General features: G+C 61.5%; 51 protein-coding genes and 1 pseudogene (2 of these 52 running past the window's edge). 36 read left to right on the plus strand and 16 right to left on the minus strand.

Annotated elements, in window-relative coordinates; translation table 11 throughout:
* On the minus strand, positions 1-790 hold the 5' portion of the coding sequence (locus tag BLS41_RS21345) for a GlxA family transcriptional regulator (protein WP_074768412.1). Its footprint begins 206 nt before the window's first position; the window shows 790 of its 996 coding nt (coding positions 1-790); it begins with the start codon at positions 788-790; the stop codon falls past the left edge of the window.
* A 191-nt stretch (positions 791-981) separates the two neighbouring features.
* Between BLS41_RS21345 and BLS41_RS39105 the strand changes: the two genes are divergently transcribed.
* The 11 genes from BLS41_RS39105 (at position 982) to BLS41_RS21395 (ending at position 13,853) form a co-directional block, all read left to right on the plus strand.
* Positions 982-1,122: a hypothetical protein gene (locus BLS41_RS39105; RefSeq protein WP_171910285.1), complete on the plus strand. Its 141-nt coding sequence runs from the start codon at positions 982-984 to the stop codon at positions 1,120-1,122.
* A 135-nt stretch (positions 1,123-1,257) separates the two neighbouring features.
* The gene (locus tag BLS41_RS21350; RefSeq protein ID WP_074768414.1) at positions 1,258-2,532 is read left to right on the plus strand and encodes a serine hydroxymethyltransferase; all 1,275 of its coding nucleotides are present in this window, start codon (positions 1,258-1,260) and stop codon (positions 2,530-2,532) included.
* 41 nt (positions 2,533-2,573) lie between these two features.
* Positions 2,574-3,545, plus strand: coding sequence for a dipeptidase (locus BLS41_RS21355; RefSeq protein ID WP_074768416.1), 972 nt, complete (start codon positions 2,574-2,576; stop codon positions 3,543-3,545).
* Between the two features lie 44 nt (positions 3,546-3,589).
* Positions 3,590-4,126, plus strand: coding sequence for a DUF5943 domain-containing protein (locus tag BLS41_RS21360; protein WP_074768418.1), 537 nt, complete (start codon positions 3,590-3,592; stop codon positions 4,124-4,126).
* Positions 4,127-4,202: 76 nt separating this feature from the next.
* Positions 4,203-6,266: an NADH:flavin oxidoreductase gene (locus tag BLS41_RS21365; protein ID WP_074768420.1), complete on the plus strand. Its 2,064-nt coding sequence runs from the start codon at positions 4,203-4,205 to the stop codon at positions 6,264-6,266.
* Positions 6,267-6,268: 2 nt separating this feature from the next.
* Entirely contained in the window at positions 6,269-8,182 is a 1,914-nt protein-coding gene (locus BLS41_RS21370; RefSeq protein ID WP_074768422.1) for a (Fe-S)-binding protein, read from the plus strand.
* Between the two features lie 4 nt (positions 8,183-8,186).
* Complete coding sequence (locus BLS41_RS21375) at positions 8,187-9,362, plus strand: electron transfer flavoprotein subunit alpha/FixB family protein (RefSeq protein WP_074768424.1); 1,176 nt, start codon at positions 8,187-8,189, stop codon at positions 9,360-9,362.
* Entirely contained in the window at positions 9,359-10,138 is a 780-nt protein-coding gene (locus BLS41_RS21380) for a drug:proton antiporter (protein ID WP_074768426.1), read from the plus strand. Before BLS41_RS21375 ends, BLS41_RS21380 begins: the two co-directional genes overlap by 4 nt.
* A 73-nt stretch (positions 10,139-10,211) precedes the next feature.
* Entirely contained in the window at positions 10,212-11,525 is a 1,314-nt protein-coding gene (locus BLS41_RS21385) for an aromatic ring-hydroxylating oxygenase subunit alpha (RefSeq protein WP_074768428.1), read from the plus strand.
* 33 nt (positions 11,526-11,558) lie between these two features.
* Positions 11,559-12,848 (plus strand): FAD-binding oxidoreductase, encoded by a 1,290-nt coding sequence (locus tag BLS41_RS21390; protein ID WP_074768430.1) that lies wholly within the window; start codon positions 11,559-11,561, stop codon positions 12,846-12,848.
* A 147-nt stretch (positions 12,849-12,995) separates the two neighbouring features.
* On the plus strand, positions 12,996-13,853 hold the full coding sequence (locus BLS41_RS21395; RefSeq protein ID WP_074768432.1) for a glycine betaine ABC transporter substrate-binding protein: 858 nt from the start codon (positions 12,996-12,998) through the stop codon (positions 13,851-13,853).
* 82 nt (positions 13,854-13,935) lie between these two features.
* Here BLS41_RS21395 and purU read toward each other — a convergent pair whose 3' ends face one another.
* Together purU and BLS41_RS21405 are read right to left on the minus strand one after the other, a co-directional pair.
* Complete coding sequence (gene purU / locus BLS41_RS21400) at positions 13,936-14,811, minus strand: formyltetrahydrofolate deformylase (RefSeq protein WP_074768434.1); 876 nt, start codon at positions 14,809-14,811, stop codon at positions 13,936-13,938.
* 170 nt (positions 14,812-14,981) lie between these two features.
* On the minus strand, positions 14,982-15,914 hold the full coding sequence (locus BLS41_RS21405; RefSeq protein WP_074768436.1) for a LysR family transcriptional regulator: 933 nt from the start codon (positions 15,912-15,914) through the stop codon (positions 14,982-14,984).
* A 109-nt stretch (positions 15,915-16,023) separates the two neighbouring features.
* On the opposite strand from BLS41_RS21405, the gene BLS41_RS21410 reads away from it, so the two are divergent.
* Entirely contained in the window at positions 16,024-16,665 is a 642-nt protein-coding gene (locus BLS41_RS21410; RefSeq protein WP_074768438.1) for a glutathione S-transferase family protein, read from the plus strand.
* 32 nt (positions 16,666-16,697) lie between these two features.
* Positions 16,698-18,758, plus strand: a complete 2,061-nt coding sequence (locus BLS41_RS21415; RefSeq protein WP_074768440.1) for a pyridoxamine 5'-phosphate oxidase family protein — start codon at positions 16,698-16,700, stop codon at positions 18,756-18,758.
* A gap of 62 nt (positions 18,759-18,820) precedes the next feature.
* On the opposite strand, the gene BLS41_RS21420 is transcribed toward BLS41_RS21415, so the two are convergent.
* From BLS41_RS21420 to BLS41_RS21445, 6 genes are all read right to left on the minus strand, one after another.
* Positions 18,821-19,537: an O-methyltransferase gene (locus BLS41_RS21420; RefSeq protein ID WP_074768443.1), complete on the minus strand. Its 717-nt coding sequence runs from the start codon at positions 19,535-19,537 to the stop codon at positions 18,821-18,823.
* A gap of 93 nt (positions 19,538-19,630) precedes the next feature.
* On the minus strand, positions 19,631-19,945 hold the full coding sequence (locus tag BLS41_RS21425) for a hypothetical protein (RefSeq protein WP_074768446.1): 315 nt from the start codon (positions 19,943-19,945) through the stop codon (positions 19,631-19,633).
* A 12-nt stretch (positions 19,946-19,957) separates the two neighbouring features.
* Positions 19,958-20,545, minus strand: coding sequence for an RNA polymerase sigma factor (locus BLS41_RS21430; RefSeq protein WP_074768448.1), 588 nt, complete (start codon positions 20,543-20,545; stop codon positions 19,958-19,960).
* A gap of 170 nt (positions 20,546-20,715) precedes the next feature.
* On the minus strand, positions 20,716-22,977 hold the full coding sequence (locus BLS41_RS21435) for a TonB-dependent siderophore receptor (protein WP_171910286.1): 2,262 nt from the start codon (positions 22,975-22,977) through the stop codon (positions 20,716-20,718).
* A 334-nt stretch (positions 22,978-23,311) separates the two neighbouring features.
* Complete coding sequence (locus tag BLS41_RS38530; RefSeq protein ID WP_143026335.1) at positions 23,312-23,638, minus strand: hypothetical protein; 327 nt, start codon at positions 23,636-23,638, stop codon at positions 23,312-23,314.
* On the minus strand, positions 23,635-23,859 hold the full coding sequence (locus BLS41_RS21445; protein WP_143026336.1) for a hypothetical protein: 225 nt from the start codon (positions 23,857-23,859) through the stop codon (positions 23,635-23,637). The genes BLS41_RS38530 and BLS41_RS21445 overlap by 4 nt, the downstream gene beginning before the upstream one ends.
* On the opposite strand from BLS41_RS21445, the gene BLS41_RS21450 reads away from it, so the two are divergent.
* The 13 genes from BLS41_RS21450 (at position 23,840) to BLS41_RS21510 (ending at position 39,269) form a co-directional block, all read left to right on the plus strand.
* Positions 23,840-24,502: a MarC family protein gene (locus BLS41_RS21450; protein WP_083380117.1), complete on the plus strand. Its 663-nt coding sequence runs from the start codon at positions 23,840-23,842 to the stop codon at positions 24,500-24,502. The two genes, BLS41_RS21445 and BLS41_RS21450, sit on opposite strands and share 20 nt — an antisense overlap.
* A gap of 173 nt (positions 24,503-24,675) precedes the next feature.
* Complete coding sequence (locus tag BLS41_RS21455; RefSeq protein ID WP_074768456.1) at positions 24,676-25,494, plus strand: ABC transporter substrate-binding protein; 819 nt, start codon at positions 24,676-24,678, stop codon at positions 25,492-25,494.
* 106 nt (positions 25,495-25,600) lie between these two features.
* Positions 25,601-26,350 (plus strand): amino acid ABC transporter permease, encoded by a 750-nt coding sequence (locus tag BLS41_RS21460; protein WP_074771095.1) that lies wholly within the window; start codon positions 25,601-25,603, stop codon positions 26,348-26,350.
* Complete coding sequence (locus BLS41_RS21465) at positions 26,347-27,042, plus strand: amino acid ABC transporter permease (protein ID WP_074768458.1); 696 nt, start codon at positions 26,347-26,349, stop codon at positions 27,040-27,042. Before BLS41_RS21460 ends, BLS41_RS21465 begins: the two co-directional genes overlap by 4 nt.
* A 113-nt stretch (positions 27,043-27,155) precedes the next feature.
* The gene (locus tag BLS41_RS21470; protein WP_074768460.1) at positions 27,156-28,385 is read left to right on the plus strand and encodes an SfnB family sulfur acquisition oxidoreductase; all 1,230 of its coding nucleotides are present in this window, start codon (positions 27,156-27,158) and stop codon (positions 28,383-28,385) included.
* Between the two features lie 19 nt (positions 28,386-28,404).
* Positions 28,405-29,616, plus strand: coding sequence for an SfnB family sulfur acquisition oxidoreductase (locus BLS41_RS21475; RefSeq protein WP_074771096.1), 1,212 nt, complete (start codon positions 28,405-28,407; stop codon positions 29,614-29,616).
* Positions 29,617-29,646: 30 nt separating this feature from the next.
* The gene (locus BLS41_RS21480) at positions 29,647-31,020 is read left to right on the plus strand and encodes an LLM class flavin-dependent oxidoreductase (protein ID WP_074768462.1); all 1,374 of its coding nucleotides are present in this window, start codon (positions 29,647-29,649) and stop codon (positions 31,018-31,020) included.
* Between the two features lie 156 nt (positions 31,021-31,176).
* Complete coding sequence (locus BLS41_RS21485; RefSeq protein WP_074768464.1) at positions 31,177-32,658, plus strand: MFS transporter; 1,482 nt, start codon at positions 31,177-31,179, stop codon at positions 32,656-32,658.
* A 23-nt stretch (positions 32,659-32,681) separates the two neighbouring features.
* Entirely contained in the window at positions 32,682-34,229 is a 1,548-nt protein-coding gene (locus tag BLS41_RS21490) for a sugar ABC transporter ATP-binding protein (protein ID WP_083380041.1), read from the plus strand.
* A complete protein-coding gene (locus BLS41_RS21495; RefSeq protein ID WP_074768466.1) occupies positions 34,226-35,281 on the plus strand; it encodes an ABC transporter permease in 1,056 nt (351 codons plus the stop codon). Before BLS41_RS21490 ends, BLS41_RS21495 begins: the two co-directional genes overlap by 4 nt.
* A gap of 160 nt (positions 35,282-35,441) precedes the next feature.
* The gene (locus tag BLS41_RS21500) at positions 35,442-36,680 is read left to right on the plus strand and encodes an SfnB family sulfur acquisition oxidoreductase (protein WP_074768468.1); all 1,239 of its coding nucleotides are present in this window, start codon (positions 35,442-35,444) and stop codon (positions 36,678-36,680) included.
* Between the two features lie 77 nt (positions 36,681-36,757).
* Complete coding sequence (locus tag BLS41_RS21505) at positions 36,758-38,140, plus strand: LLM class flavin-dependent oxidoreductase (RefSeq protein WP_074768470.1); 1,383 nt, start codon at positions 36,758-36,760, stop codon at positions 38,138-38,140.
* Between the two features lie 46 nt (positions 38,141-38,186).
* Positions 38,187-39,269 (plus strand): substrate-binding domain-containing protein, encoded by a 1,083-nt coding sequence (locus tag BLS41_RS21510; RefSeq protein WP_074768472.1) that lies wholly within the window; start codon positions 38,187-38,189, stop codon positions 39,267-39,269.
* Between the two features lie 92 nt (positions 39,270-39,361).
* Here BLS41_RS21510 and BLS41_RS21515 read toward each other — a convergent pair whose 3' ends face one another.
* The 3 genes from BLS41_RS21515 to BLS41_RS21525 form a co-directional block, all read right to left on the minus strand.
* Entirely contained in the window at positions 39,362-40,540 is a 1,179-nt protein-coding gene (locus BLS41_RS21515; protein WP_074768474.1) for a tyrosine-type recombinase/integrase, read from the minus strand.
* A 1,167-nt stretch (positions 40,541-41,707) separates the two neighbouring features.
* Positions 41,708-42,361 (minus strand): ureidoglycolate lyase, encoded by a 654-nt coding sequence (locus tag BLS41_RS21520; RefSeq protein ID WP_074768476.1) that lies wholly within the window; start codon positions 42,359-42,361, stop codon positions 41,708-41,710.
* 43 nt (positions 42,362-42,404) lie between these two features.
* Positions 42,405-43,133, minus strand: a complete 729-nt coding sequence (locus tag BLS41_RS21525; RefSeq protein ID WP_074768478.1) for an alpha/beta fold hydrolase — start codon at positions 43,131-43,133, stop codon at positions 42,405-42,407.
* A 156-nt stretch (positions 43,134-43,289) separates the two neighbouring features.
* Here BLS41_RS21525 and BLS41_RS39980 point away from each other — a divergent pair.
* The 9 genes and pseudogenes from BLS41_RS39980 to BLS41_RS21570 all read left to right on the plus strand — a co-directional run.
* Positions 43,290-43,487, plus strand: a pseudogene (locus BLS41_RS39980) (hypothetical protein); the annotation flags it as partial.
* A 204-nt stretch (positions 43,488-43,691) separates the two neighbouring features.
* Positions 43,692-44,648, plus strand: a complete 957-nt coding sequence (locus BLS41_RS21535; protein WP_074768482.1) for a LysR substrate-binding domain-containing protein — start codon at positions 43,692-43,694, stop codon at positions 44,646-44,648.
* 316 nt (positions 44,649-44,964) lie between these two features.
* Positions 44,965-45,939, plus strand: a complete 975-nt coding sequence (locus tag BLS41_RS21540; RefSeq protein WP_074768484.1) for an ABC transporter substrate-binding protein — start codon at positions 44,965-44,967, stop codon at positions 45,937-45,939.
* Between the two features lie 86 nt (positions 45,940-46,025).
* Complete coding sequence (locus BLS41_RS21545; protein WP_074768486.1) at positions 46,026-47,051, plus strand: amidohydrolase family protein; 1,026 nt, start codon at positions 46,026-46,028, stop codon at positions 47,049-47,051.
* Between the two features lie 44 nt (positions 47,052-47,095).
* Positions 47,096-47,983 carry an amidohydrolase family protein gene (locus tag BLS41_RS21550; RefSeq protein WP_074768488.1) on the plus strand — a complete coding sequence of 296 codons (888 nt, stop codon included), beginning with the start codon at positions 47,096-47,098 and terminating at the stop codon, positions 47,981-47,983.
* Positions 47,980-48,837, plus strand: a complete 858-nt coding sequence (locus tag BLS41_RS21555) for an HpcH/HpaI aldolase family protein (protein WP_074768490.1) — start codon at positions 47,980-47,982, stop codon at positions 48,835-48,837. Before BLS41_RS21550 ends, BLS41_RS21555 begins: the two co-directional genes overlap by 4 nt.
* On the plus strand, positions 48,838-50,388 hold the full coding sequence (locus tag BLS41_RS21560) for an acetolactate synthase large subunit (protein WP_074768492.1): 1,551 nt from the start codon (positions 48,838-48,840) through the stop codon (positions 50,386-50,388).
* 28 nt (positions 50,389-50,416) lie between these two features.
* Positions 50,417-51,310 carry a substrate-binding domain-containing protein gene (locus tag BLS41_RS21565; protein ID WP_074768494.1) on the plus strand — a complete coding sequence of 298 codons (894 nt, stop codon included), beginning with the start codon at positions 50,417-50,419 and terminating at the stop codon, positions 51,308-51,310.
* Positions 51,311-51,460: 150 nt separating this feature from the next.
* Positions 51,461-52,753 (plus strand): MFS transporter, encoded by a 1,293-nt coding sequence (locus BLS41_RS21570; RefSeq protein ID WP_074768496.1) that lies wholly within the window; start codon positions 51,461-51,463, stop codon positions 52,751-52,753.
* On the opposite strand, the gene BLS41_RS38545 is transcribed toward BLS41_RS21570, so the two are convergent.
* The 3 genes from BLS41_RS38545 to BLS41_RS21580 all read right to left on the minus strand — a co-directional run bounded on the left by BLS41_RS38545 (position 52,707) and on the right by BLS41_RS21580 (position 55,799).
* Positions 52,707-53,033: a hypothetical protein gene (locus BLS41_RS38545; protein WP_143026337.1), complete on the minus strand. Its 327-nt coding sequence runs from the start codon at positions 53,031-53,033 to the stop codon at positions 52,707-52,709. The genes BLS41_RS21570 and BLS41_RS38545 overlap by 47 nt on opposite strands.
* Positions 53,034-53,232: 199 nt before the next feature.
* Positions 53,233-54,465 (minus strand): ABC transporter substrate-binding protein, encoded by a 1,233-nt coding sequence (locus tag BLS41_RS21575; RefSeq protein WP_253189805.1) that lies wholly within the window; start codon positions 54,463-54,465, stop codon positions 53,233-53,235.
* 89 nt (positions 54,466-54,554) lie between these two features.
* Positions 54,555-55,799, minus strand: coding sequence for a DUF1479 domain-containing protein (locus tag BLS41_RS21580; protein WP_074768500.1), 1,245 nt, complete (start codon positions 55,797-55,799; stop codon positions 54,555-54,557).
* Between the two features lie 97 nt (positions 55,800-55,896).
* On the opposite strand from BLS41_RS21580, the gene BLS41_RS21585 reads away from it, so the two are divergent.
* Entirely contained in the window at positions 55,897-56,853 is a 957-nt protein-coding gene (locus BLS41_RS21585) for a helix-turn-helix domain-containing protein (protein WP_074768502.1), read from the plus strand.
* A gap of 37 nt (positions 56,854-56,890) precedes the next feature.
* Here BLS41_RS21585 and BLS41_RS21590 read toward each other — a convergent pair whose 3' ends face one another.
* Positions 56,891-57,671: the 3' portion of a methyl-accepting chemotaxis protein gene (locus tag BLS41_RS21590; protein ID WP_074768504.1), read on the minus strand. It continues 764 nt past the right edge of the window; 781 of the gene's 1,545 nt are visible here — the last part of the coding sequence; its start codon lies beyond the right edge, outside the window — the gene reads right to left on this strand; its stop codon occupies positions 56,891-56,893.

Consider the following 57,671-nt stretch of genomic DNA (forward strand, 5'->3'; position numbering starts at 1 on the left):
GCGTGGGCGTCATCCCCAGATGTTCGCGGAACAGCCGCTGCAATTGTCGTTGCGACATACCGGCAAGGCGCGCGAGTTCTTCGCGTGACAGCGGCTCTTCGATGTTGTTCTCCATCAGCGAGATCACTTCGAATAGCGACTTGTTGGCCGAACCGAGCCGCGCGACCAGTGGCATTTTCTGTTGCGCGCTGGTGTCGCGCACATGTTCGACGATGAACTGCTCGGCGATTTGCGTAACGCGTGCGGTGCCGACGCGCGGCGCGATCAGGTTCAGCATCATGTCGAGCGGCGCGACGCCGCCGGTGCAGGTGACGCGATCGCGGTCAATGACGAATAGCTCTTTCAGGAAGCGCGTTTCTGGAAATTCTTCCTTCAGCGCCGACATGTTTTCCCAATGAATCGCGCACGCATAACCGGCCAGCAGACCCGCGCGAGCCAGTGCGTAAGTGCCCGTGCACAGACTGCCGAGCACGCTGCCAAGGCGCGCGAAGCGGCGCAACGCGCTGAGGTGAGCGGGGCTGGTGGCACGCTGCACGTCGATCCCGCCGACGACGAAAACAATGTCCGGTTGGCCGACGCATTCCACCGGCCCGGTATCGACCGCGAGGCCATTGCTCGCGGTAACGGGTCCGCCCTCGGGACTCACGATCGACCAGCGATACAGCGTTTGTCCACTCAGATAGTTCGCCATGCGCAGAACTTCGATGGCATTCGTGAACGCGATCATCGTGAAGTTCGGGAGCGGCATGAACGCGAAGTGCGACAACGACGCCGTGCGATCGGTGGACATGGGGGAATTGATTCCTTCGAATCTGTTTATGTAGGTCGCCGTGGGGAGCAGCGACTCATTCAATTCTGAGGACTAGCGCAACTACCGTGCCATCAGGCTAAACCCTCGGTTGTTATAGAAAAGTGTTGGATAGCTAAACAACTGGCACCAGAACGGAGCCGGAGACGCGCAGCAGCGCACCCGAACAGCGCATGGCGATCGGCCGCAGTGCAGCAAACGCACCCTGGTTTCAGGCACTCGTGGCGTCTTCGCAGGACGGCCACGCACACGCCGCCCACGCCGACTTGTCGAAAAAGGTCGCCTATGGCGGAAAAGGCAAAGAACGCGTCTGAATTCGTAAATTGGCGCGCAAGGCGAACGTCAAGAATAGACGCAATGCAGACCGGTCGCAGCAGCGAGCAAGCAGCGTGAAAGCGCCGCGCAGGCAGTGTCTTCCGGCTCTCCGTCAACGACTCCACGGAACCTCCATGTCGAACCCGAATCCTTTTTTCGAAGAATCGCTGGCCACGCGCGACACCGCGGTGCGCGGCGCAATTCTGAAAGAACTCGAGCGCCAGCAGTCGCAGGTCGAACTGATCGCGTCGGAAAACATCGTGTCGCGCGCGGTGCTCGAAGCGCAGGGTTCGGTGCTGACCAACAAGTATGCGGAGGGTTATCCGGGCAAGCGCTACTACGGCGGTTGCGAATTCGCGGACGTGGTTGAAACGCTGGCCATCGATCGTATCAAGCAGCTGTTTAACGCGAAATTCGCCAACGTGCAGCCGCATTCCGGCGCGCAGGCGAACGGCGCGGTGATGCTGGCGCTGGTCAAACCCGGCGACACCGTGCTCGGCATGTCGCTCGATGCGGGCGGCCACCTCACTCACGGCGCGAAGCCCGCGATGTCGGGCAAGTGGTTCAACGCAGTGCAATACGGCGTAAATCGCGACACGATGCTGATCGATTACGCGCAGATCGAAGAGCTTGCGCAACAGCACAAACCCGCGCTGCTGATTGCAGGTTTCTCGGCGTATCCGCGAGAACTGGATTTTGCCAGGCTGCGCGCGATTGCCGACGGCGTCGGCGCGAAGCTGATGGTGGACATGGCGCACATCGCCGGGATTATTGCGGCCGGTCGTCATACGAATCCGGTCGACCATGCGGATGTGGTCACGTCGACCACGCACAAAACCTTGCGCGGTCCGCGTGGCGGCTTTGTCCTGACGAATGACGAGGACATCGCGAAGAAAATCAACTCGGCGGTGTTTCCCGGCTTGCAGGGCGGTCCGTTGATGCATGTGATAGCGGGCAAGGCGGTCGCGTTCGGCGAGGCACTGCAACCGGGTTTTAAAACCTATATCGACAACGTGCTCGCCAACGCACAGGAACTCGGCGAAGTCCTGAAAGAAGGCGGCGTCGATCTCGTGACCGGCGGCACCGACAACCACCTGTTGCTGGTCGATCTGCGCCCCAAGGGGCTCAAGGGTAATCAGGTCGAGCAGGCGCTGGAACGTGCGGGCATCACCTGCAACAAGAACGGCATTCCCTTCGATACAGAAAAGCCCACGGTCACTTCCGGTATTCGTCTCGGCACGCCGGCTGGCACCACGCGCGGTTTCGGCGTGAGCGAATTTCGTGAGATCGGGCGGCTGATCGTCGAAGTATTCGATTCGCTGCGCGACCATCCGGAAGGACATGCCGCCACAGAACAACGCGTGCGCCGCGAGATTTTCGCGCTGTGCGAACGCTTTCCCATTTACTGATCACGCGACTATTCACTTACCCCGCACGCCTGGAGCAAACGATGAGTACTTTGCACGACAACAGCATCATCATCGACGGTCTGAACATTTCGAAGTTCGAGCGCTCGGTATTCGAAGATATGCGCAAGGGCGGCGTGACCGCAGTGAATTGCACGGTGTCGGTTTGGGAGAGCTTTCAGAAGACCGTCGATAACATTGCGGAGATGAAGCAGCAGATCCGCGAATACGGTGAAATTCTCACGCTAGTGCGGACCACCGACGACATTCTTCGCGCGAAGAAAGAGAACAAGACTGGCATTATTTTCGGCTTCCAGAATGCGCATGCGTTCGAGGACAACCTCGGTTATATCGAGGCGTTCAAGGACCTCGGCGTGAACGTCGTGCAGCTTTGCTACAACACGCAGAACCTGGTGGGCACCGGTTGTTACGAGCGTGACGGCGGCCTGTCCGGTTACGGCCGCGAAGTGATTCAGGAGATGAACCGCGTCGGCATCATGGTCGATCTGTCGCACGTCGGCGGCAAGACTTCTTCTGAAGCGATTGCCGCTTCCAATAAGCCCGTGTGCTATTCGCATTGCTGCCCGTCAGGTTTGAAAGAGCATCCGCGCAATAAGAGCGACGAGCAATTGAAAGAGATTGCCGATGCAGGCGGCTTTGTCGGCGTGACGATGTTCGCGCCGTTCCTGAAGCGCGGCCCGGACGCGACCGTCGACGACTACATCGAAGCAATCGACTATGTGGTGAACCTGATCGGCGAAGACCAGGTGGGTATCGGTACCGATTTCACGCAAGGCTACAGCACCGAATTCTTCGACTGGATTACGCACGACAAGGGCCGTTATCGTCAATTGACGAACTTCGGCAAGGTCGTGAATCCGGAAGGCATCCGCACGATCGGCGAGTTTCCGAATTTGACTGCTGCGATGGAGCGCGCCGGATGGAGCGAGTCGCGCATCAAAAAGATCATGGGCGAGAACTGGGTGCGAGTGTTCGGTGAAGTCTGGAAGGTCTGATCTTTCCTCTATCAAATCCGTTAAATAAAAAAGCGAGCTCCCACATGCAACCTCAATTGCCTATCGACGTCGATCCGGACACGGGCGTCTGGACCACCGACGCACTGCCGATGCTGTACGTGCCGCGTCACTTTTTCACCAACAACCATACCGCTGTCGAAGAGGCGCTCGGGCTCGATGCCTACGCTGAGATTCTTTACAAAGCGGGGTACAAGTCCGCGTATTTCTGGTGCGACAAGGAAGCCAAACAGCACGGCATTTCCGGCATGGCGGTATTCGAGCATTACCTGAACCGTCTGTCGCAACGCGGCTGGGGCATCTTCAGGATCGTCGAGTCCGATCCGTCGACCTCGCATGCGCGGATCGAATTGCACAACTCGTCATTCGTGCTGGCTCAGCCGGGCAAAGAGGGCAAGCTTTGCTACATGTTCGCTGGATGGTTCGCCGGGGCAATGGACTGGGTCAACGACACCGCGCCCGATGGCACACGCAAAGGTCCGCCGTCGCATTCGAAAGAAGCGCAATGCGCGGGCGAATGCCATCACCACTGCGTGTTCGAAGTATCGCCGCTCGCTTCATAACGGTGTCTCGTAGACCGCACGCAAACAGGCAAGCACGGCAGGCGCAATAAGCCTATTCATTCCGAGGTCGATCGCAATGCGTTACCCGAACCTTTTCAAGCCCCTCACGCTGAACAAGCTGACTTTGCGCAACCGCATTGTCAGCACCGCGCACGCGGAAGTCTATGCGGAACCCGGCGGCCTGCCCGGCGACCGTTATATCCGTTACTACGAAGAGAAGGCGAAGGGTGGCGTCGGACTTGCGGTATGCGGCGGGTCGAGTCCGGTATCGATCGACAGTCCGCAAGGGTGGTGGAAATCGGTGAATCTGTCGACCGACAAAATCATCGATCCACTTGCGCGGCTTGCCGAAGCAATGCATGCGCACGGCGCGAAAATCATGATTCAGGCGACGCATATGGGACGCCGTTCGGCGTTTCATGGCGAGCATTGGCCGCATCTGATGTCGCCTTCAGGCGTGCGCGAACCGGTGCATCGCGGCAACGCGAAGATTATCGAAGTCGAGGAGATTCACCGCATCATCGGCGATTTCGCTGCGGCGGCGAAACGGGTGAAAGATGCTGGCATGGATGGTGTCGAAATCTCGGCGGCGCATCAGCACCTGATCGATCAGTTCTGGAGCCCGCGCACGAATTTCCGTACCGACGAATGGGGTGGTTCGCTCGAAAACCGCCTGCGTTTCGGCACTGAAGTGCTGAAGGCGGTACGTGAAGCGGTCGGTGCGGATTTCTGCATCGGCTTGCGGATGTGCGGCGACGAGTTTCACGAAGACGGGCTCGATCACGAACAGTTGAAGGAAATCGCGCAGGCCATGAGCGAGACCGGTCTGATCGATTACCTCGGCGTGATCGGCTCCGGTGCGGACACGCACAACACACTCGCCAACTGCATGCCGCCGATGGCGTTGCCGCCCGAGCCGTTCGTGCATCTCGCGGCCGGTATCAAGTCAGTCGTGAAGCTGCCGGTGATGCACGCGCAGAGTATTCGCGACGCAGGGCAGGCCGAGCGTCTGCTCGCCAGCGGCATGGTCGACCTGGTCGGCATGACGCGCGCGCAGATTGCCGATCCGCATATGGTGATCAAGATTCGCGACGGCCGCGAGGACGAAATCAAACAATGCGTCGGCGCAAACTATTGCATCGACCGTCAGTACAACGGACACGACGTGCTGTGTGTGCAGAACGCGGCGACATCGCGTGAAGCCACGATGCCGCACGTGATCGCGAAAACGCGCGGGCCGAAGCGAAAAGTCGTCGTGGTCGGCGCGGGGCCGGCCGGACTCGAAGCGGCGCGAGTGGCGAAGTCGCGCGGCCATGACGTGGTGCTGTTCGAGAAGAACGACTACGTGGGCGGCCAGATCATGCTTGCCGCCAAAGCGCCGCAGCGTGAACAGATGGCGGGCATCGTGCGCTGGTTCGACATGGAGACGAAGCGCCTCGGCGTCGATCGGCGTCTAGGTGTTGCCGCCGACGAAAAAGCCATCATGGCCGAGAAGCCCGACATCGTCGTGCTCGCTACCGGCGGTTCGTCGTTCACGTCGCAAGTTGCGGCGTGGGGCGTCGAAGAAGGCCTCGCGGTGAGTTCCTGGGATGTGCTGTCGGGCAAGGTCGAACCCGGCAAGAACGTGCTCGTGTACGACGGCGTCAGCACGCATGCCGGTGCCGGCGTCGCCGATTTCATGTCGAGCCGTGGCTCGAACGTCGAGATCGTGACGCCCGACGTAAAAGTCGCGGACGACGTTGGCGGCACCACGTTCCCGATTTTTTACCGGCGTCTCTACGCGCAAGGCGTGATCCATACGCCGAATTACTGGCTCGACAAGGTCTACGAGGAAGACGGCAAGAAGATTGCCGTGATCCGCAACGAGTACACCGAGGAGCAGGAAGAGCGCGCGGTCGATCAGGTGGTGATCGAAAACGGCAGCACGCCGAACGACGCGCTTTACTGGACGCTCAAGCCGGAGTCGGTGAATCGCGGGCAGGTCGACGTGCACAAGCTGTTCGCGTCCGAGCAGCAACCGTCGCTTGACGAAGAACTCGGCAATGGCCGCTTCCTGCTGTTCCGCGTTGGCGACTGCATTTCCATGCACAACATTCACGGCGCGATTTACGACGCGCTGCGCCTTTGCAAGGATTTCTGACGATGAGCCCCGTGTTTGTCATCACTGTCCTGCTGTGGTTGTCGGTGGCCGGTCTTGCCTTCGCGGTCGCCAAACGCGCGGCTTACTGGCGCGAAGGCCGCGCGACTGCGGCAGGTGCTTACGGCTGGACCAATCTGCTCGCGATTCCGAAGCGCTATTTCGTCGATCTGCATCATGTCGTGGCGCGCGACCCGTACATTGCAAAGACGCACGTCGCCACGGCGGGCGGGGCGATTCTCGCGATGGCACTCGTATTCGTCAATTACGGCCTCGCTATCTATTCGCCGTGGCTCGACAGGCTGATCTTCCTGGCCGCACTTGTGATGCTGGCTGGCGCGGTTTTCGTGTGGCGTCGCAGGCATGGCGCGAAGGCGGCTCCGGCGCGGCTGTCTCGCGGACCGTGGGACCATCTGCCGCTGTTGCTCGGTTCGTTTGCGCTCGGCCTCGCATTGTTTATCGTGCTGCCCGCCGCGACGATGTCCGGTGCGCTCGCGATCATCGTTGCGTTGTTGATCGCGGTGGGCGCATTCACGATGACGTTCGGCGCGGCGCGCGGCGGTCCGATGAAACATGCGCTGGCCGGTCTGTTGCATCTTGCGTTTCATCCGCGTCAGGAGCGTTTTGCCGCGCGTCACGACAACGATGTGGTGCCGCCTACAGCGCTCAAGGCGCCGCTGCTCGATGCAAAGGAATACGGCGTCGGCAAGCCCGTGGAGTTTCGCTGGAACCAGTTGCTCAGTTTCGATGCGTGCGTGCAATGCGGCAAGTGCGAGGCGGCGTGTCCGGCGTTTGCCGCGGGTCAACCGCTCAATCCGAAGAAGCTGATTCAGGACCTCGTCACGGGGATGGTGGGCGGCACGGATGCCGACTACGCCGGCAGCCCGACGCCGGGTATTCCGCTCGGCAAGCATGCCGGCGCACCTGGAAAACTGCTGATTTCGAGCCTGATCGAAGCCGATACGCTGTGGTCCTGCACGACTTGCCGCGCTTGTGTGCAGGAGTGCCCGATGCTGATCGAGCATGTCGATGCGATCGTCGATATGCGCCGCAACCAGACGCTGGTCGAAGGCATCGTGCCGGGCAAGGGGCCGCTGACGCTCGCCAATCTGCGTGAGACGGGCAGCGCTAACGGCTATGACATCGGCGCGCGTTATGACTGGGCGGTCGATCTGCAAGTGCAGGTCGCGCAACCCGGGCGTCATGTGGACGTGTTGCTGATCGCAGGCGAAGGCGCGTTCGACATGCGCTATCAACGCACATTGCGCGCGCTGGTCAAAGTGCTGAACCGGGCGGGACTCGACTATGCGGTGCTCGGCGGCGTCGAAACCGATACCGGCGACACGGCCCGCCGTCTCGGTGACGAAGCCACTTTCCAGCAACTCGCGCACAAGCTGATCGGCACGTTGTCGCAATACTCGTTCAGCAGGATCGTCACGGCAGACCCGCACGTGCTGCATAGCCTGCGCAACGAATATCGCGCACTGGGCGGCTTTTACGACGTTCAGCATCACACGGCGCTGATCGAACAACTGGTCGCGAGCGGCAAGCTGTCGCCGCGCGCCACGGCGGCATTCGCGGACCGCAAGATCACCTATCACGACCCGTGCTATCTGGGCCGCTATAACGGCGAGACCGAAGCGCCACGCCGGGTGCTAAAGAGTATCGGCATCAAGGTGATCGAAATGGAGCGCAACGGTATGCGCGGACGCTGCTGCGGAGGCGGAGGCGGCGCACCGCTGACCGATATTCCGGGCAAACGCCGCATTCCCGACATCCGTATCGACGACGCCCGCGCGAGCGGCGCTGACATCGTCGCGGTGGCTTGCCCGAATTGCACGGCGATGCTCGAAGGCGTGGTGGGGCCGCGTCCCGACGTGCTGGACGTTGCCGAACTGGTTGCTGCGGCGCTGGAGTAACGCGATGAATACGCTCAAACGAATCGATCCGCGCAGGCCGTACACGGTGACGGCAGAGGGGCTCAAACGCATCACGCTGGGCGCGACGGGTGACGCGCTCGCAATGCAGTTCAACATGCCGGGTGGCGTGGTCGTGCATCATGAATCGTCCAGGCCGCGCCGCACGACCGCCGCGCCGCAACGTGTATTGCTGGTAGCCGCACATGCCGACCGTGGCGCATTGGACGACCACGCACGTCAGACGCTGGCGGCCGCCGCCTTTATCGCCGATGCAGCGACGGAAATCGTGCTGCTCGTATTCGGCGAATTCACCGGCGACGCCGCCACGTCAGGAGCCGACAAACTGATCGAACTGCCGATGTTCGACCGCCGCCAATATGCGCCCGATGACGAATTGAACGTGTTGGCCGCGTGCGTCGCGGCCTATTCGCCAGTGCATGTTTTTCTGCCAGACAATGCCACTGGCGACGGCGATCTGGGTCGCCGCTATGCCGCAGCCGCTAACGCAAGCATCGCAACCCACGTCGTAGAAATCGACGCGCAGCATGTCGCCGCTTATATCCACGCGAATACGGCGCTCGCTTCACGCAATCTACCGGACGTAGTGCTGCTCGCACCCAACGCGGTCGATCCGAAACTGCCGTTCGTCGGCGCAGGCGAACGTGTTGTGTGGCGCTTCGATAGCGCGACTATTTCGTCAAAAGGTGCCGTGCGCGATCTCGGTATCGAGGAAATCGACGCCGCGCAACTGGCGCTCGAAGAAGCGGATTTCATCGTGTCCGCAGGTAATGGCGTGAGCGACGTGCCGGCGTTCGAGAAGCTGGCGGGCACCTTGGGCGCGGCCATCGGCGCGAGCCGTGTCGCCGTCGACGACGGCAAATTCACCCGCGACAAGCAGATCGGCGCAACCGGCAAGACGGTCGAAGCGAGCGTGGTTATCGCGTTCGGCATTTCCGGCGCCGTGCAGCATCTGCAAGGGATCAAGGATTGCCGTCACGTGATTGCCGTGAATCTGGACGCCAGCGCGCCGATCGCGAAGCGGGCGAATCTGACCGTTATCGCGGATGCGCAGGAAACCATCGCGGCGCTCAACGAAGCGGCCGCAGCGGCGCGCAAGGCTCGTGGAACCGGCGCGGCCTTGCTCAATACGACGGCGGCTCCCGAAGGAGTGCTCGCATGAAGATCGCCGTTCTGGTGTCGGTGGGGCGTCATCCGGTTAGCGGCGTTGCGCGCTATTGCCGCAACGATGCAGCGGCGCTGACCATCGCGCTATCGCTCGCAAAAGCGCACGACGCAACGCTCGACGTGCTGCATGCCGGCGATCCGTCGAATCCTGCGTTAAAGGAGTATCTGGCACTCGGCGCGCGTTCGGTCGACGTACTCGAACTGTCCGGCGAATCCGCTTCGCAGGCTGACGCCGCGACATGGCTTGCGGCGCGTCTGCGGGATTACGACCTTATTCTGACGGGCACTCGTGCAGAAGGCGCCTTCGACAGCGGTATGTTGCCGTATCGCGTCGCGCACGAGTTGGACATTCCGCTGGTGGGCGCAGCAGTCGACCTGACTGTGCGGGACGGACTCGCGCAAGTGCGGCAGTTCATGCCGAAGGGCTTGCGCCGTCGCGTGGAAGTCGAATTGCCCGCGCTGATAGCCGTGCATCCGCTCGCTAATGCCGCGCCGACTTACGCTTATGCAAGGTTGCGCGAAGGCACGATCCGCTCCGTTGCCGCGACTTCATCATTAAAAAACCCCGACCACCTCGCGTGGAGCATCCGTCCCTCGACCGCAAAACCGGTGCGTCTCGCCGCCGCTGAAAAGCGCTCGGGCCACGCGCGGATGCTGTCGGCGACCACCACCGAGAGCCGCGGCGGCAGCGTCGTAATTGAAGGGAGTTCCGTCGAAAAAGCACAAGTGATTCTCGCGTATTTGCGCGAGCATCAACTCGTGGATTATTGAATTCCGGTTCGGGCCAGCGTGCGACCAGGAGGGCCTGGTGCAGCGCCAGACGTGACATGCAACGGAGCACACAATGAAAGTTTCGGCAGACGTTCGCGCAATGATCGAACGCCGCAAAAAGAATTACACGCTGGAAGCGCCGTTCTATACGAGCGAAGATATTTTCGCGCTCGACATGGAAGCGATTTTCCGTCAGCACTGGATTCAGGTCGCAATAGAACCCGACGTGCCGGAACCGGGCGATTACATCACCGTGGAAATCGGCCGCGATTCGATTCTGATCGTGCGCGACGACGATATGCAGGTGCGCGCGTTTCACAATGTTTGCCGCCACCGTGGCGCGCGTTTGTGCAATAGCGACAAAGGCTCGCTTGGCAATATCGTCTGCCCGTATCACAGCTGGACCTATAACCTGAGCGGCGACCTGATGTTCGCCGAGCATATGGGTGAACAATTCGACCGCTGCAAACACAGCCTGAAGGCCGTGCATGTCGAGAATCTCGCCGGGCTGATTTTCATCTGTCTCGCCGACACACCGCCCGCTGACTTTTCCGTGATGCGCGCTGCCATGGAGCCGTATCTGCTGCCGCACGATCTGGCGAGCTGCAAGATCGCCGCGTCGATCGATATCGTCGAGGAAGGCAACTGGAAGCTCACGATGGAGAACAATCGCGAGTGCTATCACTGCGTCGCGAACCATCCAGAGCTGACCATTTCGCTGTATGAATACGGCTTCGGTTATCAGCGCACGCCCGCCAATGAAGAAGGCATGGCCGCGTTCGAAGAAACCGTCGCGCGTCGAACTGCGCAGTGGGAAGCGATGAACTTGCCGTCGGCGGAAATCGAACGGCTCGCCGATCTGGTCACGGGTTTTCGCACGCAACGCCTGCCGCTCGATCGCGACGGCGAGTCGCAGACGCTCGACGCGAAAGTGGCGTCGAAGAAGTTGCTCGGCGGTTTCGAGCAGGCCGATCTCGGCGGCCTGTCGTTCTGGACGCAGCCTAATTCGTGGCATCACTTCATGAGCGATCACATCGTCACGTTCTCGGTGATTCCGTTGTCCGCGGATAAAACGCTGGTGCGCACGAAATGGCTCGTGCACAAAGACGCGCGCGAAGGTATCGACTACGACGTCAACAATCTGACGGCCGTATGGCGCGCGACCAATGATCAGGACCGCGCGCTCGTCGAGTATTCACAACGTGGTGCAAGCAGCAGCGCGTATGAGCCGGGGCCGTATTCACCCTTTACCGAAGGGCTCGTCGAGAAGTTTTGCGAGTGGTACATCGGCCGGATGGCGGATTACGGCAATGCGCCGCAAACTCACGAGGCCGGCACGGGAACGCCGGTTTCACACGGCGAAAAAGTCGTGTCCTTCAAGCGCTGAGCGCGACACCGCAACCAGGAGCGGGAGAAAACAATGATGCGCGATCAGGCGACGTTTCAGCCCGGCGCCGAGCCGGTGCTACAGGGCGCGGCGAGTCTCGTTACCAGCCGTGTGACCCGGCCGCTGTTCTGGGACGCGCTGCCCGCGCGCTGGAATAGCGACGCCGACGACACGTTGGAGTGCTGCCAGGTCCGTGACGAAACGCATGACGTGAAGAGCTTTTTCTTCCGCGCGCCTTCCGAACGGGCGTTCGTGTTTGAGCCGGGGCAGTTCATTACGCTGGAACTGGAGATCGACGGCGAGTCGATCAATCGCTGCTATACGATTTCGTCGCCGCCCACGCGGCCGCATACGATTTCGATCACGGTCAAGCGCGTGCCGGGCGGCAAGGTGTCGAACTGGCTGCACGACAATCTGCGAGCCGGTTCAACAGTTCGCGTGCTCGGGCCTTCCGGCGCATTCACCTGCGCGCGGCATCCGGCGCGCAAGTTTCTGTTTCTGTCGGCGGGTTCGGGCATTACGCCGTTGATGTCGATGAGCCGCGCGCATCACGAACTCGGTGAAGACAGCGACATCGTGTTCGTCCACAGCGCGCGCACGCCGGACGATATTATCTTCGCGCGCGAGCTTGATCTGATCGCGTCGAATCAGGCTCATTTTCGGACGGCCTTTGTTTGCGAGCGGGTCGGCGCGCGTACAAACTGGCCAGGTGTCACCGGTTTTCTGACGTTGCCGCTGTTAAAACTGATTGCGCCGGACTTCATGGAGCGAGAGATCTTTTGCTGCGGTCCCGCGCCTTACATGCAGGCCGTGCGCAATCTGCTGGGTGAGGGCGGGTTCGACCGCAATCGTTATCACGAGGAAAGTTTTTCGTTCGATACCGTCAGCGAAGTGGCCGCGCAATTGACCATCGCGCATGTCGCGGACGTGCTGCAATACGCGAGCGCGCCCGTCGCGGCGGAGAGTTTTGCCGAGGCGCGTGATGAGGCTCTGGGGTTTGCGCCTGAGCCAGCCTTGGCTCCAGTGCCGCTTGCTGTCGATGTCGAAGTCGAAGTCGAAACACGTTTCAAAGTCAGTTTCGCGAAAAGCAATCGCGAGATCGAATGCGGCAGTGGCCAGCATGTACTCGATGCCGCAAAGAAAGCAGGCGTGCGATTGCCCGCATCGTGTACGCAAGGCATGTGCGGCACGTGCAAGGTGAAGCTTGTGTCCGGCGAAGTGTCGATGAAACACGCGGGCGGCATTCGTCAGCGGGAGATCGATCAGGGCATGGTGCTGTTGTGCTGCAGCAAGCCGCTCACCGATCTCGTCGTCGATAAGTAAGGCAAGACTCTGCAGTGAAAGCGCTCCAGATTCGTGAAGCAGGTCGCGCGCGGACAACTGGATGTCGCAAAACAACGCTACCCGGCATTTCTGGCTGGCGATTCTAAATGCTCAACAGGTTGTTTGACGGCGAACGGGAGAACGGCGATGAGACTGATGAAAACGATAGTGATGGCAAGCGCGTTGAGTGCGGCGCTCGCGGTGATGAGCGTGGGCGTGTCGGCCGATACGAAGCCGACCATCAAGATCGGTTACGTAGAAGGCTGGGACGATAGCGTCGCGACGTCCAACGTGGCCGCGCGCGTGATCGAAAAGCGCCTCGGTTACGAAGTGCAGCTCGTGCCGGTCGCGGCCGGCGTGATGTGGCAGGGCGTGGCGCGCGGCGACCTCGACGCGACATTGTCCGCGTGGCTGCCGGTCACGCACGGTGCGTACTGGAACAACTTCAAGGAGAAGGTGGTCGATCTCGGGCCAAACTTCAACGACGCGAAGATCGGCCTGATCGTGCCGGATAACGCAGACGTGAAGACCGTCGGCGATCTCGAAGCGAAGAAGTCGGAGTTCGGCGCGCGCATTGTCGGTATCGATGCGGGCGCGGGCGTGATGCAGAAAACCAGCGAAGCAATCAAGGCTTACGGACTCGACTATCAACTGATGCCAAGTTCGGGCAGCGCGATGACCGCTGAACTCGCGCGCTCGGAAGCGGCGAGCAAGCCGATCATCGTGACGGGCTGGAAGCCGCACTGGATGTTCGCGAAGTACAAGCTGAAATTCCTCGAAGATCCGAAGAAGGTGTTCGGCGAATCCGAGCATGTGGATAGCGTGGTGAATCCTGAGCTTGAAAAGAAAGCGCCGCCGGTCGTCGCGTTTCTCAAGAAGTTTCAGTGGAAGCCGGGCGAGATCGACAGTGTGATGCTGGCGACGCAGAACGGCGAGAAGCCGACCGCCGCCGCCGATGCGTGGATCAGCGCGCATGGTGACCGGGTAGATAGCTGGGTGAAGTAAGCCTGCTTTGCAGGTAACAGATCTTCCGCTGCGTTGAAGCGGAAGTTCACAGAAAACGCCGCTATTTCAGCGGCGTTTTTTTTTATTGCAGCACCACAGTCCGATCGCCGTTGATAAAAACGCGCCGTTCGACAAACGCCTTCACCGCACGCGCGAGCGTAATGCATTCGACGTCACGTCCGGTCGCGAGCAGGCGTTCCGGGCTATACGAATGATCGACCCGTTCCACCACCTGCTCGATGATCGGGCCTTCGTCGAGATCGTCGGTGACGAAGTGCGCGGTGGCGCCGATCAGTTTGACCCCGCGCGTATGGGCCTGGTGATACGGTTTTGCACCCTTGAAGCCGGGCAAAAACGAATGGTGAATATTGATCGCACGCGCCGCAAGTGCGCGGCTCGTTTCGCCGGACAGAATCTGCATATAGCGCGCGAGAATCATTAATTCCGCGCCCGAACTGTCGAACAAATCGAGCAAGCGCGCTTCCTGTTGCGGCTTGGTGTCGGCGGTAATCGGCAGATGGTGAAACGGTAGACCGTGCTGCTGCGCGAGCGGTTCGAGATCGCGATGATTCGAGCCGATGCCGACAATATCCATTTTCAGTTCGCCCATGCGCCAGCGGAACAGCAGATCAGCGAGACAGTGTTCGAGCTTCGAGACCATGATCAACACTTTCGGTCGCGCGCCGACATCGTGGATTGCCCAGGTCATCTGGAAGCGGTCGGCGATCAGTTCGAACTCGCGTTTGAGCGCGGCAAGTTGCAGCGTTTCGTCACGATCGACGCCATGAAATACGCAACGCACGAAGAAGCGTTCGCTGAGGTCGTCGTCGAAAACGGTGAGTTCGTCGATATAGCAGTGATGCCGGTCGAGAAAGCCGACTACGGCGGCAACCTGGCCCGCCGCGCTCGGACACGCGACGGTGAGGACCAGCTGGGCAGGACGGGAATCGGCGGACATGCGTTCTTCTCCACATAGACAGGATGCCAACGCCGCGGACGCGGCACGGATCATCGCAGTAGAGCAAACGGGCCGGTGGCACGGATAGAAGCTAACCGCCCTCGCGCTGGAACGGGAGCGTCAGATTCGAGAGCGGTTCAAAGCTGGCGACTGGCGTGGCCGAAAGACGACTATGAATAAGCAAGTTGCTTTTTGAACGTCTCGATCAGCGCGCGAACTTTCGCGGGCGGGTGGCTGGTAGGCGGGAAAACGGCCTGGATGCTCGCCGGTTCGGTCGACCATTGCGGCAGCATGCGCACCAGATGTCCGCTGGCGATATCGCCGGCAATCGAAAAATCGGTCAACAGGCCGAAGCCGCCGCCCGCGAGCGTCGCTGCGCGGCATGCGTCGGCAGTGTTGACCTGGAACGCACTTTCGCACCGCACGGTTTGTTTTTCGGGCTTATCGTGTGGAGCGCCCGTATCGCCGTTCATGCAGTGCAGTTCCAGTGTCAACGGATGCGGCAGAACCGTCATCGCGTTGAACGGCAGCGCCGACAGATCAGCGGGCGCGCGCGGCATGCCCCATCGTTCGATAAACGCGGGACTCGCCACAATCCATTTGACGAACGTGCCGAGCTTCACCGCGCGGTAATTCGAATCCGCGAGACGGCCGAGGCGGATCGCGACGTCGATACCGTCCGCGATGAGGTCCACATAGTGATCGATGCAGATCAGTTCAATATCGAGTTGCGGATGCTCGCGGCGCAATTCGACCAGCGTGGGCGCGACCGCCAGCGCGCCGTAATCGATCGGCGAACTGACGCGCAAGGTGCCGCGCACCGGCGCAGTTTCGCCGCTGACCGCACTCAGCGCTTCTTCGGTGGCGCGCAGGATTTTCACGCTGGCGTCATAGAACGCGCGGCCCGCTTCGGTGACGCTCAAACGTCGCGTGGTGCGGATCAGCAGGCTCGCGCCCACTTCCGCTTCCAGCCGCTGCATGTGCGTGCTGACCATCGTCTTCGCTAGCCCAAGCCGCGCCGCCGCGGCGGTCAGCGAGCCGGCGTCGACGACCGCGACGAAGATCGCAAGGCGGTTCAGGTTTACGTCACGTACGTCGGCCATGGTCGATTGTCCATCTTCGATTGATTGTGTTTCCACGATTATCCGGCTACCGCGGCGTCGCGCGAGAGCCTATTGTGCGTAAGTACCTTATCAAAAACCGGAGCCCGTTATGCCTGCTGCCCGCCCAGTTCAGCCAATCCGACTGTTCACGACCCTGCTTTCGGGGCATGGACACCGCGTCAAACTTTTTCTGACGATGCTCGATCTTCCATTCGAAGTGGTTGAATTGAATATGAAAGCGGGCGACAACCGCAAGCCCGAATATCTCGCGCTGAACCCGTTCGGTCAGGTGCCGACCATCCAGGACGGCGATCTCACGCTGTTCGATTCGAACGCGATTCTCGTGTATCTGGCGAAGCGCTACGGCGATTCGTCATGGCTGCCCGACGATCCGGTCGGCGCGGCTGCGGTGCAGCGCTGGTTGTCACTCGCGGCGGGACCGATTGCTTACGGACCCTGTACCGCACGGCTCGTGACGGTGTTCGGCGCACCGTACGACCATCAGAACGCGAAGAACGTGGCCGTCAAACTGTTCGACGTGATCGAACAGGAACTGGCCGGCAAGCCGTTCGCGGCGGGCGCTCAGGTGACGATTGCCGATATCGCCGCACACACGTACATCGCGCACGCACCGGAAGGCGGCGTGTCGCTCGAGCCGTACCCGAACATTCGCGCATGGTTGCGCCGTGTCGAGGCATTGCCGCGTTTCATCGCGATGCCGACGACCAAAGCCGGTCTGCTCGCAGCCTGAGTGACCCTACCTGGTGATGCTGGAGTCCGCACATGTCCACTTTTATCCCGCTGAATGGTTGGGGCGTCGAAGCCTCGCCGTTTCACGCCGCCGAGTTGCTGGCGCAGCAGCGCGCGGGCGTGAGCAGTCAGGCGGATTCGAGCGGCCGTCGCGGAATCCGGCGTTATATGCCGGACCAGCATCGTCAGTTTTTCGCGGAACAACCGTTCATGGTGTTCGGCGGCGTCGATGCAAACGGGCAGCCGTGGGCGACGTTGCGCGCGGCTGCGCCCGGGTTCGTGTCGTCACCGGATGCGCACACGCTGCGTATCGACGGCGGTGCGTTGCCTGGCGATCCGCTCGCGGCGGCATGGCAGACCGGCACGATGATCGGCGGTCTGGGGTTGCAGCCGCAGACGCGTCGGCGTAACCGGATCAACGGCCGGGTGAGGTCTGCGGAAGGGGGCGCGCTGGTGATCGACGTGACGCAGAGTTTCGGCAATTGCGCGAAGTATATTCAGAGCCGTACGCCGACTTTTGTCGAGCGTGGCGCTGCGGCCGGTTCGCTGCAATCCGAAGTGGCGACGCAACTCAGCGACGCCGACCGCGCGTTGCTCGCGAAAGCGGACACGTTCTTTATCGCCAGCGCGAATCTCGAAGAGGATGCGCAACTGGCGCGTGGCGTCGACGTTTCGCATCGGGGCGGGGCGCCGGGCTTTGTTCGCGTCGACGATGCGAATACGCTGACCACGCCCGATTACAGCGGCAATAACTTCTTCAACACGATCGGCAACCTGATTCACGATCCGCGCGCCGGGTTGTTGTTTATCGACTTCGCAACGGGCGATCTGCTGTATCTGGCGGTGCGCGCGGAAGTGATTTGGGAAGGCGAGGAACTGACAGCATTCGATGGCGCGCAGCGGCTCGTGCGTTTTCATATCGATGAAGTGCGGCGCAGTCGCGGCGTGTTGCCGTTTCGCTGGTCCGAGGTCGAGTTGGCGCCGCAATTTGCAAAAGTTGCGCGTGAGGTGGTGCAGGCACCGGCTCAACCTCAGCCATCGGGCTGGCAGAAGCTGAAAGTCGCGGCGGTTGTCGATGAAACGCCGTCGATTCGCTCGTTCTATTTCGAATCCATCGACGGCACGCCGTTGCCGCCATACAAGCCCGGACAATTCCTGCCGATTCGAGTCCCGGCGACGCAATCCGGCGAGCCGCTTCTGCGAACCTACACGCTGTCCGATTCGCACGATGCGCGGCGTTACCGGATCAGCGTGAAGCGCGAAGGCACCGCATCGAACTGGTTGCATGACCGGCTGGCTGCGGGCGCGCTGATCGAAGCGAAGCGGCCGGGCGGTGCGTTCTTCTACGATGAAGCCAGCCCGCGACCGGCGGTGTTCATTTCAGCGGGCATCGGCATTACGCCGATGATCGCAATGCTGCATCACGCGTTGAAGCCAGCTGGACAAGATGGTTCGCAGAGCGGCAAACGACTGTTCTTCTTTCACGGTGCGCGTACCGATGGTGAGCGGCCATTCAGCGCTCATCTGAAGGAACTCGCGACGCGGCATCCGGCGGTTTCGTTGCATCTGTTCGATAGCGCGGGCGAGGTGCGGGCGCCAGGCGTATCGGCGGGGCGAGTCGGGATCGACGCATTGAAGCGCGTGCTGCCGTTCGACGACTACGACTTTTACCTGTGCGGCCCGGAGCGGTTCATGCGCGATCTGTACGAAGGATTGCGCGGCCTGAATGTCGCCGATGAACGGATCCGCTTCGAGGCCTTTGGTCCGGCGAGCGTGAAGCGCACGAGCACGCGTGCCGGGACAGAAATCGAGGCCGCGCCAGCCGTGACTGTGCCCGTGACCTTCGCCCGCTCGAAGCAAACGCTGCCGTGGTCGTCCGGCGACGGGAGTTTGCTGGAGTTCGCGGAAGCGCATGGCATTGACGCGCCGTCGAGTTGCCGCTCGGGAATGTGCGGAACGTGTTCGACGCGTTTGCTGTCGGGCAGTGTGCGATACGACGGCGAGGTCGAGGCGGAAATCGAAGCGGGGTCGGCGCTGGTTTGCATGGCCCGGCCCGTCGCCGGTGATGAAGCCCCTGTCGTGCTGGATCTGTGAGCGCGGGGCGCGGCTAATCAGAGCGCGACTCCGCCCCCTCTGCCCGAATCCCGAATCCCGAATCACGCCACGACGACGGTGAACTCCACGCCCGATTCGAAATCCAGCGTCGTGGTCGAAAAGCGCGGGTTGTCGTCGAGATACTGTTTGTATGGCCGCACGGCGTCCTCGGCGGTGTACATGTTGTCGGCGAGCACGATCGATCCCGGTCGCAGCAGATGCTCCGTGTGCCGGAACAGGTCGAGATACGTATTGGCCCATACGTCGATGAACACCATGTCGAACGTGCCGTCCAGTCCTGCAACAGTCTCGAACACGTTGCCTTCGCGCAGATCGACATAAGCGTCCACGTCAGCGAGGCAAACGTGCGCGCGAAGTTGCGCGCATTTGAGCGGATCGAGTTCGGTCGCGACGACCACGCCGCCGCCCAACGTGCGAAGCGCCTCGGCGAAATACAACGTGGATACGCCGCACGAACTGCCGAGTTCGAGAATGCGGGCAGGCTTGTGCGAGAGCACCATGTTCTGCAAGAACCGTCCCGTTTCCGCCGATACCGCCAGCGACAGCGCCGTGCCCTGCGAGGTTTCGAAATCTTCGCTCGATAACCCGAGTGTTTCGAGGAAACGTCCGCGCAACCGGGGCGCAAGCGTGTCGTATTCGTCGGCGAGCGTCAGGAACTCTTCGCTCGATCCATGGAATTGCGCCCGTGCGCGGGCCATCACTTCGGTCTGGCTCTGCTCATGAAGCCGCCGCAGAAGCGTTGTGGCTGTTGATGTCATACGTTCTCCAGGAAGCTGACTCGATCTGGTCCGACAAGCTGGCGCGCGACAGCGGCAGTCGCGCGCGGCTCTGGTTGCAGCCGGTGCGGCGGCTCACTCCGCCGTCGGCCGCCCTGGCCGGTGACGTGACGCCCACGCCGCCTGCACGCGTTCGCGTTCTTCCGGCGTCATCGCGTTCCATTTGCGCCAGTGCCGCCGCTCGCGCCAGCCGCCGCCGCCGCGAAAGCCGCCGAACAGGATGCGGCTCAATACCAGCAGGCCCAACGCGTGCGCGAAGTCGATGGTCCGCGCGCCGACGAACAATGCCGGCACCACCCAGTTCCATAGCAGCATGACCGCCACCCCGAGCACGCCTATGCCGACCACCACCAGCAGTGCTTTGCCGATACATCGGGTTCGAAATTTCATCCGTCGACTCCTTTAGATATCCAGTTCGTCATAAATCGTCTTCAGCCGCGCGCGCAGATGCAGGACCGCGTAGCGTTTGCGCGCGAGCAGCGTATTGAGCGCGATGCCGCTTTGCGCCGCCATCTCCTTGAAGGAGCGTCCCTCCAGTTCGTGCGCGATGAACACGTCACGCTGATCGGGCGGCAATTCGTCGAGTGCGTCCTGCAAGGCTTCGAGCAGAATCGCGCGGGCATAGAGCGCTTCTGGACCGGCGTCGTGCGCAGGCAGCGCGAGATCTAGGCGATATTCGTCGCCGGCATCGTCGTCGTGCTCTGCTGCTGACAGGTCCGTCAGCGGTTCTTCCTTCTTCTTGCGAAAACGGTCGACGATGCGGTTGCGCGCAGCCCGAAAGAGCCACGCGCTCGCCTGTTCGATCGGCGCAGGAAGCCGGTAAGCCTGAACGAATTCGTGGAAAACATCTTGCAGGATGTCCTCGGCATCGTTGGGATCGCGAATCCGGCGCCGGATGAAATTGACGAGCCTCGTGCGCTCGCGGATCACCGTTGCGGTGATGTCGCTATCGCGTTGGTTCGTCGTATCCGGCGTGAGTGGCGGTTCCATGCGTCTGAAGACGTTTCAGCGGAGCGGATATTGTGGTGAGCGGAAAATAAATTTCTCGCAGCGGATGAGGCGGCCGTCTGGTCCCGGGCGACGAGTGGACGCGCCGCGTTGGCGACGCGTACCGGACTCATCGGGACGTGCAGGGGAGGGGCGTCAGGCGGGCTCCGTCCTCAATACCGCCACGTCAGATTAACACTGCCGTTCAACGGACCGGCGTAGATCCCGGTCGAGTATTCCAGCGACGCAAAGTGCTTCTTGTTGAGCGCGTTATTCAGATTCCCCGTGATGCTGAAGTGCCGGTTGACGTCATAGCGCACCATGAAATCGAGGTCCGCATACGCGCCCTGTTTCACCGTGCCCACGCCTTCGGATTCGAAGCGCGTGGCGCTCTGCCAGCGCACGCTGCTGCCCACCGTCAGCTTGTGATCGAGATACGGAACCCGGTACGTGGTCGACAGATGCAAGGTCTTGCGCGGCACGAAGGTTTGCGTCGACAGGCCGTCGTCGCCGACCACGCGCAGAATCGTCGCGCCCGCGCTGACGTTCCAGTCGTGCGTGAGTTGCCCGGACACTTCCGCTTCCACGCCCTCGGAGGTGGCGTTGCCCGCCGTGTAGGCCTCGTTGCCGGTTTCGAGGTTCAGGCCCGCATCGGTTGCGACGTTGGTCTGACGCACATGAAAGACCGCGAGCGACGTATTCAGCCGGTTGTCGAAGAACGCGCCCTTGACGCCCGCCTCGGCGCTGCTGCCGCGCGCGGGGCCGAGCAACTGGCTGTCGATGTTCAACTGGTATTGCGGATTGAAAATCTTCGTGAAGCTGGCGTATGCGGTGATCTGTCTCGTCAGATCGACCGTCAGGCCGACGTACGGCGACGAGCCGGCCGATTGCTGAGAATAGGGCGTGCCGCTCGCGTCGCCGCTGCTGCCTGCCTGCGTGTAGTTGATGCCGAGCAGCAGATTCACACGATCGCTGAGATTCCAGCGCGACGAGGCGTACACGCTGCGGCGCACGTCGAGGTAATGCGTGTAGTCGGTCGCGGCGCCGAAGGCCGGTTCCGGGAAGGTGCCCGCCAGCAGTTCGGACAGGCTCAGCGCAGTGCCGTCGGTATCGCCCTCGCCGGACGGATTGCTCAGTTCCGAGCGCGAGAAGCTTGCGCCGAATACAAGGTCGTGCGTGCGCCCAAACAGATCGACCTTGCCCGACACGTTCGAGTCCAGCACGATCTGCCGGTTCGACTCCTTCCACCACGACGTATACGACTCGATGCCGCTGCCGTCCGCATTCAGCGAGCCGTTCGGGTAGAAGATTTTCGCGTTGCTCGAGATGTCGTTGAAAGCGGCTGTCGTCTTCCATTTCCAGCGCTGGCCGAGTTGCTGGGTCAACTCCGCGAAGGCGCGCTCTTCCTGCGTGTTGAAGTACGCCCAACTCGGCGCCATGCTCGCGCCCACGCCATAGCTGAGCTGATTGCCGTTCGCGTCGAGGAGAGGCAGGCCGCCCCACTGGGCGCCTTCGGAGCGGTTGTTTTCGTAGCTGAAGCCGAGCGTCGCGAGTGTCGTCGGCGTGAGGTTCGCTTCGACCACGCCATAGACGATGTCCTTGCTCGGCTTGTAGCGGTCGATATAGGAATTGCCGTCCTCGTGCACGGCGACGAGACGTCCGGCGACCGTGCCCGCCTTGTTCAACGGCCCCGACACGTCGACGTCGATACGCTTCGTGTCCCACGATCCGTACGAGATATCACCCGATGCCTGGAAGTCGTAAGTGGGCCGCTTACGGATGAAGTTGACCGTCGCCGACGGGTTGCCGGTGGCGGCATTCAGTCCGTCGGCACCGCGTAGTACTTCGACCCGGTCGTATAGCGCCATGTCGATGTCGCCATATTGCGACTGGTAGATCAGCGGCGTGCCGATGCCGTCGAACTGGAAGTTGGTGATCTGGAAGCCGCGCGACATGAAGTCGGTGCGGTCCGTTTCGTATTGATCGACGGTGACGCCGGTGACGTGTTTCAGCGCGTCGTTCACGCTATTGAGCTGGAAGTCGTCCATTTGCTGACGCGTCAGCACGGAAACGGATTGCGGCGTTTCCTTGGGCGACAGCGCGATCTTGCTGCCGGCGGTCGTCGAGTGGAAGGTGTAGGAATGGGTCTTTTCGGTCGGCGGCTGCACGTCGTCGCTGCTGGCGTTGACGGCGACCGTGGGGAGCTGGGCTTCCTGTGCGGCGGGGGTGTTTGTGCTGGTGCTGGCGTTGGTAGTGGCGTTGGCCGTATTGCCGGTGTCGCTGGACTGGGCCCACGACATCGTCGGCACGATGCCGGCGAAAGCGAGCATCACGACGATCGGACGCAGATGACTGCCCGCTTGTCGCCGCACGGATGCGGAAGCGGGCGGCCGTGCAGCCGATGAAGGAAAGCGATGATTTGCACGATAACTCAAGCGATAACTCATGGAACGCATCAACCCGCAGACAAATAAAAGGCGAATGATAATCATTCCCATTTACTCTTACAAAGAAATTATGCGAATGCTTAATGATTCCGTCGTTTTTTTGAGACGGCGGTTGGTGCGCGGAAGGTGGGTTTGGGCTGGTTGAGTTTGGCGCGCGCCGAGGGCCGTTGGCGGAGGGACGGCATTGGCACGCAACGGTCGGAGCTTTGTTATCGCAGGCTTATTGGCAGCCGCGAAATAATTTTCGCTGGCGCTCAGTTCCAGGAGAACACCGAGTGATGTCCGGCATTCTCGTGGCACCAGGCCGGTGCCTTACTGCCCCTTACTTATTGGCGGCGTGTTGCGACCGAAACGGCATCGACGAACTCGCCAACGCGATGCGCGCAGGGATGGATTCATCGTTGCGACAAGCAAGGCGGCGTGCAGTTCGATCTGCAGACCATGTCGCATCGGCGGCTCGAGCTTCTATCTCGCGGACGATGTCGGCAATGCGCGGCCATTGCAGCACGAAGCCGCCGACGACGGCAGCATCGCGGGCCAGCACGACAACATGATTCGACTGTACGTCGAGCCGGACAGCGGCAAGCTGCTTGGCGCGGCGTCGAAACTGAACGTCCCTCCCATGCTCGATCTCGATCGTCTCCGTCACGGCGGAAAGTGATCGTATTCTGTTGCAAGCTTCGGCACGAAGTACGGCACTATGGTGCCGTTCTGCTTCGGCGGCGCGTCGTCGTAGACTGCGCGATGGAAGAACCGGAGCATTCCGGCACGCCCCGTTCCGTCCGCCAGAAATCGATCCAGCGTCAAAGCAGACATCTTCACTGAACACAACAGGTCGAACGCCATGTTCATGTTGAGCGAATTCTTCAAGTCGGCCTTGTTGATCGTCACCACGCTTTTCCCGATCATCAATCCGCCTGCGGTCGCGCTGATCATCCTGAGCATGGTGCGCGGCGCCAGCGACGAAGACCTCGCCGAACTCGCGCGCCGCATCGCGATCAACGGGTTCGTGATTCTGCTCGCGTCGCTGTCGGTCGGCGCGTACGTGCTGAAGTTCTTCGGCATTTCGGAAGACGTGTTGCGCGTCGCGGGCGGCATCGTGATCGCAACCGCAGGCTGGGGCCTGCTGCAATCGCCGACCGACGACACCGCCGAGTCGACGCCCGCACCGGACCCGAAGCGCACAGCCTCGCTACGCAGCAAGGCCTTTTATCCGCTGACGCTGCCGATCACAGTCGGGCCAGGATCGATTGCAGTCGCGATTGCGCTCGGCACCGGATCTCCACACGAAGGCATCCTGCCCGTGCATGTCGCGGGCGCTGCGCTTGCCCTGGTTCTGCTGTGCCTGAGCATCTTCTTCTGCGTGCGCTACGCCGGACGGATGGAGCGGCTGCTCGGAACCGTCGGCACGCAAATCGCCATGCGGCTCTTTGCCTTCGTGCTGTTCTGCATCGGCGTGCAATTGCTGTGGATCGGTGTAGCCGGTCTGATCGAAAGCCTGCATCTGCACTGAACCGCGGCGCGCGCGAGTAAAGCGCCACCGCCACCGTTATATGCCGATCGACTAAGCACCTGACAATTTGTTGGTTCTTTATGGCAGCACGCGCTGCTACAGTCGCCGCGCAGGTGCGCAAAACGCGCCGACGTAATGCAGAACCATCGAAATCAAAAATACGGGGCTTGGATATGAAACGCTTTACCCGCAGTGCTGCCGTCATCGGACTGCTGCTGACATTGTCCGGCGTCGCGCACGCCGACCGGCTCGACGACATCAAGAAAGCGGGCGTGCTGCGCGTCGCGACGTTCGACAGCAATCCGCCGTTCGGTTTCGTCGATCCGAAGACCAATCAGATCGTCGGCCTAGACGTCGACTACGCCCGCGCGGTTGCCGCGAAGCTGGGCGTCAAGCTCGAAATCCAGCCGACTAACCCGGCCAACCGGATTGCGTTCCTGAAGTCGAACAAGGTCGATCTGGTCTTCGCGAACTTCACGATCACCGACGAACGCAAGAAGGAAATCGATTTCAGCACGCCGTATTTCGCGTCGGGCACGCAGTTCATCGCGAAGAAGGGGGTCCTGAAGTCGCCGCAGCAACTGGCCAGCCTGCGCATCGGCGCAGATAAGGGCACGACGAACGAACAGCAGGTGCGCGCGCAATTCCCGAACGCGACGATCGTCGCCTACGACGACACACCGTTCGCTTTCGCCGCGCTGCGCACGGGCAACGTGCAGGCCATCACGCAGGACGGCCCGAAGCTGGTCGCGTTGCTCGCCAACGTGCCGGACAAGGAGAAGTACGAGATCCCGCCGTTCACGATTTCGAACGACTACGAAGGCGTCGGCGTACCGAAGAACGAAGCGCGTCTGTTGAATGTCGTCAACGAGACGCTGGAAGGTCTTGAAGCCAACGGCAACGCCGGGAAGATTTACGACCAGTGGTTCGGTCCGACCAGCAAGGCACCGCTGCCGCGTCTGTTCAAGATCGGCGATCCGCAAAAGAGCTGAACTTTTCACACGTCTGCCAGCCGGCCTGCCGTTTTCATGACGGCGGGCCGGTTTGTTTTGTTTGCGCCTTTGCAATAGCTTCTGCTTTTCTGGATGGGTGGTCATGATGAACGCGTGGCTCGAACCTCGCTACGTCACGTGGATATGGCACGGCTTCGCGATGACGCTGGCGCTGTCGGCCTCGGTGATCGTATGCGCGACGCTGCTCGGTTTCGGGCTGGCGCTCGCGCGCACCGGACCTTATGCGTCGCTGCGCCGTGCGGCAGCCGGTTACGTGATGGTGTTCCGCAATTCGCCGCTGCTGGTGCAACTGCTGTTCTGGTATTTCGGCGCGGCAACCCTGCTGCCCGACAGTGTGATGACCTGGCTCAATACGCCGCACACGATCGCGTTCGGCCCGCTTACGCTCGCGTGGCCGAGCTTCGAATTCGTCGCCGGATGGCTCGGCCTCACGTGCTACACGACGACTTTTATCTGTGAAGAATTTCGCGCGGGGATGCAGGGTGTGCGCGCCGGACAGCATCATGCGGCTGCCGCGCTGGGTCTCACGCGACTCGCGGCGTTCCGCTATGTGATCCTGCCGCAGGCGGTGCGGATCGCGACGCCGCCGCTGGCTGGGCAATATATGAATGTGATCAAGAACTCGTCGCTGACGATGGCAATCGGTCTCGCCGAGTTGTCGTATGCGTCGCGCCAGGTCGAGACGGAAACGTTGAAGACGTTTCAGTCGTTCGGCATGGCGACCGTGCTTTACGTCGTGTCGATTGCAGCGATCGAAGTTGCGTTGCTACTGTGGCAGCGACGCGGCGCTTCGGGCGCGCGCGGCTTGCGGCTTTCGCGTGGAGGCCGTTCATGAGCGCACTCGACTGGTTGCCTGTCGCGCGTTATCTGCTGCTCGGCGCGTTCCCTGCGGGGCCGCTCGGCGGCGTCGCGCTGACGCTGGTGCTGACCGTGCTGTCCGCCGTATTGTCCGCGTTGCTCGGACTCGCAGGCGGCGTCGCACTGGTGATGACGCGCGGCGGCGTGCATATGCTGCTGCTCGCCTTCGTCGGCTTTTTTCGCGCGATTCCGGTGCTGATGCTGATCTTCTGGACCTTCTTCCTGATGCCGGTGCTACTGCATATCGATGTGCCGGGACTCGCGACGGTCGTGTGCGCGCTCGCGCTGATCGGCGGCGCGTATCTGTCGCATTCGGTGCAGGCGGGCATCGTCGCGGTCGGCGACGGCCAGTGGCAGGCCGCGATGTCGCTCGGCATGACGCGCGCGCAGGCGTTGCGGCACGTGCTGCTGCCGCAGGCTATCAGGATGATGGCACCGTCGTTTATCAATCAGTGGGTGTCGCTGATCAAGGATACGTCGCTGGCGTATATCGTCGGCGTGCAGGAATTCACGTTTCTGGCGAACCAGGTCAATAGCCGGCTGATGGTGTATCCGGCGCAGATTTTCCTGTTCGTCGGTCTGGTGTATCTGGTGCTGTGCACCGCGTTTCAATGGGGTGCGACAAGGCTGCTGGCGGCAACCTCGGGCGGCCTCGGTGCGTCGCGTTAGTGTTGCCGCTGCGTGTGCCGCTCAATGGCGTTGCCGCAGATAAGTAAATGAAAAATGAATGGTTCTATGCGGCCATTCGACGCTTTAACCTCGGTTAACTCTGCCGAGGTAGCATGAACGACATCTCCAACACCGGTGTATTGCAGGCGCGGCCGCCGCGCCGCGCGCATGTGATTGAAAGCGATGCTGAAGCGCTGGCCGTCGCCGAAAAACTTGCGCTCGAATTTGCGGTGGGCGCGTCAGAACGCGACCGGCTGCGCCGTCTTCCGCATGACGAGATCGAGCGTTTCAGCGAGAGCGGTCTGGGCGGCATTACCGTGCCGCGCGAGTATGGCGGCGCGGATGTTTCGTTCGTCACGCTCGCGCGCGTGTTCGCGATTCTGTGCGAAGCGGATCCGTCGCTCGGGCAAATCCCGCAGAATCATTTTGGCTTTCTGAATGTGATCCGCACGTTTGGGTCGCCGTCGCAGAAAGAGCGCTATTTTGCGGGCGTGCTCGCGGGCAAGCGGCTGGGCAATGCCGGGCCCGAGCGCAATTCGCGCAATACCACCGACGTGCAAACCCGCCTCGCCACAATCAACGGCGAACTGCGCGTGAACGGCCGCAAATACTATTCGACCGGCGCGCTGTTCGCGCACTGGGTGCCGGCCAAACTGCTCGACGACGAAGGGCGGCTCGTCACTGCGATCATCGAACGCGACAGTGCGGGGCTGACCGTGATCGACGACTGGTCGGGGTTCGGGCAGCGCACGACGGCGAGCGGTTCGGTCGTGTTCAACAACGTGCTGGTCGATCCCGATGCCGTGTTGCCGCTATGGCAGAACGCCGACGAGCCGTCGCTCATCGGACCGGTTTCGCAGATCATCCAGGCCGCGATCGACGCGGGCATCGCACGCGCGGCCGTGAAGGAAACCGTGCGCTTCGTGCAGACGCAGGCGCGGCCCTGGCTCGACGCCGGTGTTGAACGCGCGACTGACGATCCGTATGTGATTCGCGACGCGGGTCTGCTCCACGTCGAACTGCATGCCGCGGAAGCCGTGCTGGAGCGTGCCGCGCGCGCGCTCGACCGGATTCGCACGCAACGCGTCACTGCGCAGACGCAGGCGGAAGCGTCGATTGTGGTCGCCAAAGCGAAGGCGCTGACCACCGAGGCCGCGCTGAATTCCGCCGAAAAACTCTTCGAGCTTTCAGGCTCACGCGCAGTGCTGGCCGAACACAATCTCGATCGACACTGGCGCAACGCGCGCGTGCATACGCTGCATGACCCGGTGCGCTGGAAATACTTCGCAATCGGCAACTATGTGCTCAATGGCGTGCTGCCGCAGCGGCACGCGTGGATCTGATACGGACTCGGCAAGCACCATGACCCCAGCAATCGACACCTCGGCCGTTCAGGCCGCCACGCTGATCCGCTCCGAAGACGAAGCACTCGATGTCGCCCGCGCGCTCGCCGAATCGTTTGCACGCGAAGCTGCTCAGCGCGATGCGCAGCGACGTGCGCCGTATGAAGAACTGGCGCGTTTTTCCGCGTCGGGTTTGTGGGGCATCACTGTGCCGCGCGAATACGGCGGCGCGGGCGTGTCGAGCGCGACCTTGTCGCAAGTCGTCGCGCTGATTTCCGCAGCCGATGGCTCGCTCGGACAGATCCCGCAGAATCACTTTTACACGCTTGAAGTGATCCGCGTGCAGGGCAGCGCTGCGCAGAAAGACCGGCTTTTTCAGCGGGCATTGCGAGGCGAGCGCTTCGGCAACGCGCTCGCCGAGCGCAAATCGCGCACTGCGTCGGAGCGTACGACGCAACTCGTGCCGGATGGCGACGACGCATTCCGCGTGACGGGCGAAAAGTTCTACGCGACCGGCGCGTTGTACGCGCAGTGGATTCCCACCGCCGTCGTCGGGCCGGATAAGAAGACCTGGCTCGCGTTTATCGCGCGTGATGCGCAGGGTGTTGACGTGATCGATGACTGGTCGGGCTTCGGTCAGCGGAATACCGCGAGCGGCACCGTCAGATTCGACAACGTGCGCGTCGCCGCCGCCGACGTGTTGCCTGCCGACGCGGACGGTGAGCGCACGACTATCAAGGCCTACGCGCAGGTGATTCACGCGGCGATCGACCTGGGACTGGCGCGCGGCGCTCACGATGCCGCGCGTGCGTTCATCACCACGCAATCGCGTCCGTGGATCGAAGCCAATGTCGAGCGTGCCGCCGACGATCCGTTGACGATCAGCGAATTCGGCCGCCTCGCGGTGCGGCTGGAAGCGGCCGATGCGCTAGTCGAACGTGCGTCGATTCTGATCGATGCGGCCCGCGACGATCCGCAACCGGACACGCTCGGCCGCGCGATCATCGCCGTCGCCGAAGCGCGCACGCTGACCACGGAAATCTCGCTTGCCGCATCGAGCAAACTGTTCGAACTGGCGGGCACGCGCGCGACGACCAGCGAACTCAACCTCGACCGCTACTGGCGCAACGCGCGCGTGCATACGCTGCACGATCCGGTGCGCTGGAAAATCGCCGCGGTCGGCGACTACTACCTGAACGACCGCTTGCCCGCGCAGAGCGGCACGACCTGAACCCGCAGCATTTCTCCGGCAGCCATCTTCATGACCAAGCAGATCCTGCTCAACGCGTTCAACATGAATTGCGTGGGCCATATCAACCACGGCTTGTGGACCCATCCGCGCGACCGCTCGGTGGATTATAAAAAGCTGTCGTACTGGACCGACCTCGCGAAGCTGCTTGAACGCGGCCTGTTCGACGGCCTGTTTCTCGCGGATATCGTCGGCGTGTACGACGTTTATCAGCAATCGGTGGAGTTGCCGCTGAAGGAGTCGATCCAGTTGCCGGTCAACGATCCGTTGCTGACCGTCTCTGCGATGGCGGCGGCAACGAAACATCTCGGCTTCGGCGTGACCGTCAATCTGACTTACGACTTGCCGTACCTGCTCGCGCGCCGTTTCTCCACGCTCGATCATCTGACCGATGGCCGCATCGGCTGGAATATCGTGACCGGTTACCTCGAAAGCGCGGCACGTGCGATGGGCCTCGGCGAGCAGATCGCGCACGACGAACGCTACGATCGCGCGGACGAATTCCTCGAGGTCGCCTACAAGCTGTGGGAAGGCAGTTGGGAAGACGACGCGGTGCGCGTCGACCGCGCCGCACGCATCTACGCCGACCCCACGAAAGTGCGGCCGATCGAACATCACGGACGCTACTACGATGTCGACGGCTATCACCTGTCCGAGCCTTCGCCGCAACGCACGCCGGTGCTGTTTCAGGCAGGGTCGTCGGGACGCGGCCAGCAGTTTGCCGCGCGTCACGCGGAGTGCGTGTTCGTCTCGCAGCAGAAGCCCGCCGCGCTGCGGCAACTGGTGGCGGACGTGCGCACAGCCGTACGCAACGAGGGGCGCGATCCGGCCGATATCAAGTTCTTCATGGGCCTCTCCGTGGTCGTCGCGCCGACCGAAGCGCAGGCGCGCGAGAAGTACGCGGAATATGTGCGCTATGCGAGTCCCGAAGCCGGACTCGCGCATTACGCGAGTTCGAGTGGGATCGATTTTTCGCGCTATGCGCCGGACGAGCCGATCCGTTACGCAAAAAACAACGCAATCGAATCGGTGATGAAGAACCTGACCGGCGCGGGCCGCGAACGCACGGTCGCGCAGATTCTCAACGAGGAACTGCAACTGGGCGGACGCTACCCGGCGATTGTCGGAACACCGGAGCAGGTGGCCGATGAATTGATCGGCTGGATCGAGCAGACCGATATCGACGGCTTCAACCTGGCGCGCACCGTGACGCCGGAATGCTATAGCGATTTCATCGATCTGGTGATTCCGGTATTGCAGGAGCGCGGCGCGTACAAGACTTCGTATGCCGAAGGCACGTTGCGCGAGAAGCTGTTCGGTGCGGGCCGCGCGAAGCTGCCAGACGAACATGCGGGCGCACAGGTGGGTCGAGGGATCGCTGTCTGACGAAAAAGCGGTGACAGGTGGTCGTTTTATGAAGTTTTTAAGAAGCCGATCATTAGATCAGGATTCCCGATTTGCATAGTTGAATTCATCGTTTTGCCGGTAGCGGTGACATGACTACCATCCAACGTTCCAGCTATTCACGCGAGAAACGAGATCATGTCCACCGTTGCTTTCCCTTCGACTGCGGTCGACCCCCACGCATCAACGGATAGTGCGGCGCGTCCCGCCGTGATCCGCAGCGCACAGGATGTCTCGCGCATCGTCAACGCAGGTGCAGCGCAAGGCAGTAACGCGCGCATCGTGATTGCCATCGCGCTGGGCGGCGTTTTTCTCGATGCGTACGATCTCACGTCGCTCGCCTACGGTATCAAGGACATCGCGCGGCAGTTCTCGCTGTCGCCGGTTCAGGTCGGTTTCGTTTCTTCGGCGATCACGTTCGGCGCGATTCTCGGTGCGCTGTTCGGCGGCTATCTGACCGACCGTATCGGCCGGTATCGCGTGTTCATGGCTGACATGCTGTTCTTCGTGGTCGCGGCGATTGCCGCCGGTCTCGCGCCGAATGCGTGGGTACTCGGTGGCGCGCGCTTTCTGATGGGCTTCGGTGTCGGGCTCGATCTGCCGGTGGCGATGGCCTTTCTCGCGGAGTTCTCGCGCGTGGCGGGCAAGGGCAACAAGGCGGCCAGCGTCGCCGCGTGGTGCCCGGCGTGGTATGCGGCCACCAGTACCTGCTATCTGCTGATCCTCGGGCTGTATGCGATCTTGCCGGAGCATCAGCTAGGTTGGCTGTGGCGCTTGACGCTCGCGTTCGGCGCGGTGCCGGCCATCGTGATTATTCTGGTGCGCAGCCGCTATATCAGCGAGTCGCCGGTATGGGCCGCGAATCAGGGCGACCTCGACGAGGCCGCGCGCATTCTGAAGCGCACGTATGGCGTTGATGCGGTAGTGGAACGCAGCGATGAGCCGATCGTCAAACCGCGCGCTGCGTCCTGGCGCAACTACGGCGTGCTGTTCAACGATACGTACCGCCGCCGCACGATTCTCGCGGCAGTGATCGGCAGCGCTTCGTCGTTCGGCTATAACGCGATCATTTTCGGCTTGCCGGTGATCATCGCGAGCTTCTTCCACCAAGGCCCGCTCACGACGATCATTGCGGCGCTTGCGTTGAATCTGGTGTTTGCGTTCGTCGGCGGATTGATCGGCGTATGGACCGCGCCAACGGTCGGCGCATGGAAGATGACCGTGCTCGGACACTCGCTGCAATTCGCGTCGCTGATTGGTCTTGCACTAATCGGAAAGCCGGGCAGCGGGGCGCTCGTCGTCGTCGCGATTCTGTTGCTCGGCGGCTATCTGTTCGGTCAGGGCTTCGGACCCGGTTCGCATTCGATGACCTATGCGTCGCTGAGCTATCCCACGTCGATTCGCGGCATTGGCGTGGGCTTCAATCAGACGCTAGTGCGCTCGGCGTCCACGATTTCGCTGTTTCTGTTTCCGGTGCTTGCCGCGTGGCTCGGCACGAAGGTGTTCTGGGTGATCGCGATTGCGCCGCTGACTTCGCTGCTGGTGCTGCTCGCGATCCGCTGGGAGCCTTCGGGATACGACATCGACGCAGAGGATTATGCGCAGCCGGCATCGACGTAACGCTCAGGAAAAAAACTTAAAAAATGGCGTCCATTCGCGAAGATTGCCCTCGGTGCACTGACGGGTCGAACCATGACGAAGCCGCGCACGAACCGGTATTGACCGCACGCGCGTTGACCAAACATTTCGGCGCGACGCTCGCGTTGTCGAAGTTCGATCTGTCGATCGGGCGCGGCGAAGTCGTCGCGCTGATGGGCGCCAACGGCGCGGGCAAGTCGACCTTCGTCAAGCTATTGAGCGGCGTCTATGCGGCCGATGGCGGTACGCTGACGCTCGCCGGCAAGCCCTATCGGCCGGCCTCGCCGCAGACTGCGCGGCAACTCGGCATAGCGACCGTGCATCAGTCGATAGCGGATGCCGTGGTGCCTACGTTGTCGATCGCGGACAACCTGCTGCTCGACCGTCTGTGCGATCCCGCATCGCCGTGGCGGGTGCCGCCTGGCGAGCGGCGCGAAGCGGCCGCGCCGCTGGCAGCCAGAGTCGGGCTGGATGTGGATCTGTCCGCGCCGCTCGGTTCGCTGTCGCTCGCGAGTCAGCAGCTGGTGACGCTGGCGCGCGCGCTGGCATCGCAGCCGCGTCTGCTGATTCTCGACGAACCGACCGCGAGTCTGTCAGCCGCCGAAGCCGGGCGGCTGTTCGCGCGGCTGGAGCCGTTGCGCGACGAGGGCGTGGCGATTCTGCTGGTGTCGCATCGGCTCGGCGATTTGCGGCGCATGGCCGATCGTGTCGCGATCATGCGCGACGGCCATCTGGTTGCCGACCTGCAACCGCCGATCGATTTCGACGCCGCGATAGAAACGATGATCGGCAGGCCCATGCCGCAAAGCCGCACCGTGGATGTCACGCGCGCGGCTTCGCTCGAACCGTGTTTCAGCGCGCGCGATTTGCAGTTGACGCCCACCAGCGTGCCGTTCGATCTCGACGTGCAGCGCGGCGAAATCGTGGCGATTGCGGGCCCGGTCGGCGGCGGCAAGTCGCGTCTTGCGCGTGCGATCTTCGGCGCGGCACGCGCGAACGGTGGCGAGATGACGCTCGACGGCAAGCGCTGGCGTCCGCGTTCTCCCGCCGATGCCATTCGCGCCGGTGTGTTTCTCGCGGGCGAAGATCGCTGGCGCTCGTCGCTATTTCCCGACAGCGTGCCGTTCGCGTCGATTGCGGGCACGCTGAGCTTTCCGTTTCTGTCGCGCTGGTTCAAACGCGGCACGGTGCGCGGCGCAAGAGAGCGCGAAGCCGCCAGCGACGCGATCAAAACCTTCGGCATCCGCTGCACGGGACCGGACGACCGTCTCACCCGGTTGTCGGGCGGCAACCAGCAGAAAGTCGTGCTCGCGCGCTGGCATGTCGAACCCGCGCGGCTGTTGCTGCTCGACGAACCTTTTCAGGGTGTCGACGCCGGAGCGCGCGCCGATATCGTCGATACGTTGCGACGGCATGCGCACAAACGCGCGACGCTGGTGTTCGTCAGCGATCTCGAAGAAGCGCTCGAAATCGCCGATCGCGTCGTGTGGTTCGATCGCGCGACGCTCGATCGCTCGTCTACCTCCAACCCGAGTTCAGTGGTCCATTCATGAAACCCGTCACCCCTTCCATTGCCCGCGACGCGGGTGCCGTGCAACGCGCGCGGCCCACGTTGCGCACTCTGCGCGATCAGCTCGAACGCACCGGCATCCTGCTCGTGCTGGCGATACTGATTGCGGTGTTCGCCACCAAAGAGCCCGCGTTCCTGAATCTCGACAACCTGTTCAGCATTTTGCAGGCGGTATCGATCGTGGCCTTGCTCGGTATCGGCGTGACGATCACGCTGGCGGCGGGCGGCTTCGATCTGTCGGTGGGCAGCGTGGCTGCGTCGGCGCAGATGGCGGCAAGCTACGTGTTGATCGTATGGCACGGCAGCGCGCTCGCGGCGGTGGCGGCCTGTGTGGTGCTCGGTGTCGTCGCCGGATTGTTCAATGGCTTGCTGATTACGCGGTTGCGTGTGCCCGATCAACTGGCCACGCTCGGCACGCTGTTTCTGCTCGCCGGTCTGCAACTGATCCCGACCGGCGGACGCTCGCTCGCAACCGGCACGGTGTTGCCCGACGGCACCGAAGCGAGCGGCGTATTCACCGACGCGTTTCTCGCGTTGGGGCGCTTCCGGCTATTCGATGTCGTGCCGTTGCCGGTGCTGATTCTCGCGGTGCTGACCATCGTCGCCATCATCGTGATGGAGACGACCCGTTGGGGCCGCGTGATCTACGCGATCGGCGGCAACGAGACCGCCGCGCGTCTCGCCGGTGCGCCGACCGCGCGCTATCGGGTAGCGGCTTATGTGGCGTCGGGCGCGATTGCATCGCTGGGCGGCGTGCTGATCGCCGCTCGCGTGGGCCGCGGCGACGTCAGCGCGGGACATTCGCTGCTTCTCGATGCGGTGGCCGCCGCGCTGATGGGCTACGCGGTGTGGGGTGCAAAGCGGCCCAATGTGTTCGGCACGGTGGTGGGCGCGGTGTTCGTCGGCGTATTGCTGAACGGGCTGACGATGCTGAATGCACCGTATTACATGCAGGATTTCATTAAAGGCGTGTTGCTGGTGCTTGCGTTGGCGTTTACTTTCAGCGTGGGCCGACGGGTGGATTCGCGCGCCTGATCAGCCCGTTGCAAGCCGCTTTTCGAGCCGGTTCGCGCAGGGAATTTTCACAGCGCAATCCGTTTGCCATCCGAAGGAATATCGATTGCCGAATCGTTCAGTTTGCGCGCGCGATTCCCGCTGATAGATTGAGCGAACAGTCATTCAAGCGGAGACACTCATGGCGGAAGTTGACGAAACGGTTTCATCGAATACAGCCGGTACGGATCGGCCTGCGGTACGTGTAATCGCCGACGACGCGCAAGCCATCGCGGTAGCGCACGAACTGGCGGCCCGCCTTGCGCAGGACGCTGCCACGCGCGACGTGCAACGCCGGTTGCCGCGCGAGGAAATTGAATGGTTCTCGCAATCGGGGTTATGGGCGATCACAGTGCCGAAGGAATACGGCGGAGCGGGCGTGTCTTTCGTCACGCTGACCGAGGTCGTGAAGATCGTTTCAGCAGCGGATTCGTCGCTCGGACAACTGCCGCAAAACCATTTCGGGCTGGTCGACGTGATCGCGCTGACTGGTTCGCCAGAGCAGAAAAAGTACTTCTTCTCGCAAGTGCTGGCAGGCAGGCGCTTCGGTAATGGTTTTTCAGAAAAGGGCACAAAAAACGTGCTTGATCTGAAAACAACTGTCACGCGCGACGGTGACGATTACGTCGTGAACGGCACCAAATTCTATGCAACCGGCGCATTGTTCGCCGACTTCGTGCCCGTGCTCGGACTCGACAGCGAACGCAAGGGCTGGCTCGCCTACATCCCGCAAGGCACACAAGGGCTGACCGTGATCGACGACTGGTCGGGCTTCGGTCAACGCACCACGGCGAGCGGAACCGTTGTGCTGGACAGCGTGCGCGTGCCCGCTTCGCACGTGCTGCCCGCGCATCGCGTGTCCGATTTTCCGACGCTCAACGGCCCGGTTTCGCAGATCATCCAGGCGGCCATCGACGCGGGTATCGCGAAGGCCGCAATCGACGACACGCTTACCTTCGTGCGTTCGCGCTCGCGGCCGTGGATCGACAGCGGCGTCGAACGGGCCAGCGACGATCCGCTGACGGTGCGCGAGATCGGCCATTTGCACATCCAGTTGCATGCAGCCGAGGCGCTGCTCGAACGGGCCGCGCGCGTGATCGACGACATCGCGGCGAAAGCGGAGCCGACCGAGGACGACATCGCGCGTGCGTCGGTGGCAGTGGGCGAAGCCAAAGTGTTGACTACCGAAGTCGCGCTGCTCGCGGGCGAAAAGCTGTTCGAACTTTCCGGCACGCAATCGACGCTCAGCGAACACAACCTCGACCGCCACTGGCGCAATGCGCGCGTGCACACGCTGCATGATCCGGTGCGCTGGAAGTATCACCTCGTGGGCAATTACTACCTGAACGGCGTCAAACCCGTGCGGCACCCGTGGAATTGACGCGACAGACGACGACAGGCGCGCTGGCAAAAATCGCCGTCGCGATGACCACCCGAAATATCTGACCGAATCCAATCATGGCAAGAGAAATCCGCCTCAACGCGTTCGACATGAACTGCGTGGGGCATCAGTCGCCGGGCTTATGGGCGCATCCGCGCGATACGTCGTGGCGTTACAAGCAACTCGACTACTGGACCGATCTCGCGAAGCTGCTCGAACGCGGCAAGTTCGACGGCCTTTTTATCGCGGACGTGCTGGGTACGTACGACGTCTACAACGGCAATGCGGAAGCGGCGATTCGCCAGGCCGCGCAGGTACCGGTCAACGACCCGGTGCTGCTGGTGTCGGCGATGGCGCACGTCACCGAACATCTCGGCTTCGGCGTGACGTGTTCGCTGTCGTACGAACATCCGTATCCGTTCGCGCGCCGCATGTCGACGCTCGATCATCTGACCAACGGCCGCATCGGCTGGAACATCGTCACGTCGTATCTGGACAGTGCGGCGCGCAATGTGGGCTTGCCCGCGCAGGTCAATCACGACGAACGTTATGCGCTCGCCGAGGAGTATCTGGAAGTCTGCTACAAGCTGTGGGAATCGTCGTGGGAAGACGATGCCGTGGTGCGCGATGCCGCGCGGCATGTGTTCACCGAGCCGTCGAAGGTGCATCCGATCAATCATCACGGCAAGCACTTCGACGTGCCGGGCATTCACCTGAGCGAGCCGTCGCCGCAGCGCACACCGGTGCTGTATCAGGCGGGCGCGTCGAAGCGCGGCAAGGATTTCGCCGCCCAGCACGCCGAGTGCATCTTTATCTCGGCACCGTCGCGCACGATTCTGAAGAGCTTTGTCGCCGACATCAGGGCGCGCGTGAAATCGTTCGGCCGCGATCCGCATGACGTTCTGATCTTTAATCTGCACACGGTCATTACCGGCAAAACGTCAGCTGAAGCGCACGCGAAGCACGCCGACTATCGCCGCTATACCAGCGACGAAGGCGCGCTCGCGTTGATGTCGGGATGGACCGGCATCGACCTGTCGAAGTACGACCTCGATGAACCGCTGCGCTATGTCGAGAGCAATGCGGTGCAATCGGCGGTGGAAGCGTTGTCGAGCGCGGACCCGACGCGCGTGTGGACCGTACGCGAGATTGCGAAGTGGGGCGGCATTGGCGGACTTGGGCCGCTTTCGGTGGGCTCCCCTGAGGAAATCGCCGATGAGTTGCAGTCATGGGTCGAAGAAACCGACGTCGACGGATTCAATCTCGCCTATGCGCTGACGCACGAAAGTTTCGTCGATTTCGTCGATCTGGTCGTGCCCGAACTCCAACGTCGCGGCGTCTACAAGACCGATTACACGCAGGGTTCATTGCGCGAAAAATTGCATGGGCGTGGTGCGCGATTGAGCGACCCTCATCCCGGCGCTGCGTATCGCGCGCACGCGTCGGCTCATGCCGGATAGCACCGTTTGATTCATAACAACATCAATTACTGGTTGGAGATCAATGATGAAATCGTTTCTTCGTCGCAAGCTGGACCGGCACGTGAATGTGAAGCTCAAGTCGGGCGTGCTCGCCGTGGCTGCCGCCGCGATGCTTGCGGGCGGCGTCGCGCACGCGGACCCGCTCAAAGGCGCACCGGCTCCGTTCGATAAAGGCGGCGTGAAAATCGCGCTGGTCAACTATCTGTCGACCGGCGATTTTTTCCAGGCGTATGAAGCCGGCGCGCAGAAGCAGGCGAAGGCGCTCGGCGTCGATCTGCGTATCTACGAAGGCCGTCAGGACGCGGCCGAACAGCGTGAGCAGATTCAGCAGGCGATCAGCCTCGGCGTGTCGGCGATCATCGTCAATCACGGCTTGCCGGAATCGCTGAAGGACGTCGTGCAGCGCGCGTTGGACAAGGGCATCAAGGTCGTCGCGTTCGATGTCGACCTGGGCAATCCCAAGGTGCCGCAAATCGAGCAGAGCGATCACGATCTGGCCGAGTTGCTGCTGAATCAGGCCGTCAAGGATAACGGCGATACCTTCGACGCCGGCTATGTCTACGTAGCGGGTTTCGCGCCACTCGACCGGCGCGATGCCGTGTGGCGCGATTTCAAGGCTGCGCATCCGAAGGTGCAGGAGAAGGCGCGCTGGGGCACGGTGGACAATCCGATTGCGCAGTCGGTGGCGAATCAGGCGTCGGCGGCGTATCGCGCGCACCCGGAGATTCGCGTGGTGTTCGCACCGTATGACGAATTCGCGCGCGGCGCGAAGCTCGCCGCCGACGAAGCGAATCTGTCGTCGAAGCTGCGCATTTACAGCGCCGACATTTCGACTTCCGACATCGAAGCGATCCGCGCGCCGAACAGCGCGTGGGTCGCGACGGCGGCGACGAATCCCGCAGTGGTCGGCGCGGTGTCGGTGCGGACCGCTGCGTTGCTGCTCGCGGGGCAGGAGTCGGAGCATCGCATCGTCGTCAAGCCGACGCTGATTACCCGCGACGATCTGGTGAAGAACAACATTAAAACGATTGCCGAACTCGGCGAGAAATTCCCGGCGTTCCGTTCGAGCGATGCTGCGACGGCGTCGTGGATTCCGACGGCGAACTGATTGGAGCGTGCTGTTTGATACGCGCTGTGCTCTCGACGATAGAGCACAGCGCGTTGTAAAGCGGCGATTGCCAACAAACACGACTACCGGAACTACCAGTCGATCCGGTGCTTCTCGCCGGTCTCCCGATGACGCCGGTCGTCGTCCACATGCAGATACTGGCTCGTCGTGGTCAGCGAGGCATGCCCCAGGTTGTCGCGCACGAGGCGCACGTCCACCTGCTGATCCGCCATGTGCGACCCCGCGCTGTGCCGCAGCCAATGCGCCGAAGCCTGTTCCAGGTGATTCGCGCGCTGCGCATAGTCGGCACCGCGTTCGCGAAGCGCCGTCGATACGTCTCCGAAAACCTGCTTGACGATGCGGTGCAGTCCGGCACGCGTGAGCGGCTTGCGCGATTGACCGATGGGCAGCACGAGCGGCGTGTCTTCATCGGCTGAAGGCAGCGCGGACAACCCCCGTTCGCGCCGATACGCCGAAAGCTCCGCCATCATTTCGGCGGTAGCTGGCACGAGCCGCTCCTTGCCGCCTTTACCCATCACCTCGAGCCACCAGCGATCTTCGCCATTCGCGTCACGGCGCGCAAAAAATCCGCCCATGGTGTTTTCGCCGACCTCGGTAATACGCAATCCGCCGAGATAAAGCAGCGTGAACAGCCAGCGCACGCGCGCGTAGTGTTCGCGCTCGCGACTGGTTTGCTGCGGCATCGCCTGAATGCCCTTTTTTACGTCGAGCCACAATTCCGGCGACAGGTAACGGGTGATGCGCGGCTTCGCGCGACGCACCCGCTGACGCGCGAGCGACAGCGGATTGCCCGCCAGATAACCCGCCTGCACCAGCCACGCGAACATCACGTTGAGAATCACCATCGCCTGACGCTGGCTGGACGCGGAGAGCGGGCCGTAGAACGGCCGCCAGCGCGGATCGCCGCGCGGGTGTTTGCGGCCGCCGCTAGCAGTCCACTTCGCGGCGGGCTGCGGATCGGCGAGGAAGTGTTGATAGACGAGCAGGTCCTCGTGTGTCAGCGACGACAACGGTTTGCCCAGTTGCAGCACCGACCAGAGCAGCAGGCGCTCGGCTTCCTTGCGGTAGTTGTCGAAGGTGGTTTTCGTATCGACGAAACGGGCGAGCCATGCGCGGATCGCGTCGAGATCGTTGTTGGCGGCGATCTGGGCGATGGTTTGTCGCGCGCGGTTGGCGCCGTGGGAGCCGTCGAGTTCGGCTGCGAGAGCCAGAGTTTCGATGGGGCGCGGAGTGGGCGGGAGGAGGGGCACGGGCTGGTTTTACGAGGCTTATGAGAGTGCGGGCATTTTCAGAAGTGACGACTTCTGAAAATTTCAACATTATAACCGTAATGTCAAAACGTTAGTGCTCGTTAGTTAAATTTATAACGGTTTACGTAATATTATTGATTGTTTTGTGAGCTGAATTCGTCCCGGATTCCGTAGATGGCTAGCCGCATCAAGCAGGAGAGTTTTTGGCGAGGGGCTGCGAGCAGAGAATGCGCTTCACATGCGGCGCAGATGCACTTTTGTGCTCGGCATGCGAACAGGTTGGATATGTGCTGCCGTACTTGCCTGCGGGAACCATAGAACGCGCTCTAACGACTTACGGTAAGACAGCCACGGGAGGAAACGCGCGGGTGTAACGGCGTCTGGAAATGCCGTTACGCAAAGAGTTGCGCCTGTCTCGCGAACAGAAGGCGAGGGCACTTGGCGACGGGATGTAACAGCGTCGCTTACCAGATACAAAGTGAAAGAGTTTGACGGCGCGGGGTGTGCGAAAATCGCAACTTTCGTTCCTGGGTGTCGATTCGAGCAGGGCTCTGGCTTCCTGTCGCAGCTTTCCTGGCCACTTTGCCGGAACGGGCAAGCGAGGGAAGCGGCACAACGCTCGAATTCAGGCCCAAGCCAATCCACAGCCCCCAGGAACAAACCCGTTTTCCGGATCATTTATTTTGTAAGGCATGAGGTGAATATGATTGCGCGCTGTGTGGGAATGTTGGTGCTGGCGGGGGCGTTGCTCTCATTGACGGGCTGCAATACCGTGGCCGGCTTCGGTCAGGATATCTCGGGGGCATCCCGCTCGGTACAGCGCGCTCTTTGACGCTGAATAGCGACAGCGCGGGTTGAAGGGGCTGGGTAATCGGCGATTGCCTGATACGCCTTGCTGGCGATGCTGAATTACTGGAAGCCGCCCCCCGCGTGACCGCACTCGTCGCTAGAGTGCGGACCTACGTTTTTTCGCAGTATTGCCGTTCCTTGTCGCGATGTGGCCAGGTGACGCGTTATCGCTCATTTGAGCTGTCGCCGGTCTTGCCGTTCTCGCCGTTCTCGCGCACCAATTCGCATTCTTCGCTCTGAATCCAGCGCAGCGATGATGACAGCGGCTGTACCAGCCGCGAGACGAGAGGCGGCTATTTCAATCACGCGTTCGCGGATTCAGGCCGCTTCAGCTATCGGCGCTTCCAGAAGACAACCAAACTCGCGCGCGAAATCCACCGACACTCGCGCATGCACGGCACCTTGCTTGTCGAAGAACCGCTGCGTGCCTTCCAGCGTGAAAACGCCTTCGTGCCAGATGTCCGGATGAATATAGAGGCCGTGCCGTCCGTCAAACCGGAAGCACACGAATTTCTCCGGCGAGACATCGTCGCCGGGCAATGCCAGCGGAACATAGAACGGACGATGGTCGAGCGGAAAGAACAGTTGTCCGCCGTCCGGATGGTAGTTCGCGTGCCATAACAACATGCGCTCCGGCGCGCGGGCGTGGTCTTCGCGCGCTGCGCCGGGCTCCATGGCGTACGCGAGAATATAGTGGCCGCTCACCGCCGCGTTGCGGCCATACAGAATGTCGCCGCGCCACTCGCTGACGAACGTGCCTTCGGTCGTGCCGGCTTCGTCGCCGGTTCCGGGATCGATGGGCCTCGATCCGGTGGCCGGCCACCGCACGATTTCGATCGCACAGTCGCTCGGGTCGGCGACAAGGCGGCCATATCCCTCGAGCGTTGCATCGGTCGCGTCGACAACGGGCATCGTCACGCGACGCAGGTCTGCGGGAAGGGCGGGATTGAGATAGTCGATTTCGTCGGGCATCGGCAGACTCTATAACAGTCAGATGACATTTTCAGGCAGGCGATCAGTTCAAAAACCGCCGGATCGCCGCCGAGAATGCAGCGGGATTTTCGATCATCAGTAAATGGCCGCAGTGATCGAGCGTCTCGCGGCCGGCGCTTTTTTCAAGTGCCCAATGGGGCACATTCCAGCTACTGTGCGAACGCTCGCCAGAAAGCAGATACACGGAATGACGCGCGAATACCTGCTTCAAGGTGGAAAGATAGTCGACACTCCCCGTGACCGCCACAACGGATTGCCCCATTGCCCGTAATGTCGACGCGGGCTGATAGTCGAGCCAACGCGCGGCCGAGTCTGCCATTGTCGGCGTCGCATCGGGGATCGCGCCGCGCAGCCATTCGAGCGGATCGGCGCGGAAACTTTCCAGCATCTTCCCGGCTTCGGCGGGTGTCATGCGGCCGACCGAAGCGGACCAGAATGCATCGTCCAGAGTGAAGTTTCCTTCGACGTTGACGATCCGCCGCACGCGGTCGGGGTAAGCGTGCGCGAACAGCATCGCAATCGCACCGCCCACTGAGTGGCCGACAAGATCGACGCTCGTCGTGCCGAATTTGGCGTCGACGAACGCGCGAATATGTTCGACCTGTGCGGGCAGCGAAATGCGGTCGAACAAAGTGCCTCGGTACTCGCCATAGCCCAGCAAATGTGGCGCGGCGTATTCCGCGTCGAACCCTGCTACGTCAAAGGTACCGATGAAGCCGTGAATAAAAATAACGGGCGGCTTGCCATTCATACGACGTTGTCTCCTCTCATCTCGATGATCCACGGACCTTCGGCATGCCGGTTATCAGGCGCATTTTCCGGTCCGTCCAGCGACTGACGACTTTACCAAACAGATAACGCATCGCGGCATTTATTCAATGGACGGTGCAAGTGCGCCGCTCACGCTCAATCTTCCGTGACGCTATACGGGATTGTCGATGGTGCCGTGAGGTACACGAATAATGGGCATGGTTCGGTGACGTCGATGAGCACGAATGGCTGGCTTTCGTCGAATCGCGTCGTCGTTCTCGATCAGGAAGATCTGCCGGACGACGACAACCCGATTGAAAATCCATCGAAGCCGGTCGTCGAGTTTTCTCATTGAGAGAATCGGCTCCCGCACGTCGCCGCGACTCTTCGGCATTAGTGGAGACACGTCGGATAACATGCTGGTCTGCGGTGCCGGGAAATAGGTCATCGGATCGATACGGAAGTGCAGGGTGGTGCGGTGAGAGACAACGCCAGGCCCTACGCCATGGTCTGCGTGTCACGATCTGCGGCACCCGCGTTTGCTCTATCCGGAGACAGCATGGGGAAACTGGACTGGTATCTGAACGTCAACCTGAAGGTGCGGCATCTGCGCCTGCTGGTTGCCGTTTACGATTTCCGAAATCTGCGTCAGGTCGCATCCAATTCATACATCACGGTGCCGGCGGTATCGAAGGCACTCGGCGATATCGAGCGGGCCCTGGGGGTCAAGCTGTTTGAACGCACGGCGAACGGGCTGCGGCCCACCGCGTATGGCGAAAGTGTGGTTCGGCATGCGCGAATCGTGCTCAGCACCCTGAACCAGACCGCTGAAGAAATTCGCGCGCTGCAAACGGGGAGCGCCGGCAAAGTGTATGTGGGAACGTCGCCCATCATGGTGTCGACCATCATGCCGAAAGCACTCACGCTGCTCAAACAGGACACGCCTCACACCAACGTCGAGATCCGCGAAAACCGCATGGGTGCGCTGGTGCAGGAGTTGCAACGGGGCGATCTCGACATGATCGTCGGACGATTGCCGAACAAGTCGGATACCGTCGGCCTGCGTGAGCAGGTGTTGCTCGCGCCGCAGACCAAACTCGTGACCGGGCCGCTTCATCCGCTCGCCGGTAAAACGAAAGTCGAGTGGTCGGATCTCGAAGAATTCCCATGGGTGCTTCCGCCGGTGGGCTCGCTGCTGCGCGAGCCGATTGAAAACGCGTTTGCGCGTCATGGCCTCGCCATGCCCTCCAATTACATCGAAACACTGTCGAACCATTTGATCCGCGCATATCTGCAGTTCAACGACGCGATTGCAATCCATACCGGCGACGTGCTGTACCCCTACGCCGATGTGGGTCCGCTCAACGTGTTGCCGATCGATCTGAAGCTCGTGACGCGTCCGCTCGGTGCGCTCTGGCGTGACGACAAACCTCTCGCGCCTAGCGCCATGTCGTTGCTGCGCTGTCTCGAACAGGTTTGTTCGGCTGACGTCGCCGTCGCCAATCACGCCGACTAGGTTTCGACCGAAACTCGCCCCCGCAAGGGCCGACCGATTTGCCGACGCGCCCTGCGTCGGCGTCGGCCCTGCGTTGTCCTGCCGGACACGCATTCCACTGCATTCTTCCTTTCTGCTCCCACCTCGGCGCATCGCGTAGTTGCGTGGGGGGGCTTTACCAAACGGTTAACGCAACCGCTCTTTATTTCAATAGACGGAAATTGCGCACGGCAAGATCATGTCGTCAACGCGATCACCTGCCTGGCCAGGCCGGCTAGCCTCCGCACCAAGCGGCGACGGCGGGGATCCAGTAAGCCTATTCAAACAGGAGACACCGTTGACTAAAAAAGTCCCGCTCAAAATCGCGATTGCCGGTCACCCGCACACGTCGGCCATTCGCGATGGGGCCATCGAAATCGAAGGCGTCGACGCCGAATTCGTCAATGTGCAGCCGCAAATCGGCGCGTTTCGCCGGATGGTGCGTGACCTTGAATTCGACGTTTGCGAGTTGGCGCCGACCACTTACATCATCGCTCGCGCTCATGGTGCGCCGTTCGTCGGCTTGCCCATTTTCGTCACGCGCCGCTTCCACCACGGCGGCCTGCTGGTTCGTCCGGACGCCGGCATCAAGCATCCGAAAGACCTCGAAGGCAAGAAAGTCGGCGTGCGGGCGTACTCGGTCACGACCGGCGTGTGGACCCGTCAGGTGCTGATCGACGAGTTCGGTCTGGATTCGTCGAAGGTCACCTGGGTGGTCGATGACGAAGAACATGTGACGCAACTGAAGCTGCCGGAAAACGTGATTCACGCGCCGGAAGGCAGCTCGCTTGCCGAAATGATGGCGTCGGGCGAGCTGTCGGCAGGTTTCGCCGGTGCTGCCGGTATCGGCCGAACGGGTGCGCCGACGGGCGGCTGGAAGGAAGTCGAAGCCGACTACCCGGACCTGCTGCCTAACGCCGCGGAACTCGAAGCCGAATACTACGCACGCACCGGCGTTTATCCGATGCACGGCACGATCGTCGTGAAGGATTCGGTGCTGGCCGAGCATCCGTGGATCGCGAAGTCGATTTACGACGCGTTCGCGCAAGCGAAGAAGGAATGGCTCGCGCGTCTCGTTGCAGGCGAAGCCACCACTGCCAGCGACAGGAACTACCTCGAATTACGCAAGATCGTCGGACACGATCCGCTGCCTTATGGTCTGCGGGAAAACCTGAAGACGATTCAAACGCTGGAAGCGACCGCGTTCAAGCAGGGGCTCACGCCGCGACGCATGGATATCGATGAGCTGTTCGTCGATCCACTGGCTGGCTAAGGCGCTGCGACCGCACGATTACCGCAACAAGCTGGATAGGTCCGGAGTCAGCGCTGAAGCGCTAACACCGGTCGACAGGAGACACCATGATTATCGATTGCCACGGTCACTTCACGACCGTTCCCGCTTCGTTCCGCGCGTGGCGCGCGAAGCAGGTTGAATTTGCCAACGACCCCGCCAACGCACCGTCGCTCGACGGCGCACGTGTGAGCGACGACGAAATCCGCGAAGCCATCGGCAACGGTCAACTGAAGCTGCAACGCGAACGCGGCAGCGACCTCACGCTGTTCTCGCCGATCGCTGGCCTGATGAGCCACCACCTCGGCAACGAACGCACCAGCCTCGAATGGGCCCGCGTATCGAACGACCTCGTGCATCGCGTGACCGAACTGTATCCGGACAACTTCGCGCCGGTCTGCCAGTTGCCACAATCGCCGGGCGTCGCGCCTGCGAACAGCGTCGCCGAATTGCGCCGTTGCGTCGAGGAACTGGGCTTCGTCGGCTGCAACCTGAACCCGGACCCGAGCGGCGGCTACTGGACCGGCACGCCGGTGACGGACCGCGAGTGGTATCCGATGTACGAAGCGCTCGTCGACCTCGACGTGCCCGCGATGATCCACGTCGCTGCATCGTGCAACCCGTGTTTCCACGGTACAGGTGCCCATTATCTGAACGCGGACACGTCGGTGTTCATGCAGATTCTGCAATCGGATCTGTTCAAGGATTTCCCGACGCTGCGTCTGGTGATTCCGCACGGCGGCGGCGCAGTGCCTTATCACTGGGGCCGTTATCGCGGCATGTCGCTGGAAATGCGCGACCGTCCGCTCGAAGGTCTGCTGAACAACATCTTCTTCGACTCGTGCGTGTATCACAAGCCGGGTGTGGAACTGCTGACCAAGGTGATTCCGTCGGACAACGTGCTGTTCGGCTCGGAAATGATCGGCGCGGTTCGCGGCAAGGATCCGGCAACGGGTCAGTACTTCGACGACACGAAGCGTTATATCGACGCGTGCGAGGCACTCTCGGAAGAAGATCGCTACAAGATTTTCGAGGGCAATGCACGTCGCGTGTATCCGCGACTCGATGCACGCCTGAAGGCGCAGGGCAGGTAAGCGCGAGCAGCAGCGCCGTGCATCCACAAGAGACAGAGGAACTTATGGCTTCATCAATCGTTGATATTCACCCGCACATCATCTCCGATAACGAAACGCTGTATCCGCCGGCACCGTTGTTTGGCAAGCGTTCGGACTGGTCGCAGGAGCGTCCGAGCACGGTCGAAACATTGATTGCTTCGATGGATGCGGCAGGCGTCGCGAAGGCGGCTGTCGTGCATTCGTCGACCACGTATGGCTTCGACAACAGCTATGTGCTGGACGGTTGCGCGAAATACGCGGACCGCCTGGTAGCCGTAGGTTCGATCGATGTATTGCAGGCGGACGCGCCCAAGCTGATTCGTGACGCGGTCGAACGCGGGCTCGCGGGCCTGCGTCTGTTCACGGGCGGCAGCACGAAAGACTTCGACCCGAGCGAACTCGACGATCCGCGCTCGTTCGCTGCATGGGAATTGTGCGGCGAACTCGGTCTGCCGATGTGCATCCAGACCGGCCCGATCGGCTTGCCGCAAGTGACCGCGCTCGCGAAGCGTTTCCCGAACGTCGCGATCATCCTCGATCACCTGGCTCGTCCGGATGTTCTCGATGGCGCACCGTATGCAAAAGCGCAAAGCCTGTTCGATCTCGCGCCATTCCACAACATCTATTTCAAGCTCACGCCGCGCATTTTCGGCGATGTGAAGAAGGAAAAGGCCAGCGCGGAAACGTTTTTCCCGCGCGTGGTTGAGGCTTTTGGCGCGAAGCGGCTGGCGTGGGGCTCGAACTACCCGACGTCGCCGGGAACGCTTGCCGAAATTCTCGCAACCGCGCAAGCAGGTCTTGCAAGCGTGAGCGAAGAAGATCGCGAATGGATCTTCGGCAAGACAGCATTGCAACTGTATCCGGCTCTGGTTTCGGATGCACTCAGCACGCAAAACAAGGAACTGGCATGAGCGACACCCGCCTCAACAGCATCATTCGCGCCTTCGAATCGGGCGAGACTGCGTACACCGCGTTTTCGAAACTGGACAAGCAGAACGCAATCGAAATGAGCGATGCGCCGTACGACGGCATCGTCTTCGAAATGGAGCACAACCCGTACGACGTGTCCGCTCTCGGCGACGCATTGCAGTACATGCTGAACCGCAAGCAGATCGCCGAGTCCGGTTCGGTGGCTCCGCGTGTGACGCCGATTGCGCGCATCCCCGCGAACGGTGTCGAGATGAATCAGGCGTTTGCGAAGCAGGTGCTCGATCGCGGTGCTTACGGTGTCGTGTGGCCGCACGTCGCGACCGTCGAGCAGGCATATAACGCAGTCGCATCGTGCCGCTATGCACGTCCGAAAAATGCGCCGCTGTACGAACCGAAGGGCGCACGCGGCGACGGTCCCGCAACGGCCGCGCGTTACTGGGGCTTGAGCATGGCCGACTACTACAAGAAGGCCGACGTGTGGCCGCTCGCCCCCGAAGGCGAAATCCTGGTCGGCCTGATGTGCGAGAGCACCGAAGCCATCGACAACCTCGACGATATCCTGTCGAACGTGCCGGGCATCGGCTTCATCCTGATCGGCGAGGGCGACCTCAGCCAGCAACTCGGCCTGCCGCGTCAGTACGAGCATCCCGAAGTGCTCGACGCGATGCGCCAGATCGTCGAGACCTGCCACAAGCACAACGTGGTGGTCGGCAATCCGCACACGACCGCGAAGAATCACGACCGTCTGGTCAAGGAAGGCTACCGCTTCCTGATGTCCGCGCCGCAACGCAGCTATGGCGTGGTCGGTGCAGCACGCGAGCTGGCGGGGTATTAAATGAACGGAGCCGAAAGCCTGGTCCAGACGCTGACAGCGCAGGGCGTCGATATCTGTTTCGCGAATCCCGGCACGTCGGAGATGCACTTCCTGAAGGCGCTGGAGAATCCGGCGATGCGCAGCGTGCTGTGCCTGTTCGAAGGCGTCTGCACGGGCGCAGCGGACGGCTACTACCGGATGAAGGGCACGCCCGCGTCCACGCTGCTGCACCTGGGGCCGGGCCTCGCGAACGGGCTGGCCAACATCCACAATGCGAAGCGTGCATCGTCGGGGATGGTCAACATCGTGGGCGAGCATTCGGCTTCGCATCTGAAGTACGATCCGCCGCTCACGTCCGATATCGAAGGGCTCGCGCGTCCGTTGAGTCACTGGGTGCGTCGTGTGGAGTCGTCGCATACGGTCGCGTGGGATGTGGCCGCTGCGGTGTCGAAGGCGAGCGAACACGTCGGCCAGATCGCGACGCTGATCCTGCCGGGCGATGCATCGTGGCAGGAAGCGGGTGAAGCGGTCGTGCCTTCGCGTTCAATGACGGCACCGAAAGCAAAAGCGCCTGACGTCGCCCGCGTCGAGCACATTGCGAAGGTGCTGCACTCGGGCGAGCCGACGCTGATCGTGCTCGCCGGTCACTCGACCCAAGGCCGTGCAGTCGAACTCGCGGGCAAGCTCAAGGCGGCCACCGGCTGCCGTATCGCGACGCAGTTCTTCAGCGCGCGGATCGAGCGCGGTGCAGGGCGCGTGACGCTCGAACGCATTCCGTATGCGGTCAATCAGGCGGTCGACTATCTGAAGGGCTTCAAACACATCATCACGGTGGAAACCACCGAGCCGATCGCGTTCTTCAGTTATCCGGACAAACCGAGCCTGCTGAAATCGCCGGGTACCAGCGTGCATGAACTGGTCGAAATCGGCGAGGACGGTGTTGCAGGACTGGAGATGCTGGTCGAAGCCGTGGGCGCATCGAACGCGAAAGCCGTGCTTCAGCAACGCGCCGATTCCACGCCGCCGACCGGCGCACTCGGACCCGCCAGCATCGCGCAGGCACTCGCCGCTGCGCTGCCGGAGAACTGCATCCTCGTCGACGAATCGCTGACCACGGGCCGCGAAACGATGGGCCTGACCGTCGGCGCGGCGCCGCACGATCTGATCAACAACATGGGCGGCTCGATCGGCTACGGCACACCGGTTGCCACCGGCGCGGCGCTTGCGTGTCCGGACCGGCGCGTGTTCTGCATGGTCGGCGACGGCAGCGCGATGTACACGATCCAGTCGCTGTGGACCCAGGCGCGCGAGAACCTGAACATCACGACGATCATCTTCGCGAACAACAGCTACGCGATCCTGAAGGCCGAGTACGCGAACATGGGCGCGGGTGCGCCGGGCGAGCGCGCGCTGGCGATGATCGACATCGACCGTCCGCGCATCGACTGGCTCGCGATGGCGAAAAGCATGGGCGTGCCCGCTGTTTCCGTCGATACCGCCGAAGCATTCCACCAGGCCATGGCGAACTCGGTGAACGAGTCGGGCCCGTGCCTGATCGAGGTCAGGCTGTAAATCCAATCAAGCTTAAGGACCCCCATCAATGACAACGAACTTCACCGGCGTGCCGACGCTGCGCACGAACCTGGCCGACTACGCGGTCACGAAAGCGATGAAAGACGGCCGCGTCAGCTCGGATATCGTCAACCTCGACTTCTGCGGCCCGACGCCCGCGCACAACGGCTTCAAGGCGATGGTGCGCGAGAATAAATTCGACGCGGGCGAACTCGCGATCGTCACGTTCCTGCAGGCAAAGGCGTACGGCAAGCCGTACGTGCTGCTGCCGACGCCGATCTCGGGCCGCTTCCAGCATCACTGTGCGGGCTACAACCTCGACTTCGGTCACCTCGATCCGAAAGATATCGAAGGCAGGAAGGTCGGTGTGCGCACGTACACGCAGACCACGGCGCTGTGGATTCGCGGCATTCTGCGTCACGAATACGGCGTCGATCTCGACAAGGTGCAATGGATGACGCTCGGCGACGGTCACCTCGCCGAGTACCGCGATCCGAACAATTGCGAGCGTTTGCCGGCCGGTTCGTCGATCCCGGAGATGATGCTCAAGGGTGAACTGGCCGCTGCGCTGCTCGGCGAAGACATGCCGAAGGACGAGCGCGTGCGCACGCTGGTGCCGAACGCGCAGGCGGCGGCGAAGGACTGGTTCGCGCGCGAAAACGTGGTGCCGATCAATCACATGTTCGTCGTGCACGAAGACGTGTCGAAGCAGCGCCCGGATGTGGTGCGTGAGTTGTACCGGATGGTGGTCGAGAGCCGCAATCTGGCTGAAGGCGTGCCGGCCGTGTTTCCGCCGATCGGGCTTGAAGCGAACCGCAAGGGATTGCAGCTTGCGATTGACTGGGCGCTGGATCAGAAGATCATCGATCGTCGCTTGAGCGTCGACGAGTTGTTCGACGATGTAACCGGCAGCCTCGGGTAATCGCCGATGTCGTGTTGGATGCATCTGTGTTGAATTGAACCGGCCGGATGGCGACGTCGAGTCGCCATCCGGCCGGTACGTCGCATTGAACAATGCGTGCGGGCAGCAAGCTGGCGTCAAATATAAAGAAAATCGACTGGAGATGAAGTAATGGAGACAACGCGACAACAACGGCTGCGCCCCGAGAATCGCTGGGGCATTCTCGTGCTGCTCGCGCTCGGGTTAATGATTTCATTCGTGGATCGCACGAGCATGTCGGCTGCGCTCGCGGATCATCATTTCATCAGCGAATTTACGCTGACACACGTGCAGCGCGGATGGCTAGGCTCAGCCGTGTTCTGGTCGTACGGTTTGCTGCAGCTGCCGATGGGCTGGCTGGTCGATCGCTATGGCGTGAAGTGGCCTTACTCGATCTGTTTCGTGATCTGGTGTCTCGCGGCGGCCGCCACCGGCATGGTCGCGACACTTTCCGCGCTGATTCTCGTGCGTCTTCTGATCGGCGCAGCTGAAGCCGTGGTCGTTCCTGCCACTTACCGTTATCTCGCGAATAATTTCAAGGAGACGCAGAAGGGCACGGCGCTCGGAATCTATTCGATCGGCGGAAAAATGGGACCCGCCCTCGGTGCGCCGATTGCGGCATGGCTGATCGTGTCGAACTCGTGGAAGGTGATGTTTGTCGTCACTGGTCTGGTCGGGTTGATCTGGCTGTTGCCGTGGTTGCTGATGCTGCGCAACGACTTTCCTTCTAAAGCGGAACTGGTAGCGGCGAAACAGCGCGCTGCGTCGGTGCCGCTCGGCAATCTTCTGGCGAGTCCCGTGGTATGGGGCGGCCTTATCACTAACTTCTGCTATAGCTATTTCTCTTTCTACTGCATGACGTGGATGCCCGCTTATCTGGTCGAGCAGCGCGGTCTTTCGTTGAGGCAGTCAGGCTTATATACGTTCTTCAGCTTCATCGGCATCGCAATCGTCGCGGCACTCGCAGGCTTCGCCGCAGACCGGTTGATCGCGCGCGGATACGACGCGGTCGTTGTGCGCAAGTCGTTTATCGTTGCAGGGTTCATTGGCGGCACGACTGTGCTGCTCGGTGCTTATGCACCGTCGCCGCAACTGGCTTTGTTCTGGAATGTCGTGTCGCTGTCGCTGCTCGGTCTCGTGACGGCGAACAATCTGGCGCTCGTCAAACTGACGCTGATCCCGAAGCAGGCGGTCGGATTGAACACGGGCTTGCAGCAGGTGGCGACCAGCCTGGCGGGTGGCGTTTCCGCGAGCCTGTCAGGCTGGCTGCTCCATGTGGGCGGCAGTTACACGTGGCCGATGCTGGCTATTTTCGTATTCCTGCTGCTCGGCGCGACCAGTACGGTGGTGCTGTTGCGGCGTAAATGGGCGCCGAAGGTCAATGACGATGGCTTTGAAAAACAGCCGGGCGAGGTGACGGTATAACGATGCGGGCTGAAAGCCGATAGCGAAGCGTGCGCGGCTCTTCGACGAGGAACCTCAACCCGGATCGGTCCGCAAGTGGATGGCCTGCGGGCGGGACCGCGACCCGGCCGGGATCGAAGAAACTGTCGGTCGGATCGTCGCCCCACGGCGCATCATGCAGCGGCGATAGGCTTCGACCTCCGCCGAGTTCAACCTGGACAGGTGCGAGCATCGCGTCGAGCGATTGAATCGTCGCTTCACCGTGCTTCCAACTCAATGTCCAGCGTTGCATCGTATGCATTTAAGTCTTCCTCTGGCAGCGCATCTGCAACTTCTTTATTCAAAGCGAAACACAAGCGGAAAAAGAAAGCCCGCGCGAATGGCGGGCTAAATCCATATCGAGAAGACATGGAGGAGACGTTCTTTAAACCCTTTCTCATTGCCTGCAAATGTCTTCTTACAGCCATTTAATTTCGTGAGACCGATTCAAAAGATCACACCTATTTGATCTTCGCCGCAGCGGCAACTTTGCGCATCCCATCTTGCGGATCTTCATTCGAGTTCATGAAGTTGGTCACGACATCGGTAATCGCACCTTCGGTTGCGGACGACTGAACATCGCCAAACGCGAACGACGGAAAGAACGAATTGGACTTGATGGTCGCCTGTTCATCTGCGCGTGATTTCTTCGCGCAAGCGTCGAACTTGTCCATTGAAACATCCTGCCTGACCGGAATAGAACCTTTGTAAAGACTGAATTGCTCCTGAAAAGCAGGGGACATGATCGTTTTGGCCAGCGCGAGTTGTCCGGGAGTTGCTTCCTTCTGGCCGTTCTGCTGGAAGAATACGAACGAGTCGACCGTGTACGTAAAGGAGTTCGACGTACCCGGCGCGGCCGCGCACACATAGTCGACGTCGGCTTTCTTGTTCGCATTCGCGAACTCGCCTTTCGCCCAGTCGCCCATAAACTGCATTCCGCCCGATCCGTTGATGACCATCGCGGTGGCGAGATTCCAGTCGCGACCTGTCGAGCCTTTATCGAAGTAACCCTGAATCTTCCGGACAGTCTGGAACACCTGCAACATCTGCGGCGAAGTGAGGGTTTTCTGGTCCAGCTCGATCAAGGCCTTGCGATAGAAATCCGGGCCCTGCGAAAGCACTACCGTTTCCCAGATGGTCATGTCCTGCCAGGGCTGCCCGCCACGCGCGACAGGCGTAATGCCCGCAGCACGGAATTTGTCGGCGAGCGCGAAGAACTCCGGCCACGTGGTGGGCGGTTTGCCGCCGACTTTATCGAGGGCCGCCTTGTTGATCCACAGCCAGTTAATCCGGTGTACGGAGAATGGCGCCGCCACGTAATGACCGTGCGACCTCATGGTCTTGTCGATTTGCGCCGGCAGTTGGGCTTTCCAGTCGGTAGCCGATTTATCTATGTCGACCAGCACACCCTGATCGGCCCAGTCCTGTATCAGCGGCCCCTTGATCTGTGCAGCCGATGGCGCGTTTCCCGACATGACCTGGGTCTTCAGCGCGGTCATCGCAGCCGCGCCCGCGCCTCCGGCCACGGCGAAATCTTTCCACTCGTAGCCCTGTTTATTCATGTCGTCTTTAAGTACCCTGATCGCCTTCGATTCACCGCCCGAAGTCCACCAGTGCAATACAGAAAGCGACTCGGCAGCCGTTGCAATCTGTGCGCCCGCAGCGAGCGCCACAGCGACAATGGCAACTGACATGCGTGTTCTTTTCATTGCTGTCTCCGTTGATTTTGTTTGTGAATCTTCAGACGGGCGCACGCTGGAATAGCGTGCGCAGGTAGGGCTTTTTACAGATCGAATCCGAGTTGAGCTTTACCGAGAGGCGTCAGATCTTCGGCAGTAGCACGGCCCGCAAAGTCGACTTCGAAATGATCGGTCGGGAAATCCGGCGGGCTCTTTCCTTCGAGGAAACCCGGCAACTGGCGCTTCAGATATTCGTCGTTCTTGGCGCACGCGGGCGCGGACGCGATGTACATCACGTTGCTATAGCCTGCACCTCGGTGCGCGTCTTCCACGGCGTGGATCACGTCGCTGTGCCAGAACACCGTGTCGCCAGCCTGCATGTGTGGAATCGACGACAGCGCCTCGAAAAGCGGCGCATGAAACTCCTGCTTGATCGAGAGCGCGCGGCCGGGCATCGCGCCGCACAGGTCGTCGTCGGCGACATCGTCCTGAAGGGCGCGCAACAGGATATACGCCATCGAATTCGCAATCGGCACGAGTTGCAGCGTGCCGTCGCCGGGGCCTTGCGGCGTCAACGCGGTCCAACCCTGGAACGTGCGGAACATCGAGCACACGGCGGGCGACGCAATCTCTTCGACGTCCGGGCGGAACGCGGCATCGAACGGATCGTACTGCCGCCAGTTGCCATCGAACACGTGCCGGTAAACCTGGCGGAAGTTGCCCTCGATCCATCGCTCGACCGAGCCGCCGTCGCAATGCGCGGACAGCCCCAGCGACTCGGAACCGGGCGGCCGCCGACGCATCCGGTCCGCGTAAGCCGGCACGCGCTCCGGGTCGAAATGCACCCGGCCTTCGCTCTCATGACGCCACAACCGGTTCAGAAAGACGCGAGCCGCCGTCAACGATGGTGCCTGACGTGCGAGCACCTGCGGCTTCGACCAGTACACGCCGTAAATCTGCGGCTTGCTCGATGCAAGCTGGCCGAAGTATTTATCTTCGGCGCGGGTTTTCAGGCGCGTATCCAGGTCGTTGCGTTCGACGTACTCCGCGATATCGCGGTCCCATCCTTCCACCAATGAACGGTCGAACACGTTGCGGATCACACACGCGCCGCGCGTCTTGACGAGTTCGATTTGCGCTGCGGTCACACGCTGCTCCGCGATATCGGAAAACTGGATTTCGGGGATCACGTTTTCGCCGCGGCTGCGTTGCGCGGCGATTCTGCTGGCTTCGGCGCGGATCGCTTCATCGACTTGCGCGAAAACCTCGCGGTAGTTCGGAAGCCGCTCGCGAAGTTCCTGTTTGGCCTGCCGGATGGCTGCCGGCAAATCGTCAATTTTGAGTGCCATGGTTGTCTCCTTTTGTGGGTTCTGCCATGTCCGCAGCATAGGCTGGGCGCCTGCACAAAAGTGATACCATCCAGACAATTTCTTTGCGATTCCAGCCATGAAGCCAGCCTACGAACGCGTCGAATTTGGCGACGACTGCTCGGTCAGGGTTTACCACCGGCGTTTGCCGCGTATTCCGTTCGAATGGCATCACCATCCCGAATACGAATTGACGCTGACTTTGAACAGTCACGGCAAGCGCTATATCGGCGATTCGATTGCAGATTATGTCGACGAAGACCTCGTGCTCGTGCCGCCGAATCTTCCGCATACGTGGTCGTCGAACCGCTCGATCGACCCGGCGTCTTCGCAAGTGGCGATCGTGATCTGGTTCGGTGGCGACTGGGCACGGCGTCTCGCGGATGTCTGTCCGGAATACGCGCCGTTGCGTCACCTGTTGCGCAGGGCGGCCTGCGGACTGGCGTTCGACCGGCAGGTAGGCGCGGCGATGCACGAGCAGGTCGACAAACTGTTGTCCAGTGCGCCACGAGAGCGCCTTGCCGCTGCATTGAATGTGCTGTGCATGTTGTCGGATGCACCCGGTGATCCGCTCGCTTCGCCTACCGCGTTCAGCGACCGGAGCGAGGGTCCTTCGGGCCACGAACCGGAGCGTATCAACCGCGTGCTGTCGATGATCGATTTACGCTTCGCCGAGCCGCTGCGTCTGTCCGATCTTTGCGAGGCGGCGAATGTGTCGGAGCGGTCCCTGTCGCGCTACTTCGAGCAGCACATTGGAGAGAGCGTGGGGCGATATATCGCGCGGGTCAGGATCGGGCATGCGTGCCGGATGCTTGCGCATACGTCCACCCCGATCTCAGTCGTGGCAACACGCTCCGGATTTCCTAACGTGGCTAATTTCAATCGCCAGTTCAAGGCGTTAAAGGAACTGACGCCCGCTGCTTACCGCAAGCAGTTTGCAGCGGGCGATATGGCGGAGACCGGTGATGGTCCGCGGATCACTGAACGGTCTCCTTCGTTGCAACGAAATCCGCGACTGCCGAAATCCATTGCGTGATTAAAGTCTGACTGCGTTCAGGTGCTTGCGCGCGTGCTCAGCTCTCCAGCCGGAATACGGCCACCGTGGTGCGCAATCTCGCCGCCTGCTCGTCGAGCGACGCCGCCGCAGCTGCCGCTTCTTCCACCAGCGCCGCGTTCTGTTGCGTCACTTCGTCCATTTGCGACACGGCCCGGTTGACCTGTTCGATGCCCGTGCTCTGTTCGACGGATGCCGCTGCGATCTCGCCCATGATGTCGCTGACGCGCTTGATCGATTGCACGATCTCGCGCATCCGTTCACCGGCCACTGCGACCTGCCCGGTACCGTCATCGACGCGCGCGACCGACGAGCCGATCAGTTCCTTGATGTCTTTGGCCGCCGCCGCGCTGCGTTGCGCCAGTGTGCGCACTTCGCCCGCGACGACTGCGAAACCGCGTCCTTCTTCACCCGCGCGTGCCGCTTCGACGGCTGCGTTCAACGCAAGAATGTTGGTCTGGAAAGCGATCCCTTCGATCACGCTGATGATCTGGCCGATCTTGCGGGACTCGTCCGCGATGCCTTGCATCGTGCCGATCACTTCGTCGACCGCGTTACCGCCGCGCTCGGTCGCGTCCGACGCGAGTACGGCCAGCTGGCTCGCCTGACGCGCGTTTTCGGCGTTCTGCTTCACCGTCGCGGTCAACTGTTCCATGCTCGCCGCCGTTTCTTCGAGCGACGCCGCCTGCTCTTCGGTTCGTTGCGACAGGTCGGTGTTGCCCTGCGCGATTTCGCCGGAGCCGGTTGCGATCGAATCGCTCGAACGCTGGATGCTGTGCACCAGTTCACGTAGCTTCACA

Source organism: Paraburkholderia fungorum, assembly GCF_900099835.1.
Lineage (GTDB): Bacteria > Pseudomonadota > Gammaproteobacteria > Burkholderiales > Burkholderiaceae > Paraburkholderia > Paraburkholderia fungorum_A.

What these genes read in the sequence shown, in the direction of transcription:
- BLS41_RS39105 (WP_171910285.1), top strand. Translation starts at nt 982, where the DNA reads ATGGCGATCGGCCGCAGTGCAGCAAACGCACCCTGGTTTCAGGCACTC.
- BLS41_RS21350 (WP_074768414.1), top strand. Translation starts at nt 1,258, where the DNA reads ATGTCGAACCCGAATCCTTTTTTCGAAGAATCGCTGGCCACGCGCGAC.
- BLS41_RS21355 (WP_074768416.1), top strand. Translation starts at nt 2,574, where the DNA reads ATGAGTACTTTGCACGACAACAGCATCATCATCGACGGTCTGAACATT.
- BLS41_RS21360 (WP_074768418.1), top strand. Translation starts at nt 3,590, where the DNA reads ATGCAACCTCAATTGCCTATCGACGTCGATCCGGACACGGGCGTCTGG.
- BLS41_RS21365 (WP_074768420.1), top strand. Translation starts at nt 4,203, where the DNA reads ATGCGTTACCCGAACCTTTTCAAGCCCCTCACGCTGAACAAGCTGACT.
- BLS41_RS21370 (WP_074768422.1), top strand. Translation starts at nt 6,269, where the DNA reads ATGAGCCCCGTGTTTGTCATCACTGTCCTGCTGTGGTTGTCGGTGGCC.
- BLS41_RS21375 (WP_074768424.1), top strand. Translation starts at nt 8,187, where the DNA reads ATGAATACGCTCAAACGAATCGATCCGCGCAGGCCGTACACGGTGACG.
- BLS41_RS21380 (WP_074768426.1), top strand. Translation starts at nt 9,359, where the DNA reads ATGAAGATCGCCGTTCTGGTGTCGGTGGGGCGTCATCCGGTTAGCGGC.
- BLS41_RS21385 (WP_074768428.1), top strand. Translation starts at nt 10,212, where the DNA reads ATGAAAGTTTCGGCAGACGTTCGCGCAATGATCGAACGCCGCAAAAAG.
- BLS41_RS21390 (WP_074768430.1), top strand. Translation starts at nt 11,559, where the DNA reads ATGATGCGCGATCAGGCGACGTTTCAGCCCGGCGCCGAGCCGGTGCTA.
- BLS41_RS21395 (WP_074768432.1), top strand. Translation starts at nt 12,996, where the DNA reads ATGAGACTGATGAAAACGATAGTGATGGCAAGCGCGTTGAGTGCGGCG.
- purU (WP_074768434.1), bottom strand. Translation starts at nt 14,811, where the DNA reads ATGTCCGCCGATTCCCGTCCTGCCCAGCTGGTCCTCACCGTCGCGTGT.
- BLS41_RS21405 (WP_074768436.1), bottom strand. Translation starts at nt 15,914, where the DNA reads ATGGCCGACGTACGTGACGTAAACCTGAACCGCCTTGCGATCTTCGTC.
- BLS41_RS21410 (WP_074768438.1), top strand. Translation starts at nt 16,024, where the DNA reads ATGCCTGCTGCCCGCCCAGTTCAGCCAATCCGACTGTTCACGACCCTG.
- BLS41_RS21415 (WP_074768440.1), top strand. Translation starts at nt 16,698, where the DNA reads ATGTCCACTTTTATCCCGCTGAATGGTTGGGGCGTCGAAGCCTCGCCG.
- BLS41_RS21420 (WP_074768443.1), bottom strand. Translation starts at nt 19,537, where the DNA reads ATGACATCAACAGCCACAACGCTTCTGCGGCGGCTTCATGAGCAGAGC.
- BLS41_RS21425 (WP_074768446.1), bottom strand. Translation starts at nt 19,945, where the DNA reads ATGAAATTTCGAACCCGATGTATCGGCAAAGCACTGCTGGTGGTGGTC.
- BLS41_RS21430 (WP_074768448.1), bottom strand. Translation starts at nt 20,545, where the DNA reads ATGGAACCGCCACTCACGCCGGATACGACGAACCAACGCGATAGCGAC.
- BLS41_RS21450 (WP_083380117.1), top strand. Translation starts at nt 23,840, where the DNA reads ATGTTGAGCGAATTCTTCAAGTCGGCCTTGTTGATCGTCACCACGCTT.
- BLS41_RS21455 (WP_074768456.1), top strand. Translation starts at nt 24,676, where the DNA reads ATGAAACGCTTTACCCGCAGTGCTGCCGTCATCGGACTGCTGCTGACA.
- BLS41_RS21460 (WP_074771095.1), top strand. Translation starts at nt 25,601, where the DNA reads ATGAACGCGTGGCTCGAACCTCGCTACGTCACGTGGATATGGCACGGC.
- BLS41_RS21465 (WP_074768458.1), top strand. Translation starts at nt 26,347, where the DNA reads ATGAGCGCACTCGACTGGTTGCCTGTCGCGCGTTATCTGCTGCTCGGC.
- BLS41_RS21470 (WP_074768460.1), top strand. Translation starts at nt 27,156, where the DNA reads ATGAACGACATCTCCAACACCGGTGTATTGCAGGCGCGGCCGCCGCGC.
- BLS41_RS21475 (WP_074771096.1), top strand. Translation starts at nt 28,405, where the DNA reads ATGACCCCAGCAATCGACACCTCGGCCGTTCAGGCCGCCACGCTGATC.
- BLS41_RS21480 (WP_074768462.1), top strand. Translation starts at nt 29,647, where the DNA reads ATGACCAAGCAGATCCTGCTCAACGCGTTCAACATGAATTGCGTGGGC.
- BLS41_RS21485 (WP_074768464.1), top strand. Translation starts at nt 31,177, where the DNA reads ATGTCCACCGTTGCTTTCCCTTCGACTGCGGTCGACCCCCACGCATCA.
- BLS41_RS21490 (WP_083380041.1), top strand. Translation starts at nt 32,682, where the DNA reads ATGGCGTCCATTCGCGAAGATTGCCCTCGGTGCACTGACGGGTCGAAC.
- BLS41_RS21495 (WP_074768466.1), top strand. Translation starts at nt 34,226, where the DNA reads ATGAAACCCGTCACCCCTTCCATTGCCCGCGACGCGGGTGCCGTGCAA.
- BLS41_RS21500 (WP_074768468.1), top strand. Translation starts at nt 35,442, where the DNA reads ATGGCGGAAGTTGACGAAACGGTTTCATCGAATACAGCCGGTACGGAT.
- BLS41_RS21505 (WP_074768470.1), top strand. Translation starts at nt 36,758, where the DNA reads ATGGCAAGAGAAATCCGCCTCAACGCGTTCGACATGAACTGCGTGGGG.
- BLS41_RS21510 (WP_074768472.1), top strand. Translation starts at nt 38,187, where the DNA reads ATGAAATCGTTTCTTCGTCGCAAGCTGGACCGGCACGTGAATGTGAAG.
- BLS41_RS21520 (WP_074768476.1), bottom strand. Translation starts at nt 42,361, where the DNA reads ATGCCCGACGAAATCGACTATCTCAATCCCGCCCTTCCCGCAGACCTG.
- BLS41_RS21525 (WP_074768478.1), bottom strand. Translation starts at nt 43,133, where the DNA reads ATGAATGGCAAGCCGCCCGTTATTTTTATTCACGGCTTCATCGGTACC.
- BLS41_RS21535 (WP_074768482.1), top strand. Translation starts at nt 43,692, where the DNA reads ATGGGGAAACTGGACTGGTATCTGAACGTCAACCTGAAGGTGCGGCAT.
- BLS41_RS21545 (WP_074768486.1), top strand. Translation starts at nt 46,026, where the DNA reads ATGATTATCGATTGCCACGGTCACTTCACGACCGTTCCCGCTTCGTTC.
- BLS41_RS21550 (WP_074768488.1), top strand. Translation starts at nt 47,096, where the DNA reads ATGGCTTCATCAATCGTTGATATTCACCCGCACATCATCTCCGATAAC.
- BLS41_RS21555 (WP_074768490.1), top strand. Translation starts at nt 47,980, where the DNA reads ATGAGCGACACCCGCCTCAACAGCATCATTCGCGCCTTCGAATCGGGC.
- BLS41_RS21560 (WP_074768492.1), top strand. Translation starts at nt 48,838, where the DNA reads ATGAACGGAGCCGAAAGCCTGGTCCAGACGCTGACAGCGCAGGGCGTC.
- BLS41_RS21565 (WP_074768494.1), top strand. Translation starts at nt 50,417, where the DNA reads ATGACAACGAACTTCACCGGCGTGCCGACGCTGCGCACGAACCTGGCC.
- BLS41_RS21570 (WP_074768496.1), top strand. Translation starts at nt 51,461, where the DNA reads ATGGAGACAACGCGACAACAACGGCTGCGCCCCGAGAATCGCTGGGGC.
- BLS41_RS38545 (WP_143026337.1), bottom strand. Translation starts at nt 53,033, where the DNA reads ATGCATACGATGCAACGCTGGACATTGAGTTGGAAGCACGGTGAAGCG.
- BLS41_RS21575 (WP_253189805.1), bottom strand. Translation starts at nt 54,465, where the DNA reads ATGTCAGTTGCCATTGTCGCTGTGGCGCTCGCTGCGGGCGCACAGATT.
- BLS41_RS21580 (WP_074768500.1), bottom strand. Translation starts at nt 55,799, where the DNA reads ATGGCACTCAAAATTGACGATTTGCCGGCAGCCATCCGGCAGGCCAAA.
- BLS41_RS21585 (WP_074768502.1), top strand. Translation starts at nt 55,897, where the DNA reads ATGAAGCCAGCCTACGAACGCGTCGAATTTGGCGACGACTGCTCGGTC.